Source organism: Nostoc sp. DedSLP04, from assembly GCF_034530775.1.
Taxonomy (GTDB): Bacteria; Cyanobacteriota; Cyanobacteriia; order Cyanobacteriales; family Nostocaceae; genus Nostoc.
Genome location: NZ_JAVRCL010000041.1, coordinates 1 through 55138 on the forward strand (window position 1 = coordinate 1; position 55138 = coordinate 55138).

A 55138-nucleotide genomic window follows, 5' to 3' on the forward strand; every position below is an offset into this window, starting at 1 on the left:
TAATTCCCCCTTGTCCCCTTGTCCCCTTGTCTCCCCTGCTCCCCTGCTCCCCTGCCCCCCTGCCTCTTATGAGACTTAAGAGCTTATCCCATCCTCCTGAGACCTAAGTTGCGTCTCTGGATGACTTGAGCCAGCAGGTAGAACTTCATGTCTAGTTCCCGAAGCTCCATTTGGTGAATCTGGTGGATTTGAACCTCCTCGCTTCCCAGGTAATATAGCCTGAGCCAAGCTCTTAACCAAAATATAGAGAATTGGCACTAAAAACAAACTCAAGAATGTCGAAAGCATCAGCCCCCCAAACAGCGCTGTTCCTAAAGACCAACGGCTGCTGGCTCCAGCCCCTTGAGAAATTACCAAGGGCAAAAATCCTAACAACGCTGCAAAGGATGTCATTAAGATTGGTCGCAAGCGTTCTTGCCCCGCTTTCACCGCCGCCCGCGTGTAGCTCATGCCCTGCTCATGCAGTTGATTGGCAAATTCCACAACTAGAATTGCATTTTTTGCAGCTAGACCAATCAAAGTCACCAAACCTACCTGGCAATAGATATCATCTACTACCTTGGGAAAGAGGCTACCTACCATGAAAATATTGGAACGCAGCCAAATCGCTGTCATTGCTCCCAAAACTGCCAAAGGAACTGTCAGCAAAATAATAATTGGGTCAACGTAGCTTTCATACTGAGCTGCCAGCACCAGAAAGACAATAACGATCGCTAAGGCAAAAATCAAGCCCGTAGCTCCCCCTGATGTCTTCTCTTGGAGATAAGTGCCTGTCCACTCATAACCAAACCCTTGAGGTAAGTTCTCTGCTGCTAGTTGCTCCATTGCTTTAATCGCCTGTCCAGAACTAGCACCGGGAGCCGGAGCGCCCTGTACTTTGATTGACCTGTACAAGTTGTAATGGGCGATGGTTTTCGGCCCCACAAAGGGAGTAATTTTTACCAAACTACTCAACGGAATCATTGCCCCATTGGCAGAGCGAACATACAACTTGCCAATATCCTCTGGATTAGAGCGGAACACTCCATCTGCTTGGACATATACCCGATACTGTCGCTGTCCCTGCACAAAGTTATTTACATATTGCGACCCCAGATAAGTTTGCAATGCCCCAAAGATGTCGTTAATTTCAACATTGAGAGCTTTGGCTTGGTTGCGGTTTACCTGAATGTCAAATTGGGGAGTATCTGCGGTGAACTGAGTGAAGACTCCTTGGAGAACAGGGCTTTTACGTGCTGCCCCAATCAATTTTTGAGCAGCATCAATTAGGCTTTCAATCGGCGCACTGCCGGTTTTGTCTTGAACGATAAACTCAAAACCACCCGTAGTACTTAATCCTCTCACTGGAGGAGCATTGACTGCGATCGCTCTGGCTTCTGTAATTGTAGATAGCTTTGCGTTCAGTCTTTGAAGTATGCCATAAACAGATTGAGATTGTTCAGTTCTTTCTTTCCAGGGTTTCAGGTTAGCAAAGGCAATACCTAAATTAGAAGCATTACCGTCGAAACCAAAGCCACTGATCATAAAACTAGCTCTAACTTCGGGAGCCGATGTGACTTCTTTGACTACCTTATTCATCACAGATTCAGTATATTTCAAAGAAACCCCGTCAGGCCCCTGGACAATGACAAAGAAGTAACCTTGATCTTCCTCTGGAATAAATCCGGTAGGTACTGCTCTGTACATCAAAACTGTTGCTAATAAACCAGTGAGAAAAACGCCAATTACAATCGGCTTGATATGGGTAAGGTAGCTAATAAACCCGACATATCGCCGCGTAAACCAGCTAAATCCTCGATTAAATTGGGTAAAAAACCACCCCAAAGGGCCGCGTGGAGTCTGAGCAGGGCGCATCAGGATGGCTGCCATACTCGGAGAGAAGGTTAAGGCATTGAAGGTGGAAATGCCAATGGAGCAAGCAACGGTTAAGGCAAATTGTTTGTAAACAATCCCAGTAGTGCCTGGAATAAAGGCAACTGGAATAAATACCGCCATGAGTACAAGTGAAGTGGCAATGATTGCCCCAGTTAACTCCTTCATGGCTTCCACAGCCGCCTCAAAGGGTCTCATACCCTGCTCTAGTTTGACTGCAACTGCCTCGACCACAATAATGGCATCATCCACGACGATCCCGATCGCGAGAACAAAACCAAATAAGGTGAGTGTATTAATTTGAAATCCTAAAACCAACAGAGCCGCACACGTCCCAATCAAGGAAACGGGAATCGCCACAGTCGGAATGATCGTGGTACGCCAGTCTTGTAAAAAGACAAAAATTACCAAGACCACTAGGACAATTGCCTCAACTAGAGTGTGCAGAACTTCTTCTAAAGAAATTTCTACAAACGGAGTGGTATCAAATGCCAACTCGGCTTTAAGTCCAGGTGGAAAACTTTTCTCTAATATTTTGATCTGTTCTTCAACAGCATGAGCAACGTTCAGGGCATTACTACCAGGAAGTTGATATATCCCTAAACCCACGGCTGCCTTGGGAGCATTTCCTGGAATAGTGAATTTGGCATCAGCCAGATAGTTCTCTGCTCCTAGTTCAACTCGACCGACATCTTTGACTTTAACTAAAATGCTATTGGTGCTATTACTAGTGCTATTAGTAGTGTTATTACTGGTGCTACTAGTAGTACTGCCTGGAGTAACTTTCAGCACCATATCCTCAAATTCAGCCGCATCTTTAAATCGACTGGTTGCCCGTAAAGCAAATTCAAAGCTTTGATTATCTGGTGCTGGTTCCTTACCAATCGACCCTGCACCCACTTGAATATTTTGTTGTTGCAGGGCAGCTGTTACATCTTGAGGAGTTAGTTGATGTTGGGCAAGCTTGTTGGGATCGAGCCAGAGACGCATCGCATATTTGCGTTCTCCAAAAACCCTGGCACTTCCTACACCAGGAAGCCGTTTGATCTGATCGAAAATATACAGATCGACATAGTTACTGATAAAAATGTTGTCATACTCATTATTTTCTGAGTAAAACCCATAGACCAGCAGCAAACTGCTCGATGCCGTTTCAACAGTTACACCTGTTCGTTGAACGGTATCAGGCAATTGAGGTGAAGCCAGTGCTTCTTTATTTTGAACGTTTACTTGAGCAATATCGCTATTGACATTAGTGGGAAACGAGACAGTTATATTGCTCGAACCATCATTACCCGTATTAGAAGATATATAAGATACATCTTTAACACCATTAATTTGTCGCTCAATAATGTTGGTGACAGTATTTTCTGTTGTTTGAGCATCTGCACCAATATTGTTAGAGCTAACTGTAATTTGTACTGGGGCAAGGTCTGGTAGCTGAGAAATGGGAAGAATCGGTATACAGATGCTTCCCAGCAGCAAGATAATGAACGTGCAGACCGTCGTCAGCACTGGCCGCCTGATGAAGGTATTGACAAACATAAATCAAGCAATAATGGAATTGTTTCAGACTGGTTAGGAACGTAGTAGCTTTTTATTAATATAAGGATTTATTAAGGCTTAATGTCGGCGATCGCACAAGATTGGGGATTGGGTACAAGAGGCAGAGGAGCAAACGCGGACAGAGGCAGAGGAGCAGAGGGGAAAGACTTACTGCAACTTCTCCCCTGTTCCCCCGGTTACTGAGCGTAGTCGAAGTATGCTCCCCTGCTAGGAGAAGTCACCGTTTAGTCTCATCAACTGAAAAATGCGGTAATGAATCTAAATTTCTAATTATCTTTGCCATTACTCGAAAAATTTAACGATTGCTCGTCATTGACCCAAATTGCTTGTTGAGGTACAGAAATCGAAATTCCCGCTTCGTCTAAGGCAACTTTTAGGCGGCGGCGAAACTCGCGTGCTACATCCCATTGCTTGAGGGGCAGTGTTTTAATCCAGACACGAATAATCAAACCGCGATCGCCAAATTGATCTATTCCTAAAACTTGCGGCGGTTCCAAAATTTGACTCTGCCATTGCATTTCTTGATTCATCTTATCGGCAATAGTTGCAATCAAGTTCAAAGCCTTTTCTGTATCGGCTTGGTAAGCGATGGGAATTGTTAAATCGGCTCGCGACCAACGACTAGAAAGATTGGCAACAACTTTAATTTCACCATTGGGAATTGTGATCAAGCGCCCTTCAGAATCCCGCACTTGGGTCATCCGCAGATTCAGAGTTTCTACTAAGCCTCCCACGTTCCCCACATTAATCACATCGCCTAAAGCATACTGGTCTTCTAAAATGATCAAAAAACCGTTAATCGCATCTTTAATTAAGTTTTGCGATGCCAAAGACAATGCAACACCAACTAAACTCGCACCCGCTAGTAAGGGAACGATATCTATCCCCAAGGATACCAGCGCGATCAAAAAACCTACTCCTACCCAGATCACAGTAGTGATACTTTTAGTTACACCCGAAAAAGTGGAAACACGCAGTTGCAACCGTGCAGAACTTTCTGGAGTGAGGAAAGCACCACTGCTAATCAGTGTGGAGGCGAAGCGGTCAATCAGGGCGTAGGTCAAACGAATTGCTACATAGGTTGCCAAGCATACAACACCTAATCGCACAGGAAACTGGGCGGCTGTGAGAATTGCTACCTGCAAACCTCGTGTATAGGGAAATAAACCCAAAATAAAGAAGCTTCCACCTCCCCAAATTCCGGCTTGACTGAGCTGAAACAATCGTCTCTTGGCTTCTTGGAGATGCTGCTGTTGTCGTTGATTTAGTTGTGTTGTAATTGCTTGATCTGTTGGTTTTGAGTAGTTGAAGAGTTCTCTTTGGGGTTGAGAGGCAATGGAGTGTTCTAAATTCTTTTGGGAACGCCGCTGCCAGCTATATACCCCCCAACTCATAACAATCATTGCTAGTCCGATACCGCCAGCAATTTTACCTTGGTCGATTAAAGATTGAATTTGCCTTTCTTGCTTGGCTTGTTGCAAGTCTTCTTGTAATGATTCGGCGACTTGATTTGCCGATGTCGATATATCTACCTGTCGCAGTTCCGCATCTTCCGAAGTAACGGTCATAAGATATTGACCGTTGACATAAATTACTGGTAATTCGTTTACTTTGCGAACTTCTACCTTGACTGGTGTTTTTGCTGGTGATTGAAAGTAATTTTGACCAATTTTCTGCAACTTCTTTTGAATATCTTCTGAACGCTCAGGAAAGTTGGTTCTTGTTGCCGCTATTTGAAATAACCGACGACCATCTAAATAAATCCAGCCCGAAACAACTCTGTTATCTGAATCATTACTAATACTGCTGGGAGCTTGCAGTTGCGGTAACAAAGGTATCTGGGCCGTGGCTTTTGGCACAGATACAATGCCTATAGCCATTGAACTAGCGATGCCTACGGCGGGCAAAGCCAACGCCAAAAATTTAAAGCGCACTCAAACACCTCCTTAAGTAAAATCTATCAATTACTACTTTAACTATCCTGCTTAATTCCTTTGGGTAGATGTACCTATCTAAAGTTGAGGTTTTCCCTTGAGTTGATGAAAATTTGATGTGTTTTTCTTTATTTTCTATCTTGAGACAGATGACGAAAATCAGGATGTCAGCAGGAAAAGAGTCTTATGCTTACCAAAGATAAAACAAAAAGGAAGAAGCTGGAGAGGAAGTTGACATTCCGGCGATCAAACGTCAAGCTAGTTTTGAGGATTCTTGACTAGTGATTTGCTTTCATCCAAGCAAAAATTGCCAGTAGTAGAATAACCTAGTAGAGTGCGTAAAACTTACGTAGCTTTTTTAATTTTTTGAGGTAACTTTTGATGACCGCAACTTCTCCCCGATTAAAGCACGAGGTTAAAGACCTCGGCCTAGCTGCCTTGGGAAGACAGCGCATTGAATGGGCTGGACGCGAAATGCCAGTTTTGAAGCAAATCCGCGATCGCTTTGCAACCGAAAAGCCCTTCGCTGGTTTACGCCTTGTAGCTTGTGCCCACATTACAACTGAAACAGCACATTTGGCGATCGCTCTGAAAGCCGGTGGTGCAGACGCGCTTTTAATTGCTAGCAATCCTTTATCAACCCAAGATGACGTAGCCGCTAGCCTCGTCGTCGATCATGAAATTCCCGTCTTTGCTCAAAAAGGCGAAGATAACGAAACTTATAACCGCCACGTCCAAATAGCTTTAGATCATCGCCCCAACATTATTGTTGATGACGGTAGCGATGTGGTTGCAACTTTGGTACAACAACGCCAACACCAAATTGCTGATTTGATTGGTAGCACCGAAGAAACCACCACTGGGATCGTGCGGTTACGCGCCATGTTTAGAGAAGGCGTTCTCACCTTCCCCGCAGTCAACGTCAACGACGCGGACACCAAGCACTTCTTTGATAATCGCTATGGTACTGGGCAATCAACCCTAGATGGCATTATCCGCGCCACCAATATTTTGTTGGCTGGGAAGAATGTTGTTGTTGTCGGTTATGGCTGGTGTGGTAAAGGTACAGCCCTCCGCGCCCGTGGGATGGGTGCTAACGTCATCGTCACCGAAATCGACCCCATCAAGGCAATTGAAGCCGTAATGGATGGCTTCCGCGTCTTGCCAATGGCTGAAGCTGCACTCCAAGGTGATATATTTATCACTGTGACTGGTAACAAGCACGTCGTTCGTGGCGAACACTTCGATGTCATGAAAGATGGTGCGATCGTTTGTAACTCCGGTCACTTTGACTTGGAACTTGATTTGAAATACTTGGCTGCACAAGCTAAAGAAATCAAAGAAGTTCGTCCTTTCACCGAAGAGTATAAATTGAAAAATGGTAAATCAGTTGTCGTTCTCGGACAAGGACGCTTGATTAACCTAGCTGCGGCTGAAGGACACCCCAGCGCGGTAATGGATATGAGTTTTGCCAACCAAGCTTTGGCTTGCGAATACCTGGTGAAGAATAAAGGTAAGTTGGAACCTGGTTTGCACTCAATTCCGGTTGAAGTCGATCAAGAAATTGCTCGGTTGAAGTTGCAGGCTATTGGTATTACGATTGATAGCCTAACACCCGATCAAATTGAGTACATCAATTCTTGGACAAGTGGAACTTGATACATTGATTAGTTGATTTTTTGAGGGATAAGCTTTTGGGCTTATCCCTTTTTTTTGGTTTTGCACATACTGCAAGCGTAATCCGCAAAGTGCAAAAGCTTACTTAACGTGAGTTCGATGAACCTCTCCCTCACAACCTCCCTCTCCCACGGAGAAAGGGAGGAGCAACGATAAATTAGGGTTTTGGCTCCCCTCTCTGACACGGAGCTACGGTGTACACACAAGTCCTTCTCACCCCCTCTAACTCCCCCGATGCATTGGGGGAGAACCGGATATTTATTTCCGCCCTTGACAAGCTATGGTGTATACACAAATTATCGAATCGCTACTAGTCCTCGAATTACCCCACCCTAACCTCCCCGTATGTATTGGGGAGGGAACTAGATTTTCCGGTTTCCCCCCAATACATCGGGGGGATTAAGGGGGGTGATTCGACTTGTGTATACACGGTAGCCTTGACAAGGGGGGACTAAGGGGGGTAAATCCAGGGTTTGGGCTTGATTGATTATCAAGATGTGTGTACACGGTAGCCGACACAGAGGGAGGTTGTCCGGGAGAGGTTCATCGAACTCACGTTAAATCTTGTGTTTCCTCTAATCTATCTAACCATCGTTGACTTTCTTTTTCTTCTATTTGTCGTTGAGGCGTTTTTTTGCTATTCCTAAATCTTCTATATCTTTAGCCCAAACTTGTTGATTAAATATTCCTAGCGGCACTTTGCTTGTACTGGCTGCAAACGTTGTATCTGAGTTTTGCACTTTGTACTTCTAGATTCTGTCGGTTGTATTCGCATCAATATTGCAATATTCCTGATCAACATTGCAATATTAATCATCAATATTGCAATGCTCCTCATCAACATTGCAACGTTCTTCATAAATATTGCAACGTTCCTCATCAACATTGCAATATTCCTCATCAACACTGCAATGTTCCTCATCAACATTGCAATATTCCTCATCAACATTGCAATATTCCTCATCAATATTAAAGCAATTGCCAAGAAAAACAGCTAATAACTGGAAATATCGAGAAATTACACAAATTGGTTGGAATTTTTTTAACAAATATAATTATCGCTAATTTTACTGAACCAAAAAACAGCTTTAGTAAGCCAAAGTAGCTTTAGAAACCTCTCTAAGGAATATACTGATGTCCCGTAAAAAACGTACATCCCGTGTTCTCGAAAAAGCTGAGTTGAGATCCGCTGGACTAAAAGCGATTGATTCAAATATGAGTTTTGGTGATGATTGCGATTTGCAAAACTTGAGTCAAGCAATTGAACAGTTAAGAACCATGCTTGATGCTTATAACATTGCCTTAACTGTAATTGATTCTTCTAAAACTAAAATTGATGTGATGGAGAAAACCCTCAGTAATCTTACAGATAAGATGGTCAGAGGAGTTGCTTTTAAATATGGCAAAGATAGCAGCGAATATGAAATGGCGGGTGGGGTTCGCGATAGTGAACGGATTCGCAAAAGCAGATTGAGCCGCTTGAAAGCTACTGGTGGAGAAGCATCAGATAAAAATCCTAAAACTACCTAATACAGCCCGGATAAAAGCATCAAACAGCAGGTAAAGCAATGTTCTTACAAGGGATGTAGAGAACGAACAAAGGCACTTGGCTGATTAAAATTATTTTCTCAATTATTGCAATTGTTTATGGTAAAGCATAACCTATTGCAATTTTTTATATTTACTAACGGTCTTTGATAAACAATAATTATATACAGCTACTATCATGCATCATCATGCATATTAGATCGGGCATTTTGTAGTTATATCTAATATTTTAGAATACTGAGACTCTTACTGTATAGTGTTTTCAACCATTTTACTTGTCTAAATACTGATTAGAGTTTATAGTGATACGGTGTTTTCCGTTCCTTGTCTCGGCAGATTCATAACATGATTTATTCTGGCAAATTACACAAGTATTTTGCGGGCATTTCTTTGTCTGTAATTTTAGTAGGTGACTTAGTTCTCATACAAAAAACTGCTCCAGTTTTAGCTGAAACTATAAATACATCGGTCGGCGAACCTGTGACATTCAGTTGCAATGATAGTGAAGCGACAATCGCAGCTAAAAATGGCCCCAAAGTAGCTAATGGATCGGCAAGAATTTACATTGGTTATCAGCAATTCTCAAATAACAAAAACCCTATAACTATCCGCTTTAATAATGGGATAAAAGCATGGTGTCGTGATGATTACGAGACAACAGGCGATGATGGTACAGGTTACGGATTGTATTGGAATGGAAGTGATGTTTTATATGGCATTTACTCTTCTACAGGCAGTCAGACAGGTAACAATTTTAGCCGTTTTGCCAGTGGTCGGTGGTTGCCTAGCTATGGTAGTGGAGGCGGGCCAAAAGTCGCAGTGATAGCCCGAATTAATCCAGCTAATGGCCAGATTGATTATGCCACATTTTTATCTGGTAAAAAGCCAGATAATGGACAAACTAACTCTTTACTTGTCAATTATCTATCATGGAATGGCACAAATTTAACTGTGAAAGCTCAGTCATGGTGGTTTCCTCGTGGTACTAATACAAATTCTATGAATTGCTCTGGTTCATCACCTTATCAATACACAGCCGCGTTTACAAGCGATTTAAGAACGATGACCTCAGCTTCAGCCAGTACTTGTAGGTAAAAAAGAAAAATTTAGCTTTCAAATTAAGGAAACATATTGTTTCCAGTTGTTTAAGAATTAACAACAACCCCGGCAATCGAATTTATAACCTTAAATCCCCAACTTCTTATGGATTTAAGGTTTTCTTGTTGTTCGCAAATGATTTAAAATTGACTTTGTAGAAACAGCGATTCATCGCGTCTCTTGCCTTAACCGAATTGAAAGTAACGCTTCATTTAGGGACACGAACGAAGTTTTGCGTCGATTCGTGCCCTAGACAGAATGGAATAGCTATTGCTCCAGAATTCCCAGAGGTACCAACATGACTGTTATCACTCCTGATAGTCTCATCGTGGAAGAAAGCCCCTCTCACGCCGCGCATAAACCAAATCGTATGCTCTGGATCAGCGAAGCAGGAGGACTTACCCAGTTCGGCGCGTTCATCGAAGTCTTGCAGCCTGGGTCTCGTTCGTCAATCAAACATTGGCATAGTGCTGAGGATGAAATGGTCTATGTCCTCGAAGGCGAGATCGTGCTCATCGAAGGAGACGCAAAGACTGTACTACGTCCTGGCGACGCCGCAACTTTTCAAGCAGGAGTGCCGATAGGCCACTTTCTCGAGAATCGTAGCTCCAAGGCAACGCAATGCCTGATAGTCGGCACTCGAGCGGAAGTAGACACAATCACGTATCCTGACCACGATCGGGTTTGTCACCGTGACCGATCGCTGCCAGACGACATTTGGACTAACGGCGCGGGAGAACCTGCCTCGAGTCCCTACTAGAAATGATTGCTGGATGCTTTTTGTACGCTGCGCGTACGGCTGTGTAGAAATGCCCAACAATGTTCTCGCTAGGTGCACTATCAAAGCGTCGCCTAACAAGTTGCTGCACCGGAACGCCACAAGTTGGTCGGTTGAGTTGCCAAGGTTGTCTGCGTCCGGTGAGTTTGGTCGTTAAACACCCAGATTTTGCTGCATCTGTTCCTAATTGTTCCCATTTGGACGCTGAATAATTGTCTCCACCACACGCCGCTTGGCTTTGGGATCGATACCTACTAAGCGCACATACTCACCGCTATATTCTGCCAGAGTTGCCTCCAAATTTGAGATGGCATCAGTCTCAGCATCAATGTGGCTATGAACACAAGTTTGCCAAGAACCTGTGCGGAAGCGGCGCTCATCTACGTGTTCAATACTAATTTTGTAACCTTGAGCCAATAATTCCCTAATTTGAGCTTGTGTATCTAGAGTCAAATGTGGACTGGATGCTTCCTGTTTCTGAAATCCATTTGTTTTTACTTCTTGGGTTGGGCCATTTAACGGCTGACTAATTGGTTTAATTGGTGTTACAACAGCAGGTGGTGTGGATTGAGAATTTCTACCTCGATTGAGACGATTGTAATCATCAACCAAATGGGAATTTTCTACCCGTTTTTGTTCGCCAACCAGGAAGTTTCCAGACTCGATTAAGTGAGACAGTCTGAAATCTGGCTTTTGAAATTCTGGCGGGCCTTTAGCGCTGTTAACCACACTCAAGGATATCTGCTCAAAACCTACTTTATGAATGTAGTTGCGGATTTGTTCGTCATAAATGCGCGATCGCAAAGCGCTAAAAAAGTCAATGGACTGATTGACAAAAGTATCAACTAGCTGTTCAACTTCTTTCTGTGACAGTCCATCCTGTTCAAAAATCCCCTTGACAATTCCCACTTTATCGTCTCTATTTGGTTCCCAGTAGAATTTCTCCATCCGTCCATCCCGAATTAACGGTGCATAGAGGGTGGAAAAATCATTACCTGTGACAATAATCGGCACGCGATGTAAAGGTGTGGAATCATAGCTTCCCGGCAACTGCACATCTGTGGGATTATCAGCAATATTCATCAGTGTGGCATTCACCAACTGCGTGTTTACAGTATATTGAGTCCCTTCATCAAAACGTCCAGCACCGGCATCTAAATCGTTAATCATCAGTACACACATTTTGCCGCGTACTTTGATCAGTTCTGCTGTTTCCCGATAGCGCAACCGAATCAACCGCGCTGGATCTCCCGCATCTGGACTTTCTAATTCGCCACCAGATATGTTAGTGACTTCGATACCCATTTTCTCGAAGACTAATTGACATTGAAATGTTTTACCTTCTCCTTTGCGTCCATGAATACCCAGTATCACGGGAACTCGCACGCCAGGAAGCTTCAGGAAATTTTTGGTAATGTGGACAGCAAGTTTGTCCAAAAAGCGGGGAGCGATGTAGTAACCCATGAGTTTATGTGATGAAAAATTAACACTTCTAAGGTTAATGTTAATTTTTTTTGGGGATAGCGATCGCTTTTCTTTCAGACAAGCTTGTGTTTGTTCATCGTGTTGGGTTGATTAGACATCTTGCAAAAATAACAAATGCCAGGATATTGGGGTGCATGTTAAAGGTTAAAGGGTAAAGGAAAATTCCATACCTTTACCTTATTACCCCTTCCCCTTTTCCCTACAATGCCAAGAAGTCTATTGTCTGTTACCATTGAACACGCGCCCAAGCATGGAAGGAGTGAAAACTGCTGTTATTTGGTAGTGCCAAAGATTTGATTACAATATCAAATGACTTTGATAAGCCATTTGTATAATTTCAGGATTATTTAGATTAACCTATTTTTGAGAATAGAGCGTGTTTGAAAACACGCCCTAGTATTGCATATCGCTACAGTTAATAGAAATCGTTTGTATTTACTACGTCTCATTAGCCAAAATTTCTTTTAAAGCAGACAACGCCTCTACTGTTAATGTATTTGGGTTGTTAGGATCGTCAGGCAATATAATACCGCGCTTTGCAAGAGCAGCAATAATCTTAGGGTTTAGTAATACTGAATCAGCAGGCGTTGCGCCACCGTATACACTTTTCAATTCCCGATCATCTGTTATTTCTTCAATAAACATAACTGGAGCTTGATTTAAATCGACGTTATCTTTGATTTGGTTTTTAGTCATAAATCACATCCCAATTACGCATTGTTAGCTAATTATTGAATGCATACTTAATGTATCATTTGGAAAAAGCAAAAATCAAGGGTTGATATCGAAAAAACCTACTTTTACAACTAATTTTGCTAATTTTTGGATTAATGTAATAAGGCAAGGGCTGAGGACGCGATCGCACTTATTGGCAGTGTACCAGTTAACAAATGTTTAGCCCAACGCTGTCGTGGCTTTTCATATTATGGCAAAAACGATTGTAAAAAACCTTGAGAGTGTAGTCTCAACGTTACAATTGGCCCAATACTTTATTTGCACTTGTTGTGGTTTAACATCACTTTTGATTTAATTTTACTTCTGTAATGCTGATGGATACTTATAATATAGGAATTAAAATTTAACTATGGAAACACAACCGATAGAAGTAATTGGAGGTGGACTAGCTGGGACAGAAGCAGCTTGGCAAATAGCGCAAGCTGGAGTGCCAGTAATTCTGCATGAAATGCGTCCAAAGCGATTTAGTCCGGCTCATCATACAGAACATTTAGCAGAATTAGTGTGTAGTAATTCCTTTGGGGCAATGGCAAGCGATCGCGCGGCGGGATTATTGCACGAAGAGTTACGCCAACTCGGTTCGATTGTCATCTCAAAAGCTGATGAACACGCCGTGCCGGCTGGTGGGGCGCTAGCCGTAGACAGGGGAGAATTTGGCCAAGATTTAACTAAAACTTTAGCGAGTCATCCTTTAGTTGAATTCCGTCGGGGTGAAGTGTCTGCAATTCCTGAAGGGATTGTGGTTTTAGCAACCGGGCCTTTAACTAGTCCCGATTTAGCAGAAGATTTGCAACGCTTTACGGGGATGGAATACCTCAGCTTTTTTGATGCAGCCAGTCCGATTATCGTCGGAGATTCGATTAATCGTGACATTGCTTTTATGGCATCACGTTATGACAAAGGTGAAGCTGCTTATCTCAACTGCCCAATGAATAAAGAGCAGTACTTGCACTTTCGGGAAGAACTTTGTAAAGCCGAACAAACAGAACTCAAGGGCTTTGAACGAGAAACGGCGAAATTTTTTGAAGCTTGCTTACCCATAGAAGAACTAGCCCAGCGCGGGGAAGATACCATGCGTTACGGCCCCCTAAAGCCAGTGGGATTGTCAGATACTCGCACAGTGGAACGTCCTTATGCTGTAGTGCAGTTACGACAAGAAGATAAAGCCGGTCAACTGTGGAATATGGTAGGATTTCAAACTAATCTGCGTTGGGGTGAGCAAAAGCGCATCTTTCAATTAATTCCCAGTTTAGAAAAAGCAGAGTTTGTACGCTTAGGAGTGATGCACCGCAACACTTTTATTAATGCTCCCCAATTAATGCATCCTACCTTGCAATTTAAAGAGCGTCCGACATTATTAGCGGCTGGACAATTGATTGGTACAGAAGGTTACACTGCTGCGGCTGCGGGTGGTTGCTTGGCGGGAATTAATGCCGCGCGATTAGCCTTGGGTAAAGAAGCTTTGGTTTTACCACCAACAACAATGATCGGTGCATTATTAGAATTTATTAGTTCCGCTTCGCCGAAGCATTTCCAACCAATGCCGCCTAATTTTGGGATTTTCCCCGATTTAGGAATGAAAATCAAAAGTAAACCAGAGCGTTATGGACGTTACCGCGATCGCTCTTTAACTGATTTGGCAAACTGGAAAGCTAATTGTAATTAATGGGCATTGGGCATCCCTTCGGCTTCGCTCAGGGCAAGTGGGCATTGATTATCCCCCTTGTCCCACCATTTCCCCATCTCCCCACCTCTATCTATTTTTTAATAGTGACTAATCCATGTATGCCTAATGCTGTAATTACACCTCCTAGCAATCCCCAGGTACCATCGGCAAATACGTTGATGCGATGAATGTAGGTGCGATGATAGGCATACTCTAACTGTCTATCATTTACTATTCCTCCGACCTCTACCACGTTTTCCACATAGTTTTCAGCTTTGATCAGTGCTGCATAATCGAGATTAAACCAATACAACGATACTCCCACCACCGCCAAACCTGGAAAAACTAAGGTAATTAAAAGAATTGCTATGCGTGCGTTCATAAATCTCAGCCGCTAATAAACCTGCTCAATGCTGACATACTTAGAATCCTTGTGTTACAACTTGGCAGGCCAATTTAATAATGCGTTGGAGTGAGTGAATCAGATTTTGGGAATAATCCTCATAGTGTTTGAAAGCATCGTTTTAGTTAGGTTCGCACTATGAGAGGGCGATTTCTAGAAAAAAAGCAGATTTATTGCTGTTTATCTATTGCATTTTGCTGTATTTTGTGGATTTGTTTAGCATTAATTCCAGCCGACGCAACATCTACAGAGTCTATTGATACTCTGCGACAACAGCAGCAACAAATGAACCAGCAGCGTCAGGGTGTAGTTGGAGAGCGCGATCGCTTAACTAATCTCCAACAAGAGGCCCAAAAACACCTGACTGGTTTAAAGCAAAATCTGCAAACTACAGATAGCTATCTTCAAGAGAGCGAATCACGATTACAACTTGCTAGCCAACGCCTCCAGCAGTTAGAAGCTGATTTAGATGTGGCAGAACGTTCCTATCAGGAGCGGCAAATTGCAACAGTAGCACGATTGCGTTATCTCCAGCGATCGCCTGCTTTTGCGGGATGGGCAGTTTTGCTCGAAAGTGAAAATATCAGCGACTTTTTCAGCCGTCGTCATCAGTTGAAGTTAGTGTTTCAAGCAGATCAGAAAATTTTGGTAAAACTCAACACCCAAGCAAACTCGATCGATAAACAAAAAACGGAAGTAGAACAGCAAAAAAACGAAATTGGCTTAATTCGCGAGCAACTGTTGGCACAAAAAGCCGATTATCAAACCCAGGCGCAATCACAATCAGAATTGATTCAACGCCTGAATAGCGATCGCCTCGCCTTAGAAGCTGCACAAAATCAGCTAGAAAGAGAATCCAAAAATCTGGAAGTTTTGATTCAACAAAAGGTAGCAGAAGCCCAAGAAAAAACCAACAGCCGAACAGGTATCATCATTCGAGGAACTGGTGTAATGGCATATCCCAGCGATGCTTCTACTAGCAGTCCCTTCGGTTGGCGGATACACCCAATTCTTGGCTATCGTCGCTTTCATGCCGGGTTAGATTTTGCCGCCAGCTATGGTAGTAAAATTCGGGCAGCCGATTCGGGAACAGTAATTTTTGCTGGCTGGTATGGTGGTTATGGCAGAGCGGTAATTATCGACCACGGCAATGGTATGACTACACTCTACGGGCATACCAGCGAGTTATATGTTTCTGAGGGACAAGCAGTTGAACGCGGACAAGCGATCGCAGCTGTCGGTTCCACAGGTTTCTCAACTGGCCCCCACCTCCACTTTGAAGTTCGTCGCAATGGTACACCCGTAGACCCAGCTAATTATCTTTAAAGCTGCGAATTTTATCACAGACGTGCTATAATATAGAAGATTAAGGGCGCGTGGCTCAGTGGATAGAGCAACAGATTCCGGTTCTGTGGGTCGGGGGTTCAAATCCCTCCGCGCTCGTTACCTTTTGTCGATTGCCAAATTATTTGTCCGCGTTGACAAATCATATTTGACAGCAATTTTTTGCCTTATATCAAGTATGGCAGAACTCTTTTTATATGGAGCGGCTAATTAGTATTTAATATTTAGAGCATTCCTAAAATAGAGGTAGAGGCTAAATCTTCCTTATTAGCCGCGCATGGGTTTGATGCAACTAGGATTTTTGTGGGAAGAAAAACCTAACCTTTAGCCCCCTTTTTTATAAGAGAAAGGGGAAACTCAAAGCTTCTCTCCTTGTAGGAGAGAGGAATGGAAGTGAGGTCAATATTTAGTTTTGATGGTGTTTAATTATGACTGCTTTAACCTTACAATTACCTGCTAATCTGCAATTTACTGATGAGGAATTTGCACAGATTGTCGCTGTGAATAAAGAATTACGACTAGAGTTAACTGCTAAAGGGGAATTAATTATCATGTCACCCACTGGGGGAGAAACGGGAAACCGTAATTTTGAACTGTATCTTGATTTAGGAGTTTGGAACAGACAGAACAAGCTCGGAAAAGCTTTCGATTCTTCTACTGGGTTTAAACTGCCAAATGGGGCAACTCGTTCACCTGATGCTTCTTGGGTAAGGATAGCAAGATGGAATGCTCTTACTCCAGAACAAAGAAAGAAATTTCTCCCTTTGTGTCCTGATTTTGCAGTGGAATTAGTTTCTGAAACTGATGATGTAGAAGATACTAAAGCCAAAATGACAGAATATTTAGCAAATGGCTTACAACTCGGTTGGTTAATTAATCCTAAAGAGAAACAAGTAATAATTTATCGCCCAAATCTGGTACCTAAAGTTTTACAATCTCCCACAAGTTTATCGGGTGAAGATGTTCTCCCTGGTTTTGTTTTAAATTTACAGCATATTTTTGCATAGATAGACTGATTATATGGTTTTCCAGTACACTAATGCATTTGTTACTATAGCATCGGTTCATTGTGAGGAGTTAGTGAATTTCTATACTAGATTTCTGGAGCAAAAGCCAGTTATTTTGATTCCAAATGTCTATGCTGAGTTTAATTTAATTAGTATGCGATTAGGTATTTTTAAACCAAAGAACACAAATGAATCAGAATTTGAAGCGAATGCCAAAAGTAAGATAAGTTTGTGTTTAGAGGTGAGTAACTTAGAAGATGCGATCGCTCACCTAACTGCTTTGGGCTATCCTCCACCAGGAGACATTTCCATTGCTTCTCACGGCAGAGAAATTTATGCCTATGACCCTGATGACAATCGTCTGATTTTACATCAAGCGGCTACAGGGAGTCATTAGTCATTTGCAAAGGACAAATGACTAATGACAAAGGACAAATAACAAAGGACAAATAAAAAAATGGCTATAACTCAAAACTATAGATTAAACCTGATTCAATGGTATCCAGGTCACATTGCGAAAGCTGAAAAGAAGCTCAAAGAACAGTTGAAGCGTGTAGATGTGGTGTTTGAGGTACGAGATGCTCGGATTCCCTTAGCAACTCACCATCCCCAAATAGGTGAGTGGGTAGAAGGTAAAAAACGGGTGTTGATACTTAACCGAGTAGATATGATTACACCACAAATGCGATCGCTATGGATCGATTGGTTTAAACGTCAAGGAGAAGTCCCTTATTTTACCAACGCTCAACATGGTAAAGGTATAGCAGAAGTAGCACGGGCAGCGCAAGCTGCTGGGGTAGAACTTAATCAAAGAAGAAGCGATCGCGGGATGTTACCCCGTCCAGTGCGGGCTGTGGTAATTGGTTTTCCCAATGTTGGTAAATCAGCTTTAATTAACCGCCTGTTGGGAAAGCGAGTTGTGGAAAGTGCAGCTCGTCCTGGGGTAACTCGCCAACTACGCTGGGTGCGAATTTCCGAACATTTAGAATTGCTTGATGCTCCTGGTGTCATCCCTTTAAGATTAGAAGACCAAGACGCAGCCTTGAAATTAGCTATTTGTGATGATATCGGTGAAGCATCTTACGATAACCAGTTAGTAGCAGCAGCCTTAGTGGATTTACTCAACTATTTAGAAGCTGTAGCAGGAGATTTATTACCAAAAAAACCATTACAGTCTCGTTATCAACTCGATTCAACATCAGACACCGGAGATACCTATTTACACGCCTTGGCAGAGCATCGTTACAAAGGTGATGTAGAGCGAGCAGCAAGGCAACTTTTAACAGATTTTCGTAAGGGATTGTTGGGTGAAATGAGTTTAGAATTACCACCAAATTAAATCTAAATTCAAATAGTAAAAATTAGGAAATCTATTTTATTTATAACAGGACTTACGCAAGTGTCACAAGCAATGGCGCGGCTATGTTGTGCTGCGCGCCAAACAACTAGGCGATAAACATGATAACGTCTTGACTTTTAATTGCAAAGATAAATAATTTTATAAATTGTTTGACCAGTTTTATAAGCTAAATCTTTGAGCTTAAACCAGACTAAAATAGCGCATTCAATATGATTTATGGGAGTAGCACATAGTTACTGAAAAATGCGATCGCGCGCGTTAGATACTGCCACTCACCAACTAAATTAGAGATTTCCAAGAAATATATTATCCAAATAAACGTAGACGCATACTCCTACAAAGAAGCAAGCTACGCAAAGCGTCTGTCTGCGACACGCTGTTCGCGTTCGTAGAAAAGCGGCTACTCTACGAAAACACCAAAGGCGAAGCCGCTTTTCTACCACTCCAAGCGCAGAGAACACAAAAAGAGAAGAAATAGAAAGAATTTTTGCGTCAGTTTTGAGATATTTTTATTTGGAAGTTTCTTAATACTTTTTTAATGTTGCCTCATGCCTTTCTTTGTCAGGTCAAAAACTCTTTAACGGAGTTCTGATACTACTTTGGGAAATCATCAAAATGCGTTCGCCACATTTATATAAAGGTGTTTGCATTCCTACTCTTTGGCTCCAGTGCCCCATACCCAATGTAACTTTTCTAATGGTTGTTACTCAATTTATAGTAGTGGGAATTATAACACTAGTATAAAGAGATTTTCGTAAAAATTTATGAGCGCAAAAATTGATGGAACTTTAAGGATTGCTGGCTACCAAATCATCGAGCAACTTTATTCAGGTTCTCGTACTCAAGTGTATCGGGCAATTCGAGAATGCGTAGGCGCAGCCCGCCGCAGGCATCGCCTACCAGTTGTCATCAAGCTCTTAAAACGAGAATACCCAACTTTTACCGAATTAGTCCAGTTTCGCAACCAATATGCGATCGCTAAAAACCTAGATATTCCCGGCATTATCAAACCCTACAGCCTGGAAGCCCATCATAATGGCTATGCCTTAGTCATGGAAGACTTTGGTGGTGTTTCCTTGCGGCAATTTACTCAAGGAAAAACACTGACATTAGAGCAATTCTTACCCATTGCTCTGCAACTACTAGAAATCTTACACAAGTTACATCAACAGCGCGTCATTCACAAAGACATCAAGCCAGCCAACATCTTGATTCACCCTGACACGAACCAAATCAAGCTGATTGACTTTAGTATTGCCTCACTCTTACCACGAGAAACCCAAGAACTTCAGAGCCTCAATGGACTAGAGGGAACGCTAGCCTATCTGTCGCCAGAGCAAACCGGACGGATGAACAGAGGCATTGACTACCGCAGTGACTTCTATTCTTTAGGTGTGACTTTCTTTGAATTACTGAGTGGAAAATTGCCCTTTGAGTCCTATGAACCGATGGAGTTGGTGCATTACCACATTGCGAAACTTCCACCTAGCCTCTGCGATTTCAACCCAAAATTGCCCTTGATGCTGGGCGAAATTGTCCGCAAACTGATGGCGAAGAACGCCGAAGACCGCTATCAAAGTGCGCTAGGACTTAAACATGACCTTGTTACCTGCTTAGAACAGTGGCGAGAAACAGGCAAACACACCTGGTTTGATTTAGGACAGCGAGATATTAGCGATCGCTTTCTCATACCCGAAAAACTCTACGGACGGGAATCGGAGGTACAAACGTTACTAGAAGCATTTGGTGATGTTGCCAATGGTGGCTCTCAACTGATGCTAGTGGCAGGTTTCTCTGGTATTGGCAAAACCGCAGTCGTCAATGAAGTGCATAAACCGATTGTGCGCTGGAACGGCTACTTCATCAAAGGCAAATACGACCAGTTCAACCGCAACATTCCTCTGTCTGCTTTTGTACAAGCCTTTCGCGATCTGATGGGACAGTTGCTTAGGGAAAGCGATACTCAACTGGAGCAATGGCAAAGTAAGATTTTAGCGGCAGTTGGAGAGAACGGACAACTTCTGATTGAGGTGATTCCTGAACTGGAGCAGTTGATCGGCAAACAGCCTGCGATCGCTGAACTATCAGGCGGTGCGGCACAACACCGTTTCAATCTGCTGTTCCAAAAGTTCATTCAGGTGTTCGCGACCAGAGAGCATCCGTTGGTAATATTTCTGGATGACTTGCAGTGGGCAGATTCGGCATCGCTGAATTTGCTGAAGCTGTTAATGTCTCAGAGCGATTGCAGCCATCTATTTATTATTGGCGCATACCGCAACAACGAGGTATTTGCGGCTCATCCACTGATGTTGACGCTAGATGAAATTGAAAAAACTTCTTCTGGCATCAAAACCTTGAGCCTAGCTCCCTTGAGTCAAGCAGATGTCAACCATTTAATCGCCGACTCTCTCAGTTGTACGACGGCACAGGCATTACCGTTAACAGAGTTAGTCGATCGAAAAGCCAAAGGCAATCCCTTTTTCACAACTCAGTTTTTGAAAGCGCTACATGAGGATGGGCTGATTACCTTTAATTGGGAGACAGGTTTTTGGCAGTGTGATATAGCACAAGTGCGATCGCTTGCTCTGACTGATGATGTGGTGGAATTTATGGCACAACAACTTCAAAAATTGCCTAACATCACTCAAGATGTTCTGAAACTGGCAGCCTGTATCGGCAATCAGTTCGATTTGGCGACGTTAGCGATCGTTTATGAAAAGTCGCAAGCAGAAACCGCTTCCGACTTGTGGAAAGCATTGCAAGAAGGATTTATCATTCCTACCAATGAAATTTACAAGTTTTATCAGGATTCCTCATTGGCGATCGGTCATTTGCAAATGACAAATGACGAAGGACAAATGACGGTTTACAAATTCTTGCACGATCGCGTCCAGCAAGCTGCTTATTTCCTGATTCCAGGCGAACAAAAACAGATCGCTCACCTAAAAATTGGGCAACTATTACTGACTCATACGCCTGTTGCCAAACAAGACGAAAAATTATTTGAAATCGTTAACCAACTTAATATCGGCAAATCCCTAATTGTCGATTTATCTAAGCAAATAGAACTTGCCCAACTCAATCTGAAAGCTGGACAAAAAGCCAGAGCCGCAACTGCCTATACAGCCGCATTTGAGTATTCCACTACGGGCATCGCCTTGTTAGCTGAGGATATGTGGCAAACGCAGTATGAGTTAACCTTAGCCCTCTACGAAGCTGCCACTGAAGCCGCTTACCTGAGCGGCAACTTTGAGCGGATGACACAATTGGCGGCAATCATTACAGAACACTCTAGAAACTTGTTGGATACGATTAAGGTCTATGAAGTTCAAATTCAAGCAGCTCAAGCCCAACATCAATTTATAGAAGCAGTAGAGATTGCTCTCAAGAGTGTGGAGCGTTTAGGAAACAGCCTTCCAAAGCAACCCAGTCAATCAGATATTGCCAAAGCATTTGAGACAACTAAATCCATCTTGGCTGGAAGGCAACCACTGGATTTAATCAATTTACCCCAAATGACAGACCCTAACAAATTAGCAGTTGTACGGATTCTTGCCACTGTCACTTCTGCTGCTTTTGTTGTCACTCCAGCGCTCTTACCATTTATTGTTCTCGAACAGGTCAATTTATCCGTTCAATATGGCAATAGTTCATTTTCGGCAATTGGCTATGGCTACTATGGAATGATACTTTGTGGGATGACAGGAGAGATTGACTCTGGCTATGAGTTTGCACAACTAGCACACTTGTTGCTGGAACATTTCAATGCCAAAGAACTAAAGTCCAGAGTCTATGTCGGAATTTACTGTTGCGTGTGGCATTGGAAAGAGCCGCTCAAGAACTCCTTAGCGTTTCTCCGGGAAGGCTACGAAGTTGGATTGGAAACCGGAGATTTAGAATCGGCTGCTATTTGCGGATTCATTTACATCTCATATTGTTGGTTTCTGGGCAAAGAATTAATCGATCTCAACCGAGAGAGCGTTGCCTTCCGAGATCAGCTTGGGCAGCTCAACCAACAAGGTCTTACCAGCCATCTGACCGTTTTTCAGCAACCAATTTTGAATATGCTTGGCGATTCTGCTGAACCTTGGCAGCTGACTGGAAATGCCTTTAATCGCGAGGAAATTGTGCCAGCCCTCCAGCGATCGGGCGATCAGACTGCGCTGTATTATTTCTATGCCAACCAACTTGGTCTGTGTTACATATTTGGCAAGTTTGAGTTGGCGGTGTCAGCTGCGATCGCTGCTGAAAATTATATAGGTGGTGCTACAGGCTTATTCATCGTTCCGCTCTGCTACACCTATGATTCTCTAGCCCATCTGGCAATCTATTCTCAGGTTTGTGAGGCACAACAGCAACACATTCTGCAACGGGTGGCTAAAAATCAGGAAAAAATGAAAAAGTGGGCTGATCGTGCTCCAGAAAATTACCTGCACAAATTTTATTTAGTTGAAGCCGACCTATACCGAGTTTTAGGGCAGAAATCAGAGGCAATAGATTTGTACGATCGCGCCATAACTCTAGCTAAAGAACACGGTTATACCCAAGAAGAAGCCCTGGCCAATGAACTGACCGCTAAGTTCTACCTCGACTGGGGTAAACAGCGCATTGCCCAAGAATACATGACCCAAGCCTACTATGGCTATGCTCGTTGGGGCGCTAAAGCCAAAGTCGCCGACTTGGAACGACGCTATCCCCAACTCCTCGCCCCCATCTTAGAGCAAACCCGTTCTCCCTTCTCAACTAACGAAACTATCTTCATCTTGGAGAGTGTTACTTCCACCAGTTCCGCCACTTCCAATAGTAGCAACGTCTCTGTTGCTTTAGATTTAGCTACCATTCTCAAAGCTTCCCAAACTCTTTCTAGAGAAATCGAACTCGAAAAACTGCTTTCAGCTTTGCTGCATATCGTCATTGAAAATGCTGGAGCCGATAAATGTGTATTCATGCTTTTGGAGTCAGAGCGGTTGCTAGTTCAGGCTTTAGCACAACTTTCCCTGAGCAGTCTACAGAACCAAGCTGCCAAAGTTGATTTCTACCCGATCTTATTCAACCCACAGCCTGTTGAAGACTCAGTTGATGTACCAGTTCGCTTAATTAATAACGTCAAACGCAACTTACAACCAGCAGTAATTACTGATGCCACAGTGCATCCGCAATTAATTAACGACCCGTATATTCAGCAACAGCAACCCAAGAGTATCTTGTGCAGCCCGATTTTGCATCAGGGTAAGTTGTTGGGCATATTGTACCTGGAAAATAATTTAGCAACCGGAGCCTTTACAAGCGATCGCGTCGAACTGCTGAACTTACTTTGTGCCCAAGCCGCAATTTCTTTGGAAAATGCCCGAATTTACCAAAATTCTCAAAACTATGCTCAACAGTTGGCACAATCTCTAGCAAAATTGCAAGCTAGTGAAATCCGCTTCCAAAATTTGGCAAATAATATTCCTGGGATGGTGTACCAATTCCGTCTGGAGGTGGATGGTTCAACTTCAACACCCTACGTTAGTTCTGGCTGTCTCGACTTATATGAGTTAGAGCCAGAGTTAGTAATGGCAGGGACGCATAGCGTTTACGCCATGAATCATCCTGACGATCGCCCGGCTATTGCCCAAGCGCTCGCTTACTCTGCCCAAAATCTCACACCCTTTGAGCAAGAATGGCGGATTATCCTGCCTTCAGGAACCGTGAAATGGATTCAATCTGCGGCTCGGCCAGAGCGACAAGCCGATGGTGCAATTGTATGGGATGGGGTAGTAATTGATATTAGCGATCGCAAACACGCCGAAGCATCTCTAGCTAAAGAACGAGAGTTTTTGAATGCCATCATTCACAATATTACTGATGGCATTGTTGTTTGCGATGCTAGTGGCAAATTGACTCTATTTAACAAAGCAACTCGTGAATTTCATGGCTTACCAATAGAATCATTACCACCAGAACAATGGACAGGACGCTTCGATCTCTATCAACCTGATGGTCAAACACCCCTATCAAAAACTCAAATTCCTCTGTTTCGCGCCTTGCAAGGAGAAATCGTCGAAAATGCCGAAATGGTAATTGCACCGAAGCATGGCTCTAGGAGAATTTTATTAGCTAGTGGACAAGCGATCTTCGATGCTTTAGGTAACAAACTCGGTGCAGTAGTTGTGATGCGAGATATTAGCGAAAGGGCGCGGCTTGAAGCCGAACGCAAACTTGCTGAACTTGCCTTGCAGCAAAAATCACAAGATTTAGAACAAGCGTTAACCGATCTGCAAAACGCCCAATTGCAAATGGTGCAAAGTGAAAAAATGTCAGCATTAGGGAATTTAGTTGCTGGTGTCGCTCACGAAATGAATAATCCCCTTGGTTTTATTGCTGCTAGTCTAAAACTTGCTAAACCTACTTTTACAGATGTAATTGAACACTTAAAACTCTATCAAGAAACCTTGCCTAATGGAAGTGATGAAATTCTTAACCATGCCGAAGAAATCGACTTGGATTATAGCTTAGAAGACTTGCCTAAGATGATTGATGCCATGTCGATGGCGTGCGATCGCCTGAAAAATATCAGCACCAGTTTACGAACTTTCTCGCGTGCCGATAAAGATTATAAAGTACCATTTAATATTCACCAAGGCATCGACAGCACGATTTTAATTTTGAAACATCGTCTCAAGGCTAACGAGCAACGTCCAGCAATTGAAGTGATAACTGAATACGCCACTTTACCTCAAATTGAGTGTTTCCCTGGACAACTAAATCAAGTGTTTATGAATCTACTAGCAAATGCTATTGATGCCTTGGAGGAATCGAATATCGATCGAAGTTTTGACGAAATTAAAGCAAATCCAAACTGCATTACAATTACCACTACAGTAGAAAATAATTTAGTGAAAATTACAATCGCTGATAATGGGAAGGGTATCGAGGAAGAAGTCAAACAAAAAATGTTTGACCATTTATTTACGACAAAAGCTGTCGGTAAAGGCACAGGATTAGGACTTGCGATCGCTCGACAAATTATTGTAGAAAAACATGGCGGAGCGATCGCAGTGAATTCCCAACTTGGGGAAGGAACTGAATTTGTGATTCAGCTACCGTTATCGGTATAATTAAATTTTAGCTTTCTTAAGTATGGTATTCAGATGGAGTCTGAACCCCCACCTGATTTGTCTCCTTGTACCCTTCTTCAAGCTTTCCCCGCTACCACCGAGTTTTTCTTCAAAAGTTCCACAGCGGCTTGATATTGCAAATCCGCTTCAGTACCAATCTGTTCGCGGTTAATGGCTGGTTGAGAAATAACTTTATCTGGCTTAATACCTAGTTTGTTAATATCCCGGTGTTCAGGAGTTTCATACTTAGCAATTGTGACTGCTAAACCCGAACCATCTGATAATTCAAACAAGGATTGAATTAATCCCTTGCCAAAGGTAGTTTCGCCTACCAACTGGGCACGACCGTTATCTTGGAGTGCGCCAGCAAGAATCTCACTGGCACTGGCAGTTCCTTGATTTACCAAAATCACCAGAGGATCTTTCGTCAAAGCTGGCCCAAAGGCTTCAAAACTACCTTGAATACCTTGCCGATTAACAGTGTAAACAATAGTGCCAGAATCTAACCAGAGACGGGCAATTTCAATTCCTGATTGCAATAATCCCCCAGGATTATTTCGTAAATCTAGAATGTAGGCAGCAGCGCCTTTTTTTTCTAGACTAGAAATAGCGTGTGCCAATTCCGTTGAAGCGTTGGCATTAAATTGTGTAAGACGTAGGTAGCCAATGGGTGTACCCTCAGCAGAAACACGCAAATCTGAAACCACAGGGTTAAGGGCAATGCGATCGCGTGTCAGTCTAATTTCCGTTTCTGCCTCTCCGTCCCGTTCGATTACGAGAGTCACAAGGCTGCCACTGGGCCCGCGCATTCTGGTAGCAGCTTCATCAAGGGTGAGATTTTCTGTGGAAACACCTTCAATTTTGAGAATGCGATCGCGTGGTCGAATCCCCGCTTTATCTGCCGGTGAACCGGCGATAGGAGCCACTACTTCTAACTTTCCATTCTCAGAATTCAAGGCAATTTGCAATCCTACCCCAGTCAGTTCCCCAGAAGTATTGACCTGCAAGCTGCGGTACTGTTCTGGATCTAAAAAGCGGGTAAAAGGATCGTCGAGGCTCTTGAGCATCTTCCCAATTGCCTCATAACTGGCATTTGAGTCTGGCAGTGGTTTTTCCAGAACCTTTTGCCGCACAGCCGCCCAGTTTTGATGATTAAATGTCTCATCTAGATAAGTATGATTAACAATTCGCCAAACTTCCGAAACCAGCTTTTGTTCTCCAGTCAAAGCCAGCGATGGCTGAGTGAGGGTACCCAACGCCAAGCAAACCGCCATTAACAATGAAAATCCAACCCGAAAGACTTGTTTATTCATGAACCCCATTATCAATTCCACCTCAACCCAAATTGCCTAGATAATGCCCACTTCCTCTGTTGTTGATGAAATCTATCTCTCGATTATGTTACTTTTTTTATAGAAGTGGTGCATTTTTCTCATCAAGTTGTTCAGTCAACTGATGCATCGTATCCACTCACCAAAGGATAAAATCTACTTTGTGTCCACCATTTTGTGTGTAGGGGCGTAAAGAGATCGCAATATATTCCATCTTTACAAAGTGTAAAGTTTCTGAAGTCTCTTAGCACACTCAAAGCCCAAAAGCAAAGAAAAAAACTCCCCTTTATTAAAATCCCAAAATTGTTAATTGGGAGAGAAGTCTGAGCGAAGGCTTCTGCCGATTCAGAACTTCGGGATTTATCAACCGCAACCGACTTTTAGGAACTTGAGATTGTATGGCCAACGTTTACGACTGGTTTGAGGAACGCCTGGAAATTCAGGCACTCGCCGAAGACGTTACTAGCAAGTACGTCCCTCCCCACGTCAATATCTTTTACTGCCTGGGTGGAATTACCCTGGTTTGTTTTCTCATCCAGTTTGCTACTGGATTTGCCATGACGTTCTACTACAGGCCAACAGTTACTGAAGCTTTCTCCTCAGTGCAGTACATCATGACTGATGTAAACTTCGGTTGGCTAATTCGCTCCATCCATCGCTGGTCTGCCAGCATGATGGTGTTGATGATGATTTTGCACGTCTTCCGGGTTTATCTCACTGGTGGTTTCAAAAAGCCTCGCGAATTGACCTGGGTAAGCGGTGTAATCCTAGCTGTGATCACCGTTTCCTTCGGAGTTACCGGCTATTCTCTACCTTGGGATCAAGTTGGCTACTGGGCTGTGAAAATCGTTAGCGGCGTACCAGAAGCAATTCCCGTGGTTGGAGTTCTGATTTCCGACCTGCTGCGCGGCGGTTCCAGTGTTGGTCAAGCAACACTAACTCGTTACTACAGCGCACACACATTTGTACTGCCTTGGTTGATTGCAGTATTCATGCTGTTTCACTTCTTGATGATCCGCAAGCAAGGTATTTCCGGGCCTTTGTAATCTCAGCTATTAGCGAAAGGCAACATTTGTTAGTTTTCAGATCGAGTTGTTTGTTTTAAACTTATGAAACACAAGAAATTAATTGCACATAAGTTCCAAAAAACAAATACTTGTATCTGAAGCCTCAAGCTATAGACAACTTCAGGCGGATGACTGTAGATATAGAAACGCTGTTTTCCGCCTTTTGGTTGCCTAGTAGCTGATAGCTTTCACAAATGCTTTAATTTAACTTAAGCAGGAGAGCACATTTAAAAATGTCAACACAAAAAAAACCTGACCTGAGCGATCCTCAGTTAAGAGCCAAACTCGCTAAAGGCATGGGTCACAACTACTATGGTGAACCCGCTTGGCCTAATGACTTACTTTACGTCTTTCCAATTGTGATCATGGGTTCCTTCGCTGCGATTGTGGCTCTAGCCGTGCTAGATCCCGCAATGACAGGTGAACCAGCAAATCCTTTCGCCACACCATTGGAAATTTTGCCAGAGTGGTACTTGTATCCAGTATTCCAAATTTTGCGATCGCTTCCTAACAAACTTTTAGGAGTGTTAGCAATGGGTTCCGTACCAGTAGGGCTAATCCTCGTTCCCTTTATTGAGAACGTGAATAAGTTCCAAAACCCCTTCCGCCGTCCAGTTGCAACCACAGTATTCCTTGTTGGTACTCTTGTCACCGTGTGGCTAGGTATTGGTGCTGCTTTGCCATTGGATAAATCTTTGACCTTGGGACTATTCTAAATTAGTCACCACAAAGTGCTTTGACGCCTGTGAGTTTCAAGAGCAGATGCAGATGTGCTTTTGAAAGCAATCAACAGGCGTCAATTTTAACGGGAAAGAATTCAGAAGCTAGAATGGGCTAAACGCCCTGCTACCGCTAACAGAATTAAATTGTGAACTAAAAAGCGGATAACGCCACCAAAGCGAGTCCGTGTATCTTACGGGAAAGCAAGTTATGCATAGCGTCTTATAGATAGTCTCTGCATAAATGGGTTTAAGTTCCCCACTAAATATGCTTTTTTTAGTGGTCAACAAGATATTGTTGGATCTGTAGCCAAATCCCGCAGTGTATCCCTCACTGATTTCCTTCTGAATTCTTCTTCAATAGTTCAGATTGCTTCTGGGATTTGCAGTTTTGGATAGAAAACCTATTCCAAAATCGCAAATCATCAAAAGTCAACAAATACAAACATTTCTTACTTAACGTAAGTTGCTAGTTACAACCCTCAGAATGCCAAAATCATTCATGTTTTGTATTTTGGTACATAGAATATGTCAATTTAGATTTTTTTATGTCAGAGAAATTTTGCGAACAGCGCAGAATTTAATAACTAGCAACTTGGGTTTACTTATATTCAACTCACAGTTAATGCTTAGTATAGTGCAGCAAGACCATCTGACGGTTAAGAGCGAACTCAGGCTCTTAAACCAGGTGCAAGAATGGTTTGAGCAATTTTGTCTGCAACACTTGTCTCAACTTGGCTGGTCAAAAACCCAACTCGATCGCCTTAATTTAGCATTAGCAGAAGGCTTTACCAACGCTGTTCGTCACGCTCATCATGCTTTACCCCCAGAAACAATCATTGAAATTAACGTTTATCTGTGGATTGACCGACTAGAGATTAGAATTTGGGATTATGGAAAACCTTTCAATCCTGATGCGATCGCAGAGCCAGCCCCAGGTACTCTGCAAGTAGGTGGGTATGGATGGTTTCTTCTGAGGCGGTTGGCCGATCGGGTTGTATACGAACGTGGTGCGGATGGTAGAAATTGCCTGCTCATTGTCAAATACTCTGTAGAAGCACAAAAGTAACACTGAAATAGTCAAGGCTAAAGGAAAGAATAATTCTGATGTCAATTTTGGCTTGTGAGGGGAGTGTAACTTAAAGAAGAAGTATCGACAGAAAACGATGGCTTTTCTTCTCTAAAATATTCTCTTGTACTTAGGATTCAAACAAATAAAACTTCTCATATAGCCGTTACCAAGCTAATTAAGGGTTTGCCAAAAGTTGAGCTATACACTTTCAAATAGAAGCGGTTTTTGCTAAAATACATGGTTATTTGATTGATAAAAGTATACTCTTTTTTCAATATTATTTAAATTGGAGAAATATATTTTTTTCATGAAATTGCTTATCATTATTATGATTTTTTTGTAAAGTTTTAAGTAAAGTTTTTGTATAAAAAGAACTAGTGAATCTAGTAAAAATAGCATTCGAGCTACACTAGCTGCCTTGTTAAGATTTGTCAGCAGTGTTGAGAGTCTTGATGTTTGTTCTCCAACAAGTGCCATTTCGTGCTTAAAGAGATAGACAGAATAAAAGACAAAATATGACTAAGACAGCCTTAATTACCGGAATTACTGGTCAAGATGGCTACTATCTCAGCCATTTGCTCCTCAATCGAGGTTATCGAGTTGTCGGATTAGTGCCCCCAGATCGACAACCTAATTTGAAAAAACTGGGAATACTGGCAAATCAAGTAAAAATTTTTACAGTTGACTTGAGGGATAATACGGCACTGTTGACCGCAGTTGAACAACTGCGTCCCCAAGAGATTTACAATTTGGCGGCTCCCAGTTTTGTACCCGACTCCTGGAACGACCCATTGGGAACTTTGGATTTAATAACTGGTACAGCTACTAGGCTCTTGGAAGCAGTACGAAAAGTTGGTTTGTCTACCAGATTTTATCAAGCCAGCAGTTCAGAAATGTTTGGCGATGTATTCCTCTCGCCTCAAGATGAAGAAACCGCTTTTCGTCCCAAAAATCCTTATGCTGCGGCTAAAATGCACGCCCACTGGACGATGGTGCATCATAGACAGCGCTATGGACTATTTGCCTGTAGCGGAATTTTATATAATCACGAGTCTCCTCTACGCGCACCTGGGTTTGTCACACGCAAAGTTTCTTTAGGGGCTGCATCAATTAAATTGGGTTTAACTGACACCTTAGAAATGGGTAATCTGGATGCCAAACGTGATTGGGGCTTTGCAGGTGATTATGTAGAGGCCATGTGGCGAATGTTGCAAATTGATGAGCCAGAAGAATATGTGATTGGCACTGGTAAACTACACAGTGTGAGAGATTTAGTTGCCACAGCCTTTGAGTCAGTCGGCTTGAATTGGAAGCAGTATGTAGTTTTAAATACTAGCTTGTTACGACAAGATGAGCATTTTCAACTAGTAGCTAACCCCAGCAAGGCTAAAAAAAACCTCGGTTGGGAACCCCAAGTAAGCTTTGAGGAACTTTTAGAAAAAATGGTAAAAACAGATTTGGAGCGATTACAAAGCGGTGCAATCGCGCCCTTATCGCAAGTGTAAATAATCTAAATGCAAATCACTACAGTGACAAAAAACCTGAATTTAGGTAATAAAGTTAATAAACAAACTAACCATATCTTCGTGTTTTTAGAAATTTTTGCTCATGAAGGTGGTATTCAATCCTATATAAAAGATATTTTTCGCGCCTATTTGGCATTGGGTCAAGACTACAAAGCAGAAGTATTTTTGCTGCGAGATAGTGCTGATAGCTTAAATCCGTTTGAAGACGAAAACTTAAAATTTCATTACTTTAAAAATCAGTCTCCCTATTTGGGGAGATTGCAAATGGCAGCAGCTTTACTGAAATGTCTGTTGCAGAGCCGTCCGCAGCAGGTTTTCTGCGGTCACATTAACTTAGCAGTATTAATCCAAACACTTTGCCAGCCTTTGGGGATTCCTTACACCGTGCTAACTTACGGCAAAGAAGTCTGGGAACCGTTGAAAAATCAGGAACGTCGTGCCCTGATATCAGCAGAGAGAATTTGGACAATTAGTCGCTACAGCCGCGATCGCGCTTGTGTTGCCAATAGTCTAAACCCAAACATGGTACAGATGATGCCTTGTGCAATTGATGCGGATAAATTTACTCCTGGCTCCAAACAACCAGAATTAATCCAGAAGTATGGCTTAAGTGGCGCGAAAGTGTTAATGACAGTAGCGCGGTTATGGTCAGGAGATATTTACAAAGGTGTAGATGTCACCATTCGGGCATTACCACAAATCGCTGAAGTTTTCCCAGAAGTGAAATATTTGGTAATAGGTCGCGGCGATGACCAACCACGATTGGCGCAGCTAGCAAAAGATTTAGGTGTGAGCGATCGCGTTGTGTTTGCTGGTTTCGTTGCCACAGAAGAATTAATGGAACATTATCGCCTTGCTGACGCCTATATTATGCCTTCGCAAGAAGGCTTTGGCATAGTTTATCTAGAAGCAATGGCTTGTGGAGTGCCGGTGTTATCTGGTGACGATGATGGTTCCGCTGACCCCTTGCAAGATGGTAAACTGGGATGGCGAGTCCCACACCGCAATCCTGATGCTGTAGCAGCAGCTTGTATAGAAATGCTTCAAGGGAATGACCAGCGATGCGATCGAGAGTGGCTAAGAGAACAGGCGATCGCTCTGTTTGGCTTAAATGCCTTTCAACAGCACTTACACAAAATGCTGCTATCCTCAGTAATAAAGTCCATTTGAGTCCAAATGACAAATGACCAATGACTAAAATCGCTATCCTAGAAGGAGAGCAGGACGAAATTTATTAAAAATGAGCTTTAAGTCATTTCAATTGAATCTTTTAAATCTCCGCCCTTGGCTCACCCTGCTGGCAGTTGTTTGGTTGCTGGCATCAGTGGGCTTGGGTTGGTTAGTTAATTCATTGCTAATTATTTTCGGGTTGCTGTTGTTAACACCTATTGTGGCTTTTTTTGGCTTTCGTTGGTGGCTGCAACGCAACTTGGTTGCCGATCAATGTCCCGTTTGTGGATATGAATTTACAGGCTTAAATAACAGTCAGTTGCAATGTCCTAACTGTAAGGAATTACTGTTAGTGCAAAATAGTCATTTTCAGCGCTTCACACCAGAAGGCACAATTGATGTCACTGCTGTCGAAGTTCCCGCTAAATCACTGGAAGAATAGTCATTAGTCATTTGTCCTTTGCTAATGACTAATGACTATTTATTTTTTTGTGAGATTGAGAGGTTGTAAGTATACTGTTGCTGGGATAGTTCGCCCACATACAGCGAGTATTTTCCTGCCTGCCAATAACCAGAAAGTTCTGACTTACTTCCAGAGTAACTATCTGCTAATACACAAAAGCGCCCTCCAGGCCCGTCGATCAGGAGTGTTGGCTTTCCTTGACTCTCTACTGTTAATCGTAAATAAGGTAGTGACTCTGTAACTTGGATAACTTGACTAGGTTCAGTGGTAATATTGCCACAATTACTTTTGACAGCTCCCCCAGACTTTCCCTTCAAAACCACTGGATCTGGTTGGAAATTTCGACCAATTTGAATTGTCGGTGTCTGTGCCAAATTAGCCTCAGTGAAAGCCAAACTCATCGCCAAAGCTGTGGGAATAATTGCAAGTAGCCTCAGAGTCTTCATTTTAATTAATGCTCCAGATTTTTTTAGAGCAATATTGTTATACAGTCCGATCTATATAGACGAGAGCAATTCCTCTTGGTTCCAAAAGCTGCCGTATAAAGTAATACTAGTTAGTTCAGGATTATTTGTGAAGATTTGATAGGTGTATGTAGAGAGGTTGCATTGCAACGTCTCTACAATTGATGTCTGAAAGGTCTTGCATCCACAGACATTAGCTAAAATCACAAAGACAACCACCAAAAATAGAATTTGGTTAGTCTATTGTTGAATAAGTATGCTAATGAGTTAGGAAAAATTGATGAATCGTCAACCAGAAGAAGACTTACAGCGTCGTCTCAATCAGCTAGACGCAGAGATTAATTCCCCGCCTGGGGTGGTTTCACAAGAACAAAAACAAACGCCTCAGTCTGTTTTTGCCAGCTTCAACTTGCAACTGGAGCGATTTCAGATTTGGTTCAACAGCTTATCTGGTGTGAAAAAGCTGATAGTTTCGGGTGTGACGGTGCTAGTAGGCTTGGCGATACTGCAAGCAGTGTTTAAACTAGTTGCATCTGTAATCAGTCTGGCACTTTTGGCAGTGTTAGTGTATGTTGGATACAAAATTTTTGTGTCTGGTAGCTTTCAACGTAAGCAATAAGTTGATATGCATTTACTTTGCACTCTGCCCAAAGTTATGAAAGTCAGGAGCCGAAATAAAAACGGCTTCTGACTTACAGAGGATTTCCAGGAAGTTGAAGTACACAAGCTAAGTGTCAAAACTAGGTATAAAGCCTATTTGATTTCTGTTAGGGCAGCCCATTCAGACTCCAAAATTCTGCTGCATAACTCCTAAATCCTATTTCAATATGCTTTTCTTTTTGCTGACGAGCTTAGTCTATTTTAATTGTGCCGATCGCGGCGTAGAAATAATATCAAAGGAAATTATACGATGACCTCACCAATTGTCAGAAGAACTAGTAATCAATCTGGTCAGTCAAAAAAATCGGAAAGAGCCAATTCGCTACTGCTAGCAAGTAGGCGTTTTGCTGCTTGGGCGGCCGAAATCACACTAGTGGTGACTAGTGGGTTGATTCCCTTCGGCATTGGTGTCTATGCCAATTCTAGAAGCGATCTGAACCGAGTGCCGCTTAACCCCGTGCTGGTAGTCACAGAAAGAGCGATCGCCAGACCTTTAGCTCTACCTGTGAGCTATGGCATCCGTAACGTTGCATGGCCGACTAATATTTTGTGGACAATCGCCTTGTTAGCGCCTGTAACTCTCTCTTGGTGGCAATTGTATTTATTAGCTAAGACTGGTAGCACAATTCCTAAACGTTGGTTAAAAGTGCGGGTTGTCAACGAGCAAGGGAAGCCGCCCGGATTAGGGGCAGTTGCGATCAGAGAAGGAGTTGGACGTTGGACAGTACCCATTTCCATTGCCTATCTACTGTGGCGCTACAGCTTTGCTTTTCCCAATTTAGGATTATTCACATTTTTGTCTTTATTAATGATTGTGGGTGAAGGGATTGGCTTACCGTCACGTCAAGGGCGTCGCGCACTCCACGATCGACTCGCAGGTACTTATACAATCGATGCAATCTTAGCTAGCAACAGACAAGCTCAGTCTGCTGACGGTAATGAAGAAGCAGAATGGCAAGAGGGAGAAGAATTAGCGGCAGAGCGAACCAGCCAGTCACCTAATTTGTGGCGGCGAATACAGCAAAATCCCAATCTGACTTTGTTCGGGGTAGGGCTGACGAGTATGACTGCTGTGTTGGCAACTTTAATCGGCACTCAAGTTTATATCCAAATTCAACAATCCCAGCGAGCAACCAAGCAAATCAACAGCCAACAATTCCTCGAACTTGTCAAACAATTGACTCCCAACTCTGGGGCGACTAATGAGCAACGCCAAAGTGCAATTCTGGCTATGGGTGGTCTTAATGACCCACAATCGATTAAATTTCTGGCGGATTTATTAGTTAGCGAAACTGACCCCAGCCTTCTGGATACAATTCAACAAGCTTTGACAACTGTCGGGCCTCAAGCCATCCCAGAACTTAAAAATAAGAATCAGTTTTTGGTGAGCGAACTGGAATCTGTAGGTAGCACTGCAACCAAAGAGCGGGAATTACGCCAAGGTCGGTTACAAAGAAACCAACGAACAATCAACAAGATTCTCTCTGTTTATAGCGGTAAAAAACTCGACGGTGTTGACCTTAGTAGAACCCAATTAGGTCAAAGCGGTACTTCTGGAAGTTCCTTCTTCAACTTGGTACTGGACAATCTTGATTTATCAGGAGTTAGGTTTAAATCTGCAAATCTTAACCAAGCTAGCTTTAAGGGTAGCCGCTTCCGGGGTGTGGGTGAAGATGGACGCTGGGATACCTACGACGATGTAATGGCTGATTTAAGCCAAGCTCAGTTGCAGCAAGCTAATCTCACTGATGCTAACCTCAGTCGCGTCTTGATGAACCGCATCGATTTGAGTCGTGCCACTCTTAACAGAGCCAACTTATCCAACGCGCGTTTATATGATGCTAAACTCAACAGCACCCAACTAGTAGGAGCCGATCTGCGAAACGCAGTTTTAGAAAAAGCTAGCTTGACTGGGGCTGATTTAGGCGATGCCAAATTGAACGAAGCCAATCTGTATGCAGCGCGTTTAGGTCGCGCCACTGCGATCGGCACGCAATTATCTTTTGCCAACTTAATTAACACTGATTGGCAAGGGGCAGATTTATCAGGAGCTTATTTGGATCGTGCTAATCTCAGCAATGCTAACTTCAGCGCTACTCGTTTAACTGGTGCTGTTTTACGTTCTGCCCAAATGGAAAACGTTAACTTGCAAAATGCTGACCTGAGTCTTGCAGATTTACGAGGGGCAAATGTTGCTGGAGCAGATTTTAAAGGAGCAATTCTCGCTCCTAGCAAACAAGATCCAGCAGATCAATTTGTCCAAACCCCAGATTTAGGCTCAGTATCTGCCGTAGTCCAAGGGGTTGATTTTTCTCAAGCCAAAAATTTAGATGCCAAGCAATTAGCATACATTTGTACTCAAGGAGGGATTCATCCCCGTTGCCCGTAGAATGAGAGAGGGAGCAGGGGGCAGGGAGCAGGGGAGGATGAGGAGACAAGGAGACAAAGGTACAAGGAGATAAACAAAACTCCTAACTCTTAACTCTTAACTCAGCACTCCTAACGCCCCATGCCCAATGACTAATGACTAATTGGTGTGAGGAGTTGGTTATGAAATATATTCCATCTTTGGTTTCAGTTTTGGGGGCTGGTTTGGTCTTGAGTCTGGCGAGTACGAAACCAGCACAAGCTCAAGTAGCTTATGGCAGTTATATTGGTATCGGCCCCACTGTTGGTTTTACCGATGGTATCCAACTTGGGGGGGTGATAGCGGGGCGCTACAAGCTTTTGGAAGCACCAATTTCACTCCGCGCTCAAGTGTTAATTGGTAATAATACGGCTGTTGTACCAACGGTTTCTTACGATATCCCCCTCAACTGGCAAGCTGATGCCTACCTGGGTGCGGGATTAGTTTTAGCTGGTGGTGGTGATTCTTCTCCCGTGGGCGACAAAATAAGTTTTGCCTTACAACCGGGTATTGATTATATGATCCCAAATAGCAATACTGTCCTTTTTGGCAATGCCATTATTGCTTTTGATGCCTACCGAGATAGCAGTGGTACAGCTATCTCTGTACAAGGTGGTGTTGGTTTAAGATTTTAAGGGACACCCTATCCCTAAGAAGCGTTAAACTTCATTGCAAATTAACAAGTTAGTCCAAACAACGTGATAGTTTTTGGTCATGAAGAGAGACAGCACAGGATTAACACAGGAGAACACAGTGGCAATGGAATCAAATTTATTAACGGATGCGGGCGCAGATGAAATGAATCAAGATTTCAGTGAATATGTTGCTAACCTGCAACTTCACATGACTCTGCAAGCTCGTAATCTTGTTCCAACCCTGAAGCAAACACTAGTAGATAGTCGCCACCAATTACTCCATCAAACCCAAGCCAACTTTGAAAAGCTAGTTTCTCGGCAAGGGTTATAAAATATATACAAATTTTAATCAAAATTCAAATAAAATAAGGGCAGATGTTGTTGGGTCAATGCCAATGGTGTTCTCACAAGGTCTGCTTTTTCTGCTTTTTAAGTATTAAGTTACTAAAATCACCCTTTTGGCACAATAGTAGAGAGCAGAAACTAGTTAAGATTATTGCAGCAGTTCCTTCCTTTGAAGAGCAGTTAGTTAAGGCTAAATGGCGGCTCGAATAAAAATGACTTCATTACTTCCCAGAAACCTCAGCGTTATTATCCGACCAGTCCAATATCGGGATCTGGACGGAATTGAGCGCATAACTCAAGAGTCATTCGCAGCCCTTACTCCGAAGGGAGCAGGTTTTGCCATCAGCCAGATGCAAAGGCTGCGTCGCTGGTATGGATTACTCAAATTTTTAAGTTGGTTTCCTAACCCGCTACAGTATCGCCTTTGTGCTTTTGTCGCAGAGCAAGGGCGGATACTTTTAGGAATGATTCAAGTGTCACCCTTTAACCGCACACGTAGCACTTGGCGGATCGATCGAGTGTTGCTAGAGCGTGGTGTCGATAAACAAGGAATTGGTTCGCAACTTTTGCGTCATTGCTTTGAATCGATTCTGGAAGCTCGGACTTGGTTACTGGAAGTTAATATCAATGACATAGAGGCGCTGGCATTATATCGACAAAATGGATTCCAGCGTCTAGCAGAAATGACGTACTGGGAAATTGGGCCAGAATTACTGGCTGAATTGGCACAAGCAGAGCCAGACTTGCCCAACCTCTTGCCTATAAGTAATGCTGATGCCCAGTTGCTATATCAACTAGATACGGCATCGATGCCACCTCTGGTACGTCAGGTTTTTGACCGCAATACCCGCGACTTTAAAACCAGTTTGTTTGGCGCTTTAACTGATGCAGTAAAGCAATGGCTGACTAAAACAGAAGTAGTCAGTGGTTACGTATTTGAACCGCAACGCAAAGCTGCGATCGGCTATTTTCAGGTGCAACTCGATCGCAAGGGTGAAGTTCCCCATGCTGCAACGCTGACAGTTCATCCTGCTTACACCTGGCTTTATCCAGAATTACTATCTCAACTGGCTCGTATTGCCCAAGATTTTCCCCAGCAAGGGTTACAACTAGCCTCTTCAGACTATCAGGCAGAGCGAGAAGAATATTTGGAGCGAATTGGAGCAAAACGCATAGAACATACATTAGTGATGTCTCGCTCTGTGTGGCACAAGCTACGAGAGTCGAAATTCGTCTCCTTAGAAGGAATCCAATGGACTGATATGCTGCAAGGTTTACAACCAACTCGTAAACCTATACCAGGTGGGATGTCATGGATACAACCAGGGAAGCTGCCATCCTCAGATAAACCACTGCCAATCAAGCCAGAACCGATTAACTTTCCGGTAAAAAATCCTAGCATAGAAACATCGCCGATTACTGAATCAGCAGATGGACAGCAGGAGAAGTAGTGTGATATTCCAAGAGCAACCAAAACCGTTTATTTCCGCCTTGGGACTAGATTTTGGTCGCAAGCGGATTGGTGTGGCTGGATGCGATCGCACGGGTTTAATTGCCACGGGTATCACTACAATTGAGCGCACATCTTTTGAGCAAGATGTCGAGCAAATCCGACAAATCGTTAATGAACGTGAGGTGCAAGTTCTAGTTATGGGCTTACCTTATTCAATGGATGGCTCACTAGGATTTCAGGCTCGTCAAGTTCAGAAATTTACTAAAAGACTTGCTAAAGCACTAAACTTGCCTGTGGAATATATGGATGAGCGATTAACTTCATTTCAAGCAGAGCAACTGCTGATAGCTGAAAACCGCTCTCCATCACGCAATAAAGGTTTGATTGACCGCAAGGCAGCGGCTTTGATTTTGCAACAATGGCTGGATGTTAAACGTGCTAACTCTCCTAGCTCAGTTGCGGCTATTGAATATTGATACCTTTTAACATGATATTCTAAAAACGATTAGCCAGCAGTTGTATCTACGTATAAAGCTATTTGTTTGACATAATATGTCATTAACTATAGTTAAGCGATTTTCAAACTTGCTGGTATTTATTAAATTTCTACATTTCGGCTATGTATTCCTCTCCATTTCCTGAAGAAAATGATAACGCTCATGCGGGTTCCATCACTTTAACCGATGATAAAGGGCGATCGCTCGACTGTTATATAGAGCATTCCCTAGAGGTAGATGGACAAGAATACGTTTTGCTCCTTCCTGTAGACTCACCTGTAGAAATTTTTTCTTGGGAAGGTGACGGTGAGGAAGAAGAAGCGGTTCTGGTAGAAGATGACACCATCATTGAGCAAATTTTTGCTAACGCCCAAGCTGTACTATCTGAGCAGAACTTGGTACTGAAGAATACAGCTTATGCTTTGACTGTTGCAGGTGATTTACCGCCAGTGGAAGAATCAGAACTCTTCACCCTAGAAATCGAAGACGAAGAGGCCGATTTAGAGCCTGAGCAATTACAGCTACTCGCTAGCTTTTATGAGGAAGATCAGGAGTATGCAATTTATACACCCCTAGACCCTCTGTTGTTTTTTGCACGGATAACAAAAACAGGCGAGCCGGAATTACTTTCTCCAGAGGAGTTTCGGAAAGTGCAACCTCTGTTAGAAGAACATCTTTTTAATGAAGTTGAATAAGATTAAAAATTCAAAATGTAATATTTTCATTTTGAATTTTTTAATTGGTAATTTTTCATTGAAATCACAATTTACTTAAATCTTTTAGTATGTCCCACTAAATGTTAGAAGCAATGAAACATTGACACTAAATTGGGAAAATTAGTATTGTTTAAGATCCTCAAAAAAGCATTTTGGTAGGGATTTTTTAATTCCATTATCTAAAATACCAAATTAGTATAAGGTGCTGAAAATGGCTTATAGCGATTTTACATTAAGTAAATTTAAAAAGTCATTCAGCATCCGCATTGATGAAGAAACTGATTTATGTGCTGACATAGAACCTTTACAAGCAAGTGAGAAACTCAAAAATTCTTTAGAAGAAACTACAGAACTGGCTTTAGCAATTAATACTGAAAAAGCTCGTTCAGAAATGATTATCACTCCAATATTGTTGGAGATAAGACGCAGAGCGAGTTATCCAATTAGCTTATTTTCGGGAACAGATTTTAATGTAGATGCAGAAAAAGGTCTGAATGGATACTGTGGCTTTATCATCAGTCGTTCTAAAGAGCAGCTAACAATTAATGTGCCAGTGGTGGTTATTATTGAAGCCAAAAACGAAAATATTAAAGGTGGATTAGGTCAATGTGCAGCCGCAATGTTGGCAGCCCAATTGTTTAATCAACAAGAAGGAAATGAAATCAGAAAAATTTATGGTGCGGTAACAACAGGCGATATTTGGAAGTTTTTGAAGTTAGAAGAAAACGATATATTTATTGATTTGAGTAATTATTACATCAAAGAAATAGATAAGATTTTAGGGATTTTATCTCAAAATGTTCAGGGAGAGATTCCAGGATGGAGTTCGACTAACTAAACTATATTGGGTTATGCTCATTTGTCTTAGCTATCTACATTTGACTGTTGACTATGTTCTGGAACAATCTTTTACAGCCTGATTTGATTTTAGAGGGTTCAGTGTTAAACCTAACACCAGATATTATCCAAAAATACGGGCTTAAAGGGCTGGTATTGGATGTAGATGAAACTTTAGTACCCTTTACAGTCGGGATAGCTTCCCCAGAACTACAAGAGTGGGTGGAGCAAATCCGTACCTGTACTGCACTGTGCTTGGTGAGTAACAACCTGAGTGAAGCGCGAATTGGTGGAATTGCGCGATCGCTCAATTTACCTTACTACTTAGGTGCAGCCAAGCCTTCCCGACGCAAAATTAGAGCCGCACTGAGGGGAATGGATCTACCAGTGCATCAAGTGGGAATGGTAGGCGATCGCTTGTTTACCGATGTTTTAGCAGGTAATCGTCTGGGAATGTTTACCATTTTAGTGGAACCGATTGTTCATGCCGACGCAGCTCTGCGTTCTCATCCCGTCCGCAACTTTGAAGTTTGGATATCTGAAATTTTGGGAGCCTCTATTACACCCAAGAAAAAGAAGATTCACAAAAGTTGAAAAATCGTCAGGAAAGTAAATCTAAAGAAATAATTAAGGAATCTTACTGGAACCAAAAAATCGGGGATCATAAGTATTAATAACATGGGGTCAGCCAAAAAAGACCCTAACTCATACTAAGTAAATATACTTCCGTAAAGCGTCAACCTTCACTATAGAGGGATTGGCGCTTTACAAATTGAGTTAGGAGTTAGAAGTTATGAGTTATGAATTAAATTCAACTCCTAACTCCTAACTCCTAACTCCTCACTTTTTAGATGCCACTAACAATTGTTGTCAAAATCGGTACTTCCAGCCTAACTCAACCAGAAACGGGACAATTAGCACTTTCTACCATCGCTACATTGGCGGAAACACTCTGCGATTTAAAACGCCAAGGACATCGGGTGATTTTGGTTTCTTCTGGCGCTGTCGGCGTGGGTTGTGCGCGGTTGGGTTTAACTGAACGTCCTAAGGCGATCGCACTCAAACAAGCTGTAGCAGCAGTTGGACAAGGTAGGTTAATTCGGGTATACGATGATTTATTTAATACTTTACAACAGCCGATCGCTCAAGTATTACTGACTCGCAGTGACTTGGTGCAGCGCAGCCGCTATCTCAACGCCTACAATACTTTTCAGGAACTATTAGGACTGGGAGCGATCCCGATAGTCAATGAAAATGATACCGTAGCAATAGACGAACTAAAATTTGGTGATAATGACACCCTTTCGGCATTGGTTGCCAGCTTAGTAGAAGCAGATTGGCTATTTTTGCTCACCGATGTCGATCGGTTGTACTCAGCCGATCCCCGTTCTGTGCCAGATGCGCGGCCGATCGCTTTAGTGAGTAGCATTAAGGAATTAACTCAATTACAAATACAAACAGGTTCCCAAGGTTCTCGGTGGGGTACTGGTGGGATGGTGACAAAAATTTCGGCTGCAAGAATTGCGATCGCAGCGGGAGTGCGTACCGTAATTACCCAAGGGCGATTTCCCCGGAATATCGAAAAAATTATCCAAGGCGAATTGATTGGGACGCATTTTGAACCGCAACCGGAACCAACTTCGGCGCGTAAACGTTGGATAGCTTACGGACTTGTACCTGCGGGGAAATTGTATTTAGATGAAGGTGCGATCGCGGCAATTTCTCTAGCAGGAAAATCGTTATTAGCAGCTGGAATTAAGTTAGTAGAAGGAGAGTTTGACACGCAAGATGCGGTGCAATTGTGTGACACGAACGGTAACGAAATTGCCAGAGGACTTGTAAATTACAACAGCAATGAACTGCAAAAGATTTGTGGGCGTCATTCACGAGAAATTTCTACAATTTTAGGATATGCCGGTGCAGAAACCGTGATTCATCGGGATAATTTGGTTTTGACTTAAAATGGGAATTAGATAAATTTTGTAACTACTAACTGAGAGAGTAAAAATATTATGACTCAAACGTTAGAAAATGCTGTTAACTTACCAGAAGAACAACGCTTCTTTCGACATGGGTTAAGTTGGGAACAGTTTAAAGCAATTCAAGCTAGCTTTGAAAATTTACCAGGGGTGCGCTTATTTTATTGTGATGGAGTCTTAGAAATAGTGACTATTGGTAAACCTCATGAGGCGATTAAGTGTTTAATTGCTGCACTGGTGATTACTTATTTTGAAGTCAAAGGCATTGAATTTTTTCCTAATGGTAGTTTTAGTCAGATTATTCCTGAGATAGTAGAATATCAAGCAGATTTGTCTTATTGCTTTGGAACGGACAAACCTGTACCAGACTTGTGCATTGAAGTAGTGATTACTAGCGGTAGTCCCATAAAGTTGCAGAAGTACAAATTAATGCAAGTCCCGGAAGTTTGGTTTTGGGAAGATGGCACAATTGAAGTTTACTACTTACGAGAGCAAGAATATGAGAAAGTTGTTAAAAGTAAGTTTTTAGCAGAATTAGATTTATCCTTGCTCAATCGTTGTCTTTTGTTATCGTCTCCCTTGGAAGCTATTAGAGAGTTTCGTCAAGGCATTCAACAGTAATAGCAGGTTTAAATGAGAGAAAATATTTTATATAGCTCAGAATGTTAATTTTTACATTAGACTCATAATTATTAAGTTTAATGGTGTGACAACAAAGAAGGCAGTTGGTGCATAGAATAAAAAACACGCGCTCCAGATGCCTCAAGTAGATTAGCTTCACTTTGCTCGGTGTAACCTAAAACTCTCATTCCGGCGGCAACACCCGCACGTACACCCAAAACGCTATCTTCTACAACAGTGCAAGATGCAGCTTGAATTCCCATCTTTTTAGCCGCATATAAGAACAAGTCAGGTGCTGGTTTCCAGCTTTCAATTTGATATGAGCTAAAGATACGTCCTTCAAATCGAGGCAGTAGGTTAGTTACACGCAAAGCTAACTTAATTTTTTCCGGTGGGCCACTGGAAGCAACGCAAATAGGTAGATTAATCTTGTCTAAAGCTGCTTTTATTCCTTCTACAGGACGTAGTTCACGCTCGAATGTCTCAGCAGTACGGGTACGAAGCTGAGTTACAAAATCTTGCGGCAGCTTTTTTCCAAGTCTATGCTCAATTACAGCAACACAATCAGCCATTTTGCAACCCTTAAATAACAAAATAGCTTCTTCAAGTTTCATTGCAAGTCCAAATTCAGCGACAAATTTCACAAGAACACGATTACCTAATCCTTCGCTGTCTACCAACACTCCATCACAATCAAAAATAACTAATTCTGTTTGCATTTCGCTCCACGTCTCGCCCATTTACAAATTCGGGATTGTCATAGAAGCGATCGCCACTCCGCCCCATAAAGGCGCATCATCCCCCAGCACCGCCGGCACAATTTCAAAATCCACTTCCGGCAAAGCCGTCTCCCGCGCCACCTGACGCACCACCCGCCAAAAATCCTCCCCCGCCTTTGTCACACCGCCTCCCAACACAAAGCGCTGCGGATTCATCAAGTTCGCCACATTGCCAATACCCACACCCAACGCCCAAGCAGCCTTGTGTAAAACTTCCTTCGCCAAATCATCACCAGCCGCTGCCGCCTCACTTACCAACTGTCCCGTCAACAACGTTAAATTATCCCCCACCAAACCCCTCAAAATCTCTCCATCTCTAAGTCCTTTGCGCCTCTGCGGTTCTTTTTCCAAAATTTCCTTAGCATTTTGCGCCATATAAGGCCCCGAAGCCAAACGTTCGACACATCCCCGCTTCCCACACAAACAAACTGGCCCAGCCGGATCGACAACGATATGTCCAATTTCGCCAGCCATCCCACCAGCACCCCGCCAAGGCTGGCCATTGAGTATCCAACCGCCACCCACCCCAGTGCTAACCGTAATGTAAAATAGGCTATCGTATCCTTGACCAGCGCCAAAGCGGTGTTCGCCCAAAGCAGCAATATTGGCATCATTATCTACACCAACAGGAACGCCAAACTCTTCTTCCAACAAGGCTTTGAGAGGAATATTTTCCCATCCAGCCACATGATGAGATAGTCGCACCATCCCTATGGAAGCATCAACCGGGCCGCCAAAGCTAATACCGATCGCAGCAGGTTTTGTGTCTTGCAGCAGAGAGTAAATGAGCGATCGCATAATTTCCAAGTCAGTGCTAGCATCTGCACCTACTGGCGAGAGACAACGTTCATAACGCAACCACTTTCTCGAACCGATATTGACTGTTGCTGCTGCCAGCTTAGTTCCGCCAAAATCGAGAGCTAAAATTAATGTCATAGTTTTTTATACCTATAAGTAGTTTCTTTCTCAAGAAAGATGTTTGCAAGCAAAATAAATTCAACACTAAAGAAAATGGCATACTAATTTAGTAAATTATGACTTCCGATCAACCCGATCCAATTATCGATTTCTCTCAGGCCAAAGAACCTCCTAGCTCTCTTGATGTTAATACTCAAGAGGCAGATCCCATTGAACCAGAAGAAGTTAGCGGACAGAGTAAGCAAAATCCCACTCCTGATGATTTGAATCGCGAAGATGAAGATCCCAGAATCGGGGGTAGTCAAATAATCAGTGGGAATATTTCAGCTGGATAAATAGTTACTCATTTCTTTGTGAGTTGAGTACTCCATCAATAAACTGTTGTAATCGTTCATAATGTGAACCTTTCCAATAAATGCGATCGCAGTCTTGGCAACGCTGGAATTGATCGATCTGCGATCGCACCTTTTCTGGCAATTGTTCAATAATGGATTGCTTATCTACAGACTCTAATAATCCATTGCAACGCAAACACCGTTTAAATGGTGCAATTAATTTAAATAAGTCGAAGCGTTGCAGTACTTCTATGATTTGTTGTTGAGGGTTAGTATTTCTAACATAATACCCATGCGTTACCAGACTACGCATTAATAGTCCTTTATCACGAGTCAAGAGAATGCGCCCTTGACTGGAGGATATTTCGGCTAATTTCTCATCCTCGTAGTCATTGCGGTACAAAGTATCAAAGCCTAAAAGTCGTAGAGATGTAGCAAGCTTGCCTAAATGAATATCTACAACAAAACAAATAGTACTGAGCGGTTCTGGCAAAACAGAAATACTTGGTATAATAACATTCCTAGCTGAAATTGGATAAACATTGATAATGTCTCCATCAGAAACTATGTAAGAAAAATTTACATATTCACCATTAACATTTATAGAATCCACCTCTGGATGAGGGACACCCAACGACTCAATCATGTCTTTAATAGAGGCTTTTTCCTCAAACACATGAGAGATTCTCACCTGTTTGTGATGCCGTGGTAAAAAATGATTCAATTCTGCATGAAAGTAGAAATATGCGATCGCCATAGCCACAGATATTCGGATTACCCTACTGGCAACAATTTGTCACAATTGCAAAACTTTATCTATTGTATTGAAAGAATCAATACTTCCTCAAGTGAGCTATCTCCACTATAAAATGCCCATTTCCCTTGATTTAGTCAACCTTCTAGAGGCAGCAAACGATCGTGGAATTATAAAGATTCTCAAATACTTGCATTTATTATTGAGTTCAGTTACAGTCAAAGCAGATGCATATAATCAAACCCTGACATACGCTTCAGGAAGTTAGATTAGATAAAAGGGTAAATAACAGGTTTGTTAATGTTGATGTCAGTAACGCGGCTAGTGATTAGTCATTAAGTTTTAACATTAACTTGTAACGCATGAAGTATAGGGCACTAAAGCATTTACCCCTAGTTTCAGTGTTTTTATTTTTCTAATCTAATTGAGAATTATTTGCAATATTCTGGAATGGATAGATATATTAAAAGTAGATAGTAGGAATAACTTTAATAATCTATATCTAGCTATTCCACATCTATCTTTAGAAATACATTTTTCAGAAAACACAAAGAATTATATTTTTATATGTAAAAACAGGATTTGTAACTAGCTATGAAAATAATTTCACCAAAACTTTAGAAAAATATCTTACTACTAGCAATATTTTTGATTGTAGTATTAGCTACATTGATATTATCAGCAAGTTAATCCTTGGTAATTCTCCAAGTAGCTTTTTGCCTATGTACAAGGTTTAATATATTTGATTTTACCAAAGAAAGTAAGTTCAGAAAAGCCGAGTTTCAGCAAGTGAAAAATTATAAAATACCAAATAACAATAAAACTAGATACAAAATTAACGCCAGTCATACGGAAAAATATCTCTTGACACTGTTTATCTTTATTGTGGAGAATTTATTAACTGGGAAGACCTCAATTGATAATGATGTTATAAAGTGGCTACCTAGTTTTAACTCGGAAATGAATATTGTTCTTTTTTATCTCCTTGAATCAAGGATATTGTATCTAAGAACACAATTGTATTTTGTAATACCTTTTGTCCAAAAAATATGCTAATGAGTACAACGAGATGAACACTTTTTTTTGTTCTGATGATTCGCGGCAAGTAGGAGAAGATGTTATTGGTAGTGCCACCAATTATCAAACTTATATTTTAGTTGAGTGTCCTTTACCTTGGACATCAGAAGCCTTTAACTCCAAGTGGGTGCCTCAGAATTTGAGGATTTTGGTAGAAGAAGTGAAGCGTGCAAAACTGCCAATTAGATTTCTTCTAATTGCTAATGATTTATCACACAAGGTAAATCACACTACGCTTTTGATTTATCAAAAAGAAGAGGGGCTAAGTAATGGATACCATAAACAGGAGTTTCAGCTAGCAAATATTGAGCAAGTAGCAGGAGTTGTCCAAAAATGGATATGGGGTATCGATTCTAATTTGGAAGTAGAAACTAGTACAACTAGAGATATTTTAGTTTGTACTCACGGCAGCCATGATAAGTGTTGTGCGAGATATGGCGCTCCTTTTTACTTCCAAATAACAGCGAGTAAAGCTGATTTGTGCTTAGATAATGTGCGAATTTGGAAATCATCGCACTTTGGTGGACATCGGTTTGCACCAACAGTTATAGACTTGCCAGAAGGAAGATACTACGGTCGTCTCGATCGAGATTCATTTAGATCGATTTTGACTCGTACTGGTGATATTCAATGCTTACATCAAGTCTATCGAGGCTGGGGAATTTTGCCTGCTGCACTTCAGGTTTTGGAAAGAGAGTTAATTCTCTATAAAGGATGGGATTGGTTTAATTACAAAGTTGCAGGCAAAATTTTAGAGCAAAGTTTAGACAATAATACTATCTTAGCTGAAATTAGTTTTGAACAACCTTGTGGTTCTCTCTATACTTATCAGGCTAAACTTGTAAAAGATGAAACGAAGACTCAACAACTGAAAAGCTCATGCAATGCGACACGAGAGTCAGTAGTTACTAAATATGCTGTTGGTAGTTTTTGGATTACCTCTAGTAAGGTAATGAGTTATAGTACGCAGAAGTAAAGAGAGAGTTTTTAAACGCAGAGGAACGCTAAGAGAAGCGCAGAGTAACGCAGAGTATTACTAAATTTAGTTTGCTACAAATTAATTCGCTATACAAATTCGTAATAAAATCTTTGCGTCTTTCTGCGTTTAAATTTCAAATCAAGATGAAGCCATATTTAAGACTTTTCGTAACAGTATTTGGTCTTCTAATTTGGCTTTTAAACGGCCATTTTCGATATCTCGAATCCAGCTTTGGCTTTTACCTGTAAGTTTTGCCAATTCTCTTTGGGAAAGATTTAAATTTTTTCGCGCCTGCAAAATCTGTTCGCCTAGCAAATCGTTTGTAGCTTTGGGCTTCTTTTTGGCTTTAGCAGTTCTTGTTTTCTTTTTTTCCGATTCTGAGATTTGCTGTTCCCATTCTGGCGGCAGTTCAAAAGCCAAAATCCGCGCATTCATTAGCAGATTCCATTTACCACGGGGGCCTGTGTCTGTGAGGCGAGTTTCAGCACCACCGTCATTAGTCCAAAATTCTAATGCTTCATCTGGATCTTCGGGAAGATCGATTAATTTCGCCCACAAAGGTTGAATTTCTGGTGGGTAAGTAACTGGATCGAAAAGTGGTTTCATTCCATAGTGATTGAGAATTTCCAAATCGCTTTCAAAGGTTCGCAGCAGACGTTTGCGTTCTTCTCGTTGTCTGGATGCAAGGGCGACTTTTTCCTCACCGTAAGCAATACGCAGCAAGGTAGGAATGGTGATGCGTTGTTCCTTGCCCATTTTGGTTTTAAACAGCAACCACAGCATTAGTCGAACTGCGCCTTCATGTTGCTGCCAAATACTCATGACTGTGGTTAGCAGCGTTTTAGGGAGACTGCCGTATTGATAGAATGCAGTTCGCTCTTTACACGCTTGTTTGTTTAAGAAATATTGCGCCCATAAACCTGCTTTGACTTTAAAAGTTAGTCCAATCAGATATTTGCATCCGAGATTGTCTTCTTGGAAGTGGTGCTGAATATCTACTAAGTGCCATAGGCGGCTACCTGTAATAGAAAATCCGTTAATTCGGCCTTGTTGCGGCCAGTCAATGGAGATCGTCAGGGAGCAAGCTTGCTGGACAAGATTTTTCATTAAAGCTAGCTTGGCTGCTTTACTTAAGTCTTTGCGCTTCTCCATCCCCAAATATTTCTCGATTTGTCGCTCATCGATCGCAAATTCTTGCTCCCAAGGTTGATCTAAGGCTGTAGCATAAGCTGCAAAAATCAGATGTATGCAAGCGGCTCTGATGTCAAGCCCCTCAATTGCTGCTATGTCTGTGGCCTTGTCGTTCACTTTCAAGGGATCTTGGATATGAAAAGCGATCGCACCTCGGCCTTGATTGACTTGTCGGCTATAACTGATGTACCCTTCTTCATCGGTTTCCCAATGTAGGGATGTGCGCTGCGCTAATACATTACAAGCTTCCCAAATTGCGATCGCTGAAGCAAATGGATTATTCTTGCCGTTAGAAAACAAATCTAAACTGGTAGAATCTCTCGGTTCAACTTTGCATCTCCCCTTTTTCGCCTGCCAAGGAATGGGAGACTTAGTTGGACAAGCTATTACACATTGTGGTTCTGAATAAAAGCCCTCACAATTATTACAAAGACCAGGATCGACCCAATATTCATTGTCCTCTATTCTGATTGCACCCGTAGGACATTGGGGGCGGCAGTTGTCACATCCAACGCAACTGTTGTTAGGAATTGTATAAGGCATTTGGCTCTTTTCCCACTCTAATCGTTGAGATGTCTGTCTCAGGTCTCCCCTGGATGAGTCCTGTCTATTCATGACTCGCTAGCACATAATCTTTCTAGCGAGAATAATTTTTCTCGCCCATTCACTCCCCACATCCATATTTTGACTTTGCATCCAATCGGAAGCTATTTAAGGCTTTTAAACCGAGCCGGACAAAACTTATTTATTAACTATACATTTCATGAAAAAAATGATGAATTTGTTCGTACAGAGCTTAGAAAGATATCTTAATATTCATTTAATTAGGTATTGAATGAACATTTGAGCTTTAACCATAAATTGTTTTGAGAACATATTTAAGCCTGATACAATTGGACTTTATCTGATTTATTAATAATTTTAATATTTAAGACACGCTCGGTTTCTGCCATAAAAATCACAGTTACTTTATAAATTGATTATGTTTGCTTCATAAATTCATTATATTGATTTAAATGTAAAACCAATATTTATTTTGTCATCATTTATATAAATAGTTGAATCAGAACAACTTGCAAATTGTTGCTTTGCAAAATACATATTGCATATATCAAAATGTAATTAATGAACATTTACTTTTGTATATATGCATACTGTTTATCTACATTTCTTTGTCTAAAGCTAAAAGTAGTTGAAAAATAATATCATCACTTTTATCGATATCCTTGCGTTTAGATCGGGCTTTAGCGACGAGGGTAGGTTTTAAACCTGTAATTTATGCGTTTCTTTTTTCTATACTTTGCATGGGAATAGCTGATTAGCGGCTGCTGCCTCCAGTCAGATATTGAGTCAGAGACTCAATGAATGCTTTCCCATGCGGAGCATAGGAACGAGGTAAACTTAAGCATTCATAATGATTATTGGCAATAATTTGCATTTATTTTTGATTTAAAAAATGATTTTTAATTGTGTTCAAAGTTATCGATTTATTATCAAGCAAAAGTGAGTTTTGAATACAAAAAATAAAAATATTAGGATAATATGATGATTAATGCACAAACAGATTGATAGGCAAAATTGCCAAGGGATTATTAATGACACAACTAACAGGTTTGACGTTTGGCGGTAAAGCTTGGACACCAAAATTCGCTCAAGAAATTGACAAAGATAAATGTATCAGCTGCGGCAGATGTGTTAAAGTCTGCGGGTACAATGTGCTAGGTTTGAAGGCACTCAATGAAGAAGGTGAATTTGTAGACGACGAAGACGATGACGAAATTGAACGGAAAGTAATGGCAGTTACTTCTCCAGAAAACTGTATTGGTTGTGAAGCGTGTTCGCGGATTTGCCCGAAAAATTGCTACACCCATGTTGCAGTAAATAATTAGAATTTTTAGAGTTAGTCCAAATTGTTGTTAATTCAAGGAGGCACTGTTTGTAAAAAGCGCAAATGCGCTAGGCAAGGTAACTTGAGGGGAATACTAAGTATTTACTGCAACTAATAAATAGTTCCCAGTAAACAAATCCGTAAATTGCAAAATGTCAGTTATTAACAAATTTAAACTTGCTGCTAATATAGCCTAATCAATATTAGGTCAACAGTGCCCTCTTGGAACAACGAGCTTTTTTGAAAGCAGGGGGCTAACTTTTTCATAGGAGTTGAAATATAGTTTGTATTTTTTTGGGGGAAAGATATGGAAAAAATCTGGAAGTTTCCCCCATTTTTAATGGCTGCACGTTAGAAAGTTAATAAGTGAAAAGGGAAAAGGGAATTGGGACTGGGGAATAGGGACTAGGAAGACAAAGAATAGTTTTTCTAATACCTAATACCTAATCCCCAATCCCCAGTACCCAATACCCAGTACCAATAAAAGACTGTTTACACAGGTAGCATGTATGCAACAAGTTCCTGTTTCATTATGGACTCTGGTTGCTGGGATAGTAGTTACAGCAATCAGCATTTTGATCGGTCACAACCACACTCTCATGCCGGTGCAGGCATCGCTACAAGCGCCTTTGGTAGACGGTTTTTTCAACGTCATGCTTACCATTGCGATCGCACTCTTCTTGGTGGTAGAAGGAACAATTGTAGTTTTTTTGGTTAAGTTTCGTCACCGTCGCGGTGATGATACCGATGGTTTGCCAATAGAAGGCAACGTTCCCTTAGAAATCTTTTGGACAGCAATTCCCACAGTGATTGTCCTCGGTTTGGGCATTTACAGTGTAGATGTTTTTAACCGAATGGGCGGCTTTGAGCCTGCTGGTCATCCTCATTCAGCAGCTCATGTTGCTCATATACCGGGGAGTGCTTTGGCAGCTACATTAAGCGATACTGAAGCAACAACTGCCCCAGCAATTGCCCCAACAATCGGTATTGGCGCGTCTCCTCAAACTCTAAACAAACCAGCCGATTTAGTTGTTGATGTCAAAGGCATACAATACGCTTGGTTATTTAATTACCCTGATAGTGGCATTACCTCTGGGGAATTGCACATACCCGTCGGTGCTGATGTCCAACTCAACCTTTCAGCACAAGATGTAATTCATTCATTTTGGGTGCCAAACTTCCGCCTGAAGCAAGATGCACTTCCCGGTATCCCTACCGAACTGCGATTTGTCGCCACCAAACCAGGTACATATCCCGTAGTTTGTGCTGAATTGTGCGGTGGTTATCACGGTTCAATGCGGACACAGGTAATTGTCCACACACCGGAAGAATATAATAACTGGCGGACAGAAAACCAGATTGCTCAACAACAAAACTTAAATCAAGTTGTTGCTGTTAATCCAGCCAACTTATCAACATCAGAGTTTCTCGCGCCCCACACCCATGATATGGGAATCAGTGCAGCAACTCTAGAGTCAGTAGTCATGAGTCATTAGTCATTGGTCATTGGTCATTGGTCATTAGTCATTAGTTATTGGTAACTGACAAATGACAACAGACAAATGACAAAGGACAAAAAGACAAAAGACAAATGACAAATGACAAAGGACAAAGGACAAAAATATATGACACAGGTAGAATTTCCACGAAATACTCCACCAGAAGGAAAGAAACCGGAAATGGTGGCTGGCCACGCTTCCCATCCGAAGGCGTGGAAATGGCAAGACTATTTTACATTTAATGTTGACCACAAGGTTATTGGTATTCAATACCTGGTGACAGCGTTTGTCTTCTATCTCATCGGCGGACTGATGGCTGTTGCTCTCCGTGTCGAATTAGCAACACCAGATGCAGACGTACTCGACCCCAATTTGTATAACGCTTTCATGACCAATCACGGGACGATCATGATCTTCCTGTGGATTGTTCCTAGCGCCATTGGGGGATTTGGTAACTATTTAGTGCCGTTGATGGTTGGTGCTAGGGATATGGCGTTTCCGAAACTGAACGCGATCGCCTTTTGGTTAAATCCCCCAGCAGGTGCGCTCATTTTAGGTAGTTTCATTTTTGGCGGTTCCCAATCTGGTTGGACAGCTTACCCACCTTTGAGCTTAGTGACAGCACCAATCGCTCAAACTATGTGGATACTTGCGATCGTTTTGGTGGGAACTTCCTCAATTTTGGGTTCGCTGAACTTTGTAATCACCATTTTGATGATGAAGGTTCCTAGCATGAAATGGGATCAAGTGCCCCTATTTTGCTGGGCAATCTTAGCAACCTCTCTGCTGGCACTTCTCTCCACACCTGTATTAGCAGCCGGTTTAGTTCTGCTGTTGTTTGACCTCAACTTTGGCACCTCCTTCTTTAAACCAGATGCAGGCGGTAACGTTGTAATTTATCAACACTTGTTCTGGTTTTATTCTCACCCGGCAGTATATCTAATGATTCTGCCCATCTTCGGCATCATGTCGGAAGTAATTCCAGTTCACGCCCGCAAGCCAATCTTTGGTTATAAAGCGATCGCTTATTCTAGTGTAGCCATCTGCGTTGTCGGTTTGTTCGTCTGGGTACACCATATGTTTACCAGTGGCACACCCGGTTGGATGCGGATGTTTTTTACCATCTCTACTCTTATAGTTGCAGTTCCCACTGGCGTGAAGATTTTTGCCTGGGTTGCTACCCTTTGGGGTGGTAAAATCCGCTTCACAGGTGCGATGCTTTTCGCCATTGGTTTGTTGTCCATGTTTGTCATGGGCGGCTTAAGCGGTGTGACGATGGGAACAGCCCCCTTTGATGTTCACGTCCACGACACATATTATGTTGTTGGACATTTCCATTACGTTCTGTTTGGCGGTTCCGTGTTTGGCATTTACGCCGGTATTTATCACTGGTTCCCCAAAATGACCGGACGAATGTTGAATGAAAACTTGGCACGCATTCACTTTGCCCTTACCTTCATCGGCACGAATCTCACCTTTTTACCCATGCACGAATTGGGTTTAAAAGGAATGCCGCGAAGAGTGGCAATGTATGACCCCCAATTTATCGACCTCAACCAAATTTGTACCTTTGGTTCATTTGTTTTGGCGATATCGGTAATTCCTTTCGCCATCAACATGATTTACAGTTGGTTGAAAGGGCCTTTGGCTAGTGATAATCCTTGGCAAGCTTTGACTTTAGAATGGACAACTAGCTCACCACCTGCAATTGAAAACTGGGAAGTGTTGCCGGTTGTAACTCATGGCCCTTATGACTACGGTCAGGAGCATAGAACTGAATTACAGTCATCAGCGACGCCGGAAGCTAGTGCTTAGGTAGTAGAGTGAGTAATGCGATCGCACTCAAAGTCACTAAAACCTCTAGTCATTAGATTTGAAAACTCAAAACTCCAAGCTTGGAACCCAAAACTTCAAGCTTGGAACACGAACGCCCGAATCAATAAGGGACTTCCAACTAAAATAAATATCCTATCTTGGTGTAGGCAGGGGGGCAGGGGGCAAGGGGAGAAAGAAAAATACGATCTGAGTAAATTGGATAATTTATTTTCTGGAAGTCCTTAAACGAACGCCCGAATTCAATAAACGGACACCCGAATTCAATAAACGGACGCCCGAATTCAATAAACGAACGCCCGAATTCAATAAACAGACGCCCGAATTCAACAAATGGACGCCCGAATTCA

Annotated in this window: 47 protein-coding genes and 1 tRNA gene; 34 read left to right on the plus strand and 14 right to left on the minus strand. The window is 42.2% G+C overall.

Annotated elements, in window-relative coordinates; genetic code table 11:
- Positions 1-75: 75 nt before the first annotated feature.
- A complete protein-coding gene (locus RMX89_RS22020) occupies positions 76-3417 on the minus strand; it encodes an efflux RND transporter permease subunit (protein WP_322690444.1) in 3342 nt (1113 codons plus the stop codon).
- A gap of 287 nt (positions 3418-3704) precedes the next feature.
- Positions 3705-5318: a mechanosensitive ion channel family protein gene (locus RMX89_RS22025; protein ID WP_322690483.1), complete on the minus strand. Its 1614-nt coding sequence runs from the start codon at positions 5316-5318 to the stop codon at positions 3705-3707.
- A gap of 435 nt (positions 5319-5753) precedes the next feature.
- On the opposite strand from RMX89_RS22025, the gene ahcY reads away from it, so the two are divergent.
- Positions 5754-7031: an adenosylhomocysteinase gene (gene ahcY, locus RMX89_RS22030; protein WP_322690445.1), complete on the plus strand. Its 1278-nt coding sequence runs from the start codon at positions 5754-5756 to the stop codon at positions 7029-7031.
- Positions 7032-7660: 629 nt separating this feature from the next.
- Here the strand turns inward: ahcY and RMX89_RS22035 are convergent.
- A complete protein-coding gene (locus RMX89_RS22035) occupies positions 7661-7789 on the minus strand; it encodes a hypothetical protein (RefSeq protein WP_322682835.1) in 129 nt (42 codons plus the stop codon).
- 69 nt (positions 7790-7858) lie between these two features.
- A complete protein-coding gene (locus RMX89_RS22040) occupies positions 7859-8098 on the minus strand; it encodes a hypothetical protein (RefSeq protein WP_322690446.1) in 240 nt (79 codons plus the stop codon).
- Positions 8099-8183: 85 nt separating this feature from the next.
- Here RMX89_RS22040 and RMX89_RS22045 point away from each other — a divergent pair, with 85 nt between their 5' ends.
- From RMX89_RS22045 to RMX89_RS22060, 4 genes are all read left to right on the plus strand, one after another.
- Positions 8184-8579, plus strand: coding sequence for a hypothetical protein (locus RMX89_RS22045; RefSeq protein WP_322690447.1), 396 nt, complete (start codon positions 8184-8186; stop codon positions 8577-8579).
- A 363-nt stretch (positions 8580-8942) separates the two neighbouring features.
- On the plus strand, positions 8943-9692 hold the full coding sequence (locus RMX89_RS22050) for a hypothetical protein (protein WP_322690448.1): 750 nt from the start codon (positions 8943-8945) through the stop codon (positions 9690-9692).
- 301 nt (positions 9693-9993) lie between these two features.
- Positions 9994-10455 carry a cupin domain-containing protein gene (locus RMX89_RS22055; RefSeq protein WP_322690449.1) on the plus strand — a complete coding sequence of 154 codons (462 nt, stop codon included), beginning with the start codon at positions 9994-9996 and terminating at the stop codon, positions 10453-10455.
- Positions 10456-10514: 59 nt separating this feature from the next.
- On the plus strand, positions 10515-10685 hold the full coding sequence (locus RMX89_RS22060) for a hypothetical protein (RefSeq protein WP_322690450.1): 171 nt from the start codon (positions 10515-10517) through the stop codon (positions 10683-10685).
- Here RMX89_RS22060 and RMX89_RS22065 read toward each other — a convergent pair.
- Both RMX89_RS22065 and RMX89_RS22070 read right to left on the minus strand, forming a co-directional pair.
- Positions 10657-11937, minus strand: coding sequence for a ribulose bisphosphate carboxylase small subunit (locus RMX89_RS22065; RefSeq protein ID WP_322690451.1), 1281 nt, complete (start codon positions 11935-11937; stop codon positions 10657-10659). The genes RMX89_RS22060 and RMX89_RS22065 overlap by 29 nt on opposite strands.
- A gap of 459 nt (positions 11938-12396) precedes the next feature.
- Entirely contained in the window at positions 12397-12654 is a 258-nt protein-coding gene (locus tag RMX89_RS22070) for a hypothetical protein (protein WP_322675105.1), read from the minus strand.
- Between the two features lie 388 nt (positions 12655-13042).
- Between RMX89_RS22070 and trmFO the strand changes: the two genes are divergently transcribed.
- Positions 13043-14359, plus strand: a complete 1317-nt coding sequence (gene trmFO / locus RMX89_RS22075; protein ID WP_322690452.1) for an FADH(2)-oxidizing methylenetetrahydrofolate--tRNA-(uracil(54)-C(5))-methyltransferase TrmFO — start codon at positions 13043-13045, stop codon at positions 14357-14359.
- A gap of 91 nt (positions 14360-14450) precedes the next feature.
- On the opposite strand, the gene RMX89_RS22080 is transcribed toward trmFO, so the two are convergent.
- On the minus strand, positions 14451-14741 hold the full coding sequence (locus tag RMX89_RS22080) for a hypothetical protein (RefSeq protein WP_322675103.1): 291 nt from the start codon (positions 14739-14741) through the stop codon (positions 14451-14453).
- A 159-nt stretch (positions 14742-14900) separates the two neighbouring features.
- Here RMX89_RS22080 and RMX89_RS22085 point away from each other — a divergent pair, with 159 nt between their 5' ends.
- The 6 genes from RMX89_RS22085 (at position 14901) to RMX89_RS22110 (ending at position 25573) form a co-directional block, all read left to right on the plus strand.
- Positions 14901-16088, plus strand: a complete 1188-nt coding sequence (locus RMX89_RS22085; protein ID WP_322690453.1) for a murein hydrolase activator EnvC family protein — start codon at positions 14901-14903, stop codon at positions 16086-16088.
- Between the two features lie 44 nt (positions 16089-16132).
- Positions 16133-16205 (plus strand) — tRNA-Arg (locus RMX89_RS22090).
- Between the two features lie 329 nt (positions 16206-16534).
- The gene (locus RMX89_RS22095; protein ID WP_322690454.1) at positions 16535-17113 is read left to right on the plus strand and encodes a Uma2 family endonuclease; all 579 of its coding nucleotides are present in this window, start codon (positions 16535-16537) and stop codon (positions 17111-17113) included.
- Positions 17114-17126: 13 nt separating this feature from the next.
- A complete protein-coding gene (locus RMX89_RS22100; protein ID WP_322690455.1) occupies positions 17127-17510 on the plus strand; it encodes a VOC family protein in 384 nt (127 codons plus the stop codon).
- A gap of 60 nt (positions 17511-17570) precedes the next feature.
- On the plus strand, positions 17571-18452 hold the full coding sequence (gene ylqF / locus RMX89_RS22105; protein ID WP_194042602.1) for a ribosome biogenesis GTPase YlqF: 882 nt from the start codon (positions 17571-17573) through the stop codon (positions 18450-18452).
- A 785-nt stretch (positions 18453-19237) separates the two neighbouring features.
- Positions 19238-25573, plus strand: coding sequence for an AAA family ATPase (locus tag RMX89_RS22110; protein ID WP_322690456.1), 6336 nt, complete (start codon positions 19238-19240; stop codon positions 25571-25573).
- A gap of 77 nt (positions 25574-25650) precedes the next feature.
- Here the strand turns inward: RMX89_RS22110 and ctpA are convergent, their stop codons facing one another.
- Positions 25651-26895, minus strand: a complete 1245-nt coding sequence (ctpA, locus tag RMX89_RS22115) for a carboxyl-terminal processing protease CtpA (RefSeq protein ID WP_322690457.1) — start codon at positions 26893-26895, stop codon at positions 25651-25653.
- 407 nt (positions 26896-27302) lie between these two features.
- Here ctpA and petB point away from each other — a divergent pair, with 407 nt between their 5' ends.
- The 6 genes from petB to RMX89_RS22145 all read left to right on the plus strand — a co-directional run bounded on the left by petB (position 27303) and on the right by RMX89_RS22145 (position 32900).
- Positions 27303-27950, plus strand: coding sequence for a cytochrome b6 (gene petB / locus RMX89_RS22120; RefSeq protein WP_322675438.1), 648 nt, complete (start codon positions 27303-27305; stop codon positions 27948-27950).
- A 254-nt stretch (positions 27951-28204) separates the two neighbouring features.
- Positions 28205-28687, plus strand: a complete 483-nt coding sequence (gene petD, locus RMX89_RS22125; RefSeq protein ID WP_181930359.1) for a cytochrome b6-f complex subunit IV — start codon at positions 28205-28207, stop codon at positions 28685-28687.
- Between the two features lie 628 nt (positions 28688-29315).
- Complete coding sequence (locus tag RMX89_RS22130; RefSeq protein ID WP_292739730.1) at positions 29316-29759, plus strand: ATP-binding protein; 444 nt, start codon at positions 29316-29318, stop codon at positions 29757-29759.
- 518 nt (positions 29760-30277) lie between these two features.
- Positions 30278-31267, plus strand: coding sequence for a GDP-mannose 4,6-dehydratase (locus tag RMX89_RS22135; protein ID WP_322690458.1), 990 nt, complete (start codon positions 30278-30280; stop codon positions 31265-31267).
- A 9-nt stretch (positions 31268-31276) separates the two neighbouring features.
- On the plus strand, positions 31277-32458 hold the full coding sequence (locus tag RMX89_RS22140; RefSeq protein ID WP_322690459.1) for a glycosyltransferase family 4 protein: 1182 nt from the start codon (positions 31277-31279) through the stop codon (positions 32456-32458).
- Positions 32459-32528: 70 nt separating this feature from the next.
- Positions 32529-32900 (plus strand): hypothetical protein, encoded by a 372-nt coding sequence (locus tag RMX89_RS22145; protein ID WP_322675435.1) that lies wholly within the window; start codon positions 32529-32531, stop codon positions 32898-32900.
- Between the two features lie 35 nt (positions 32901-32935).
- Here the strand turns inward: RMX89_RS22145 and RMX89_RS22150 are convergent, their stop codons facing one another.
- Positions 32936-33367, minus strand: coding sequence for a hypothetical protein (locus RMX89_RS22150; RefSeq protein WP_322690460.1), 432 nt, complete (start codon positions 33365-33367; stop codon positions 32936-32938).
- A 298-nt stretch (positions 33368-33665) separates the two neighbouring features.
- Between RMX89_RS22150 and RMX89_RS22155 the strand changes: the two genes are divergently transcribed.
- From RMX89_RS22155 to RMX89_RS22205, 11 genes are all read left to right on the plus strand, one after another.
- Positions 33666-34004, plus strand: coding sequence for a hypothetical protein (locus tag RMX89_RS22155; RefSeq protein WP_322690461.1), 339 nt, complete (start codon positions 33666-33668; stop codon positions 34002-34004).
- Positions 34005-34295: 291 nt separating this feature from the next.
- The gene (locus RMX89_RS22160) at positions 34296-36434 is read left to right on the plus strand and encodes a pentapeptide repeat-containing protein (RefSeq protein ID WP_322690462.1); all 2139 of its coding nucleotides are present in this window, start codon (positions 34296-34298) and stop codon (positions 36432-36434) included.
- Between the two features lie 161 nt (positions 36435-36595).
- Positions 36596-37087 carry a hypothetical protein gene (locus tag RMX89_RS22165; protein ID WP_322682820.1) on the plus strand — a complete coding sequence of 164 codons (492 nt, stop codon included), beginning with the start codon at positions 36596-36598 and terminating at the stop codon, positions 37085-37087.
- A gap of 124 nt (positions 37088-37211) precedes the next feature.
- Positions 37212-37418 carry a hypothetical protein gene (locus tag RMX89_RS22170; protein WP_322690484.1) on the plus strand — a complete coding sequence of 69 codons (207 nt, stop codon included), beginning with the start codon at positions 37212-37214 and terminating at the stop codon, positions 37416-37418.
- A 208-nt stretch (positions 37419-37626) separates the two neighbouring features.
- A complete protein-coding gene (locus RMX89_RS22175; RefSeq protein WP_322675430.1) occupies positions 37627-38883 on the plus strand; it encodes a GNAT family N-acetyltransferase in 1257 nt (418 codons plus the stop codon).
- Positions 38864-39361 carry a Holliday junction resolvase RuvX gene (ruvX, locus tag RMX89_RS22180; RefSeq protein ID WP_322682819.1) on the plus strand — a complete coding sequence of 166 codons (498 nt, stop codon included), beginning with the start codon at positions 38864-38866 and terminating at the stop codon, positions 39359-39361. The genes RMX89_RS22175 and ruvX overlap by 20 nt, the downstream gene beginning before the upstream one ends.
- A gap of 143 nt (positions 39362-39504) precedes the next feature.
- A complete protein-coding gene (locus RMX89_RS22185; RefSeq protein ID WP_322675428.1) occupies positions 39505-40077 on the plus strand; it encodes a DUF3727 domain-containing protein in 573 nt (190 codons plus the stop codon).
- A gap of 232 nt (positions 40078-40309) precedes the next feature.
- Complete coding sequence (locus RMX89_RS22190) at positions 40310-40936, plus strand: hypothetical protein (RefSeq protein ID WP_322690463.1); 627 nt, start codon at positions 40310-40312, stop codon at positions 40934-40936.
- Between the two features lie 53 nt (positions 40937-40989).
- Positions 40990-41529, plus strand: coding sequence for a YqeG family HAD IIIA-type phosphatase (locus tag RMX89_RS22195; RefSeq protein ID WP_322675426.1), 540 nt, complete (start codon positions 40990-40992; stop codon positions 41527-41529).
- A gap of 257 nt (positions 41530-41786) precedes the next feature.
- Positions 41787-42896 (plus strand): glutamate 5-kinase, encoded by a 1110-nt coding sequence (proB, locus tag RMX89_RS22200; protein WP_322682813.1) that lies wholly within the window; start codon positions 41787-41789, stop codon positions 42894-42896.
- Between the two features lie 51 nt (positions 42897-42947).
- Positions 42948-43535: a Uma2 family endonuclease gene (locus RMX89_RS22205; RefSeq protein WP_322690464.1), complete on the plus strand. Its 588-nt coding sequence runs from the start codon at positions 42948-42950 to the stop codon at positions 43533-43535.
- 77 nt (positions 43536-43612) lie between these two features.
- On the opposite strand, the gene RMX89_RS22210 is transcribed toward RMX89_RS22205, so the two are convergent.
- Both RMX89_RS22210 and RMX89_RS22215 read right to left on the minus strand, forming a co-directional pair.
- Positions 43613-44275, minus strand: a complete 663-nt coding sequence (locus RMX89_RS22210; protein WP_322690465.1) for an HAD family hydrolase — start codon at positions 44273-44275, stop codon at positions 43613-43615.
- On the minus strand, positions 44276-45250 hold the full coding sequence (locus RMX89_RS22215) for an ROK family protein (protein WP_322690466.1): 975 nt from the start codon (positions 45248-45250) through the stop codon (positions 44276-44278). It lies immediately after the preceding gene.
- 98 nt (positions 45251-45348) lie between these two features.
- Here RMX89_RS22215 and RMX89_RS22220 point away from each other — a divergent pair, with 98 nt between their 5' ends.
- Complete coding sequence (locus RMX89_RS22220; RefSeq protein WP_322690467.1) at positions 45349-45567, plus strand: hypothetical protein; 219 nt, start codon at positions 45349-45351, stop codon at positions 45565-45567.
- A gap of 4 nt (positions 45568-45571) precedes the next feature.
- Here RMX89_RS22220 and RMX89_RS22225 read toward each other — a convergent pair whose 3' ends face one another.
- Positions 45572-46324 (minus strand): Mut7-C RNAse domain-containing protein, encoded by a 753-nt coding sequence (locus RMX89_RS22225; protein WP_322690485.1) that lies wholly within the window; start codon positions 46322-46324, stop codon positions 45572-45574.
- A 1066-nt stretch (positions 46325-47390) separates the two neighbouring features.
- Between RMX89_RS22225 and RMX89_RS22230 the strand changes: the two genes are divergently transcribed.
- The gene (locus RMX89_RS22230) at positions 47391-48374 is read left to right on the plus strand and encodes a sucrase ferredoxin (protein WP_322690468.1); all 984 of its coding nucleotides are present in this window, start codon (positions 47391-47393) and stop codon (positions 48372-48374) included.
- 141 nt (positions 48375-48515) lie between these two features.
- Here RMX89_RS22230 and RMX89_RS22235 read toward each other — a convergent pair whose 3' ends face one another.
- Positions 48516-50111 carry a helix-turn-helix domain-containing protein gene (locus RMX89_RS22235; protein WP_322690469.1) on the minus strand — a complete coding sequence of 532 codons (1596 nt, stop codon included), beginning with the start codon at positions 50109-50111 and terminating at the stop codon, positions 48516-48518.
- Between the two features lie 1052 nt (positions 50112-51163).
- Here RMX89_RS22235 and fdxB point away from each other — a divergent pair.
- The 3 genes from fdxB (at position 51164) to ctaD (ending at position 54770) form a co-directional block, all read left to right on the plus strand.
- Entirely contained in the window at positions 51164-51457 is a 294-nt protein-coding gene (gene fdxB, locus RMX89_RS22240; RefSeq protein WP_322690470.1) for a ferredoxin III, nif-specific, read from the plus strand.
- A 508-nt stretch (positions 51458-51965) separates the two neighbouring features.
- Positions 51966-52952 carry a cytochrome c oxidase subunit II gene (locus tag RMX89_RS22245; protein ID WP_322674033.1) on the plus strand — a complete coding sequence of 329 codons (987 nt, stop codon included), beginning with the start codon at positions 51966-51968 and terminating at the stop codon, positions 52950-52952.
- Positions 52953-53081: 129 nt separating this feature from the next.
- The gene (ctaD, locus tag RMX89_RS22250; protein ID WP_322682850.1) at positions 53082-54770 is read left to right on the plus strand and encodes a cytochrome c oxidase subunit I; all 1689 of its coding nucleotides are present in this window, start codon (positions 53082-53084) and stop codon (positions 54768-54770) included.
- 139 nt (positions 54771-54909) lie between these two features.
- Here the strand turns inward: ctaD and RMX89_RS22255 are convergent.
- The coding region (locus RMX89_RS22255) for a hypothetical protein (RefSeq protein ID WP_416211998.1) at positions 54910-55138 on the minus strand (229 nt) is incomplete at its 5' end.

Coding starts and splice junctions, on each gene's coding strand:
- RMX89_RS22220 (WP_322690467.1), top strand. CDS start 45,349: ATGACTTCCGATCAACCCGATCCAATTATCGATTTCTCTCAGGCCAAA.
- RMX89_RS22070 (WP_322675105.1), bottom strand. CDS start 12,654: ATGACTAAAAACCAAATCAAAGATAACGTCGATTTAAATCAAGCTCCA.
- RMX89_RS22020 (WP_322690444.1), bottom strand. CDS start 3,417: ATGTTTGTCAATACCTTCATCAGGCGGCCAGTGCTGACGACGGTCTGC.
- RMX89_RS22140 (WP_322690459.1), top strand. CDS start 31,277: ATGCAAATCACTACAGTGACAAAAAACCTGAATTTAGGTAATAAAGTT.
- RMX89_RS22190 (WP_322690463.1), top strand. CDS start 40,310: ATGGCTTATAGCGATTTTACATTAAGTAAATTTAAAAAGTCATTCAGC.
- ruvX (WP_322682819.1), top strand. CDS start 38,864: ATGGACAGCAGGAGAAGTAGTGTGATATTCCAAGAGCAACCAAAACCG.
- RMX89_RS22160 (WP_322690462.1), top strand. CDS start 34,296: ATGACCTCACCAATTGTCAGAAGAACTAGTAATCAATCTGGTCAGTCA.
- ctpA (WP_322690457.1), bottom strand. CDS start 26,895: ATGGGGTTCATGAATAAACAAGTCTTTCGGGTTGGATTTTCATTGTTA.
- RMX89_RS22170 (WP_322690484.1), top strand. CDS start 37,212: ATGGAATCAAATTTATTAACGGATGCGGGCGCAGATGAAATGAATCAA.
- RMX89_RS22225 (WP_322690485.1), bottom strand. CDS start 46,324: ATGGCGATCGCATATTTCTACTTTCATGCAGAATTGAATCATTTTTTA.
- RMX89_RS22045 (WP_322690447.1), top strand. CDS start 8,184: ATGTCCCGTAAAAAACGTACATCCCGTGTTCTCGAAAAAGCTGAGTTG.
- RMX89_RS22095 (WP_322690454.1), top strand. CDS start 16,535: ATGACTGCTTTAACCTTACAATTACCTGCTAATCTGCAATTTACTGAT.
- RMX89_RS22145 (WP_322675435.1), top strand. CDS start 32,529: ATGAGCTTTAAGTCATTTCAATTGAATCTTTTAAATCTCCGCCCTTGG.
- RMX89_RS22060 (WP_322690450.1), top strand. CDS start 10,515: ATGTTCTCGCTAGGTGCACTATCAAAGCGTCGCCTAACAAGTTGCTGC.
- RMX89_RS22185 (WP_322675428.1), top strand. CDS start 39,505: ATGTATTCCTCTCCATTTCCTGAAGAAAATGATAACGCTCATGCGGGT.
- RMX89_RS22165 (WP_322682820.1), top strand. CDS start 36,596: ATGAAATATATTCCATCTTTGGTTTCAGTTTTGGGGGCTGGTTTGGTC.
- petD (WP_181930359.1), top strand. CDS start 28,205: ATGTCAACACAAAAAAAACCTGACCTGAGCGATCCTCAGTTAAGAGCC.
- RMX89_RS22210 (WP_322690465.1), bottom strand. CDS start 44,275: ATGGGCGAGACGTGGAGCGAAATGCAAACAGAATTAGTTATTTTTGAT.
- RMX89_RS22175 (WP_322675430.1), top strand. CDS start 37,627: ATGGCGGCTCGAATAAAAATGACTTCATTACTTCCCAGAAACCTCAGC.
- RMX89_RS22135 (WP_322690458.1), top strand. CDS start 30,278: ATGACTAAGACAGCCTTAATTACCGGAATTACTGGTCAAGATGGCTAC.
- RMX89_RS22215 (WP_322690466.1), bottom strand. CDS start 45,250: ATGACATTAATTTTAGCTCTCGATTTTGGCGGAACTAAGCTGGCAGCA.
- RMX89_RS22065 (WP_322690451.1), bottom strand. CDS start 11,937: ATGGGTTACTACATCGCTCCCCGCTTTTTGGACAAACTTGCTGTCCAC.
- RMX89_RS22195 (WP_322675426.1), top strand. CDS start 40,990: ATGTTCTGGAACAATCTTTTACAGCCTGATTTGATTTTAGAGGGTTCA.
- RMX89_RS22110 (WP_322690456.1), top strand. CDS start 19,238: ATGAGCGCAAAAATTGATGGAACTTTAAGGATTGCTGGCTACCAAATC.
- trmFO (WP_322690452.1), top strand. CDS start 13,043: ATGGAAACACAACCGATAGAAGTAATTGGAGGTGGACTAGCTGGGACA.
- RMX89_RS22050 (WP_322690448.1), top strand. CDS start 8,943: ATGATTTATTCTGGCAAATTACACAAGTATTTTGCGGGCATTTCTTTG.
- RMX89_RS22100 (WP_322690455.1), top strand. CDS start 17,127: ATGGTTTTCCAGTACACTAATGCATTTGTTACTATAGCATCGGTTCAT.
- ahcY (WP_322690445.1), top strand. CDS start 5,754: ATGACCGCAACTTCTCCCCGATTAAAGCACGAGGTTAAAGACCTCGGC.
- RMX89_RS22085 (WP_322690453.1), top strand. CDS start 14,901: ATGAGAGGGCGATTTCTAGAAAAAAAGCAGATTTATTGCTGTTTATCT.
- RMX89_RS22230 (WP_322690468.1), top strand. CDS start 47,391: ATGAACACTTTTTTTTGTTCTGATGATTCGCGGCAAGTAGGAGAAGAT.
- RMX89_RS22155 (WP_322690461.1), top strand. CDS start 33,666: ATGAATCGTCAACCAGAAGAAGACTTACAGCGTCGTCTCAATCAGCTA.
- RMX89_RS22130 (WP_292739730.1), top strand. CDS start 29,316: ATGCTTAGTATAGTGCAGCAAGACCATCTGACGGTTAAGAGCGAACTC.
- RMX89_RS22205 (WP_322690464.1), top strand. CDS start 42,948: ATGACTCAAACGTTAGAAAATGCTGTTAACTTACCAGAAGAACAACGC.
- proB (WP_322682813.1), top strand. CDS start 41,787: ATGCCACTAACAATTGTTGTCAAAATCGGTACTTCCAGCCTAACTCAA.
- RMX89_RS22150 (WP_322690460.1), bottom strand. CDS start 33,367: ATGAAGACTCTGAGGCTACTTGCAATTATTCCCACAGCTTTGGCGATG.
- ylqF (WP_194042602.1), top strand. CDS start 17,571: ATGGCTATAACTCAAAACTATAGATTAAACCTGATTCAATGGTATCCA.
- fdxB (WP_322690470.1), top strand. CDS start 51,164: ATGACACAACTAACAGGTTTGACGTTTGGCGGTAAAGCTTGGACACCA.
- RMX89_RS22235 (WP_322690469.1), bottom strand. CDS start 50,111: ATGCCTTATACAATTCCTAACAACAGTTGCGTTGGATGTGACAACTGC.
- RMX89_RS22080 (WP_322675103.1), bottom strand. CDS start 14,741: ATGAACGCACGCATAGCAATTCTTTTAATTACCTTAGTTTTTCCAGGT.
- RMX89_RS22025 (WP_322690483.1), bottom strand. CDS start 5,318: ATGGCTATAGGCATTGTATCTGTGCCAAAAGCCACGGCCCAGATACCT.
- petB (WP_322675438.1), top strand. CDS start 27,303: ATGGCCAACGTTTACGACTGGTTTGAGGAACGCCTGGAAATTCAGGCA.
- ctaD (WP_322682850.1), top strand. CDS start 53,082: ATGACACAGGTAGAATTTCCACGAAATACTCCACCAGAAGGAAAGAAA.
- RMX89_RS22245 (WP_322674033.1), top strand. CDS start 51,966: ATGCAACAAGTTCCTGTTTCATTATGGACTCTGGTTGCTGGGATAGTA.
- RMX89_RS22055 (WP_322690449.1), top strand. CDS start 9,994: ATGACTGTTATCACTCCTGATAGTCTCATCGTGGAAGAAAGCCCCTCT.